Origin of the sequence: Amycolatopsis minnesotensis, assembly GCF_039529815.1 — a bacterium.
GTDB classification, from domain to species: Bacteria; Actinomycetota; Actinomycetes; order Mycobacteriales; family Pseudonocardiaceae; genus Amycolatopsis; species Amycolatopsis minnesotensis.
Genome location: NZ_BAAANN010000051.1, coordinates 1 through 50812, shown reverse-complemented (window position 1 = coordinate 50812; position 50812 = coordinate 1). Strand labels below are relative to the sequence as shown.

Genomic DNA, 50812 nt, shown 5'->3' with positions numbered 1-50812 from the left:
GCCATCGTGGTGGTGACGGTTTCGATCTCGCCGTTGCCGTCGAGATCGGCGGTGGTGGTGACCGGGCCGGCCTGCGGAGCGGCGGTCGCGGTCACCGTGGCGGTCAGGCCGATCGCGGCGACGACGCCGGCGAGGGAGGCGGTCAGGACGATTCGCGTGCGGTTCATCGGTTCTCCTCGGTCCGGTGCCTTCCGGTGATCTTTTCACCGAAAGTGTTCTCGTAAGGGGAGACGCTCACCGGCGGCGGGGGTGCGGTGCGAGTGCGATGTGCCACAGCGACGCAACTCGGCCGAGGACCGGTGAATCGGAGAACAGCGCGAGCGGGGCGCCGATCACGCAGGATCGCTGGACAGTTCGATCGCGCCGCCCTTCGACGTCGCCGTCACGATGCACATCACCTTGTGCCGGGCGAGTTCGGCGGTCACCGGAAGCTTCGGCCCGGTCTCGTTCTCGATCCGGTAGTAGCCGTCCGGGGCCCCGTCCGGACCGGGCTCGCCGCGGTACCAGCGGTAGGCGATCGAATCCGGTGCGGCGCCCGCCCACGGCGGCAGGGCGCAGGTGAGGGTGGCACCGTCCACTTTGGTCCCGGTGACCTCCACCTCGCCCTCGGGCATCGGGGCGAGCACCGGGCGGGGTTCGGTCAGGAAGCTCCGCAGCCCGGCCGCGTCGGCGAAGCCCGCCGGGATCGCCCGCCGGCACTGCTTGCCGACCACTTCGCCGGCGAAGCTGGTCAGCCCGGCCAGTTCCGGCCTGCCGTGGACGTACTGGATCAGCGGCCCGCCGCTGTCCCCGGGGCAGATCCCCGCGGTGGGCGCCGCCGCGCACAGCACGGACGGGCCGTCGACCAAACCGGTGAGCTCGGCGCCGCAGCTCTCGTCGTCGATGACTCGGAAGTCGCCGCGGCTGAGCGCGTCACCGATGCTCGCGGTGGGATTCTCCGGTGCCACCGGCGCGGTCAGCCCGTGCCCGAACGCGGACACCGCGGTGCCCGGCTCCGGTTCCCGCGGCGCCACCGGCACCGTGGGAACGCCGAACACCGGGCTGGCCAGTTCGAGCACGGCCGCGTCGTTCGCCACCGCTGCCCTTTCGAAGTCCCCCGGGGCACTGGGCGAGTACACCAGCCGGTAGCCGGGGTGGATCGAATAGCCCTTGGTCGAAACGATCCGGCCGTGCCCGCCGGACAGCGGCCCGCCGCCGAGGTGCAGTTCGAGGTGCCCGGGGTCGAGGTGGTCCAGGCAGTGCCCCGCGGTCGCCACCCGGCTGGGCGCGATGAGCACGCCGCCGCACTTCTCCCGCAGCGCAAGGGGTTCCGGTCCCTTGGTCGCGATCGTCACCATCCACGGTGCGGCGGCGGGATCGTCGATCTGCCGCCCTCCGGTCACCGCGGCCGCGGGGGAGACGGACAGCAGGGACACACCGATCGCCGCGGCACAGGCGGCGACGCGTCGAGAAGACAAGGAAACTCCCACGATCCATTCATTTTCCCGGGGGCTCGAACCGGGAGCGTCCGGGACGCTACCAGACCAATGCTTTGCCCGCCGTTTCCCGGAGTACACGATGGACTGAGGAACAACGCATCTTGCGCGCTACGAACGCTTTGGCGGGGGCACCCTTTCCAGTATTGCCTTCAGTTCCCGGATGACACCGGAAAGCATGGCCCGCGAATCCGGATCGGATTCGAACGATCGCACCGCGGAATCCCCGCGCTCGGCGAACGCCTGTCCGGGATCCGGCACTCGTCGGTGCACCCGGAGTGGCTGTGGTGGGAGCTGGGAAGCAGCGGGCGATCGCGATCGGGTCCAATGTGGACCACCGGGTCCAGTGGGTCGCCGAGCGCGACGGCACCTGCCACTTCGGCGGTTCCGGTTCCGCCGAGCGACCTGAAAACCTGCTACGACGACATGCGCCAGTTCCGCGAGAAGTACCCGTTCCGCGACGGCAACGCGGGCGGTGCGTACTCCGCCGCGCCGATCCCGTGCACCTTCCGGTCCTTCACCCCGCCGGAGAAACTCGTCGGCCTGCCGGTGGGCTCGCCATGGCCGCGACGGGTCGACGACTGGCCGGGATGCCCCGTTACCGGAAGTCACACCTAACTATTGACGAACATCAGCGTTCATGAATAAGTTTCCGGTCGTGGACATCGCGGGCAGACGGGTACTGATCACGGGCGCGGCGAGCGGCATCGGCCGGGCGACCGCGCGGCTCGCGGCGGCCACGGGCGCGCGGCTCTACCTCACCGATCTCGACGCGCGGCTGCTGGCGGAATCGGCGCGGGAGATCAGGGAAGCGGGCGGCGTGGTCGACTACGCCGAAGCCGCCGACGTCAGCAGCCTGACCGAGGTCCGCAGGCTCGGCGACGAGATCCACGCGAGCTGTGGGAGCCTCGACGTCGTCATGAACGTCGCGGGCGTTTCGGCGTGGGGCACGGTGGACCGGCTCGAACACCGGCACTGGCGGTCGATGGTCGAGGTCAACCTGATGGGCCCGATCCACGTGATCGAGACGTTCCTGCCGCCGATGATCGCCGAAGGCCGGGGCGGGCACCTGGTGAACGTGTCCTCGGCCGCGGGGCTGATCGGGCTGCCGTGGCACGCGGCCTACAGCGCCAGCAAGTTCGGGCTGCGCGGCGTGTCCGAGGTGCTGCGGTTCGACCTGCGCGCGCACCGCATCGGGGTCAGCCTGGTCTGCCCAGGCGGGGTGCGCACTCCGCTGGCCGACGCGCTCGAAGTCGCGGGGGTCGACACGGCGGACCCGGCGTTCGCGCGCCTGCGCGACCGGTTCCGCGGACACGCGGTCACGCCCGAGCGGGCGGCCGCGGCGATTTTGCGTGGCGTGCGGCTCGACCGCTACCTGGTCTACACCTCGCGCGACATCCGGCTGATCCACCTGGTGCAGCGGCTGTGCCCGCCGGTGTACGTGCTGCTCATGCGGGTGGCCAACTTCGCCATGCGACGGCTGCTGCGGCCGGGGACCGCGTCGTGACCGCACCCCGGATCACGCCGGGCGGGCGCGCCGAAACCGGCAGGTTCGCCTGGGCCGTGGCGTGGATCAGCGGGCGCGTCGGCGGGACGACACCGCCGAACCTGTTCCTCACCATGGCGCGCCATCGCCGGTTGTTCCGCGGCTGGCTGCGCTTCGCCGGACGGCTCATGCCCGGCGGCACGCTCCCGCGGCGCGAGACGGAACTGGTCATCCTGCGGGTGGCGCACGTCCGGCAGTGCCGGTACGAGTTCGAGCACCACGTCCGGCTCGGGGCGCGCGCCGGAGTCACCGCGCAGGACGTCCAGCGCGTCGAGGCGGGCCCCGATGCCCCCGGCTGGTCCTCCCGCGAGCGCGCACTGCTGGCCGCGGTGGACGTGCTGCTCGAGCACCGGGACCTGGACGACGCCACCTGGTCGGCACTGCGCGCGCGGCTCGACGAGCGGGCCGCGATCGAATTCCTGCTCCTGGTCGGCCACTACGACATGCTGGCCGGGTTCCTCGCCACGCTGCGCATCCAGCCCGACGAACCGAGGCGGTGACCGTCGGGATGCTTTGCGCCTTCGCCAGGGGCTTGGTCCGTGAAGGACGCCTTCGGGGAATTTGACGCCGCGATTTCGCCCTTCGTGGTGCGGGGCTTGGTGATGGTGATGCCCTGAAGGTGGCCTTTGCGGCGTTAGGTTCCCTCAAGGGTTCTTTCGGGGCATCGGCTCGGGGCAGGGTGGGTCGGCGGAGGTCGCATTCGTGGCCGTCACGTTCTGGGAGGCCCTTTTTCGGTGCGCCAGCGCGGGCACGAGAGGAGGTGCGGGTTGTGAGATCTCAGCTCCTGCCTTGAAGGGCGCCTTCGGGGAATTTGACGCCGCGATCTCGACCTTCGCGGCATACGACACGGCGACGCCCGTGCCCTGAAGGTGGCCTTTGCGGCGTTAGGTTCCCTCAAGGGCCCCTTCGGGGCATGGGCCTGGAGCGGTGCGGGTCGGGGAAGGCGACTTCCGTGGCATGTGCGTTCCTGAAGGCTGCTTTTCGGGACATGAGCGCGGATGGGAGAAGGAGTCGTGAGCTGTGAATCCCGGCGCATGCCCTGAGGGGCGCCTTCGGGGAATCTGACGCCGCGATCTCGACCTTCGCGGCATACGGCGCGGCGACGCCCATGCCCCGAAGGTCGCCTTTGGGGCGTTAGGTTCCCTCAAGGGCCCCTTCGGGGCATGGGCCCGGAGCCGGGCAGGCCGCGCGAAGGGCGATATCCGCGACCCGCGCGTTCCTGAACGCTCTGCAGGGTATGAGCGCGGATGGGAGAAGGAGTCGCGAGCTGTGAAATCCCGGCCCATGCCCCGAAGGTCGCCTTCGCGGCGTCAGATTCCCCGAAGGACGCCTTCAGGGAATGCGCGACGGACCCACCTCGGCCCTGCAGGAGCATCCTTCGCGGACCCGGAGCTACTGGGTGGTTTCGGTCCAGGTGACCGGGAGTGCGTGCACGCCGTAGATGTTCATGTCGGTCTTGAGCTGCACCTCGTCGGCGGGAACGGCGAGCGCGAGGCCGGGGAAGCGGCGCAGCAGTGCCTCGAAACCGGCGCGCATCTCGATGCGGGCGAGCTGCTGGCCGAGGCACTGGTGGATGCCGTGGCCGAAGGACAGGTGACCGCGGGCCGTGCGGTGGATGTCCAGGGTGTCGGGGTCGTCGAAGCGCCGCGGGTCGCGGTTCGCGGCCAGCAGGGAGACGATGACGGTCGATCCCTTGCCGATCGTTTCACCGCCGAGTTCGATGTCCTCGGTGGCGTAGCGGTAGAAGATGTCGGCGACGGACAGGTAGCGCATGAGCTCCTCGACGGCGCCGGGGAGCAGGTCCGGGTCGGCGCGCAGTTCGGCAAGCTGGCCGGGGTTCTCCAGCAGCGCGAAGGTGCCCAGCGCCAGCACGTTGGCGGTGGTTTCGTGGCCGGCGAGCAGCAGCAGGAAGGCGCAGCCGGCCAGCTCCTCGATGGTGAGGTCGTCGTGGCGGGCCAGGTCGGACAGCAGGTCGTCCTCGGGGTCGGCGCGTTTGCGCGTGACCAGTTCGGAAAGGTACGTGTTCAGGTTGGTGTAGGCGGTGATCTTCTCCTCCAGCGTCTGGTCCTTGACCAGGAACTGGGCGGAGCTGGCCTGGAAGCTCTCGCGGTCCGCGTAGGGGACGCCGAGCAGTTCGCAGATCACCAGTGAGGGCACCGGCAGCGCGAACTCCCTGACCAGGTCGACCGGCGGGGTGAGGCGCGCCAGGTGGTCCAGTTGCCGCTCGACGGTGTCGATGATGTGGTCTTCGAGCTGCTTCATGCGCTTGACGGTGAAGGCGCCGGTGAGCCGTTTCCGCAGCCGTCCGTGGTCCGGCGGGTCCATGGCGACGAACAGGCCGGGCGTCGGCGGCGACGGTTCGGTGGGGGCGGGCATGCCGGGGGTCTCGTGCGGCACGTGGATGATGCCGATGTCCTGGCGGGAGCTGAACCGGGTGTCGGCCAGGAGCTGGCGGACGGCTTCGTAGCCGGTGACGAGCCAGCCCTCGTGCCCGTCGGGGAAGAGCAGGGGACTGACCGGGCGGGCCTCGCGCAGCCGGGTTATCTCGCTGGGCGGGTTGAAGGGACCCGCGTCCCGGTCCATCGGGAGGCCGCGCGGCACGGGAACGGTCTGGGTCATCGGACTTCCTTCCGGAGCAGAGTCTTTCGTGGTGGTGCGATGACTACGATCGCCGCCGCGCCTGACACGGAACCGCCACGGCCCTGACACGGACCGGCGCCGTGTCAGACACGTGGCAGGAGCGTGGCTGGGGCGTGTCAGGCCGGGCGCCGATGGTGGTCCCATGACAACTTCAGCGATTGCGGTCTCCGGGCTGCGAAAGGCTTTCGGGGACAAGGTCGTGCTCGACGGCGTCGATCTGGACGTTCGTGCGGGCACCGTGTTCTCCCTGCTCGGCCCGAACGGGGCAGGCAAGACGACGACGGTGAACGTGCTGACCACGTTGATGGCGGCCGACGGCGGGACGGTGCGCGTCGCCGGGCACGACGTCGCGACCGGCGCCAAGGCGGTGCGCGCGGCGATCGGGGTGACCGGTCAGTTCGCGGCGGTGGACGAGCTGCTGTCGGGGCAGGAGAACCTGCAGCTGATGGCGGACCTGAACCGGGCGGCCGCCGGCAACGGCAAGCGGATCGTCGCCGATCTGCTGAAGCGGTTCGACCTGGTGGAATCGGCGCAGAAGCCCGCGTCGACCTATTCCGGTGGCATGCGCCGGAAGCTGGACCTGGCGATGACGCTCGTCGGCAACCCGCGGATCATCTTCCTGGACGAGCCGACCACCGGGCTGGACCCGCGCAGCCGCCGCACGATGTGGTCGATCATCCGCGAGCTGGTGGCCGACGGGGTGACCATCTTCCTCACCACCCAGTACCTCGAGGAAGCCGATCAGCTCGCCGACCGCGTCGCGGTGCTCGACCAGGGCCGCCTGGTCGCCCAGGGCACCCCCGACGACCTCAAGCGCCAGATCCCCGGCACGCACGTCCGGCTCCGGTTCACCAGCGTCGCCGAACTCGACAACGCCGCGCGCCTGTTCCCCGGCGCCACGCGGGACGACGAGGCGCTGGCGCTGCGGGTGCCCAGCGACGGCGGCACGAAATCGCTGCGGGCCCTGCTGGACAGGCTCGACGAAAACGCGCTCGCCGCCGAAGAGTTCTCCGTCCAGACCCCCGACCTCGACGACGTTTTCCTCGCCCTGACGGGCCGCACCGCGGAGGCAGTGAAATGAGCACCACGACCATGCGCACCAAGTCCCACTCGATGGTGATGCTGCGCCGCAACTTCAAGCACGTGGCCAGGAACCCGATGTCGGTGTTCAACGCGATCCTGATGCCGATCGTGGTCATGCTGATGTTCGTCTACATGCTCGGCGACGCGTTCAGCGTCGGAGTGGACTACGTCGACTACGCGACGCCCGGCCTGATCCTGATGGCTGTCTGCTACGGGCTGGGGGGCACCGCGACCGCGGTGAACGCCGACATGACGAAGGGCATCATCAACCGGTTCAAGGTCATGGACGTCTCCCGCGGCGCCGTGCTGAACGGGCACGTGATCTCCAGCGTGCTGACCAACGTGATCGCCATCGTGGCCCTCATCGGGGTCGCCTTCCTGCTGGGCTTCGACCCGGCGGCGGGCTTCCTCGACTGGCTCGGCGTGGCGGGCATGGTCCTGCTGATCGGTCTCGCGGCTGGCTGGCTCACGATCGCGTTGGGGCTGTCCGCCAAGTCCCCGGAGACGGCGGGCATGGCCTCCGTGCCGCTGGTCATGCTGCCGTTCTTCAGCAGCGCGATCGTGCCCGCGGACAAGATGGGGCCGGGCCTGAAGCAGTTCGCCGAGTACCAGCCGTTCACGCCGATGATCGAAACCATCCGCGGGCTGCTCAACGGCACACCGTCCACAGGGGACGCGATCGCCGCCGTCGCGTGGTGCGCCGGGATCGCCGTCGTCGGCTACCTGTGGGCGCGGTCCACCTTCAAAAAGCGCGCTTGACCCCATCGAAAACACTTACGAGACAAAGGAAAGCCGTCATGCCTACGTTCGCAACGCCAGGTCCTATCGCTACCACCGTCGAGGTCGCGGGCGCCAGGGTGCGGGTCACCGCGAGCGACCGGACCGACACCGCGGTGCTGGTCGAACCCGTCGACGGGGCGAACCGGTCCCACGTCAGGGTGGCCGCCAGGACCAAGGTCGAATTCGCCGACGGGCACCTGTCGGTACGGACGACCACCTCCGGGGACAGGGACGGGTCGGTCGTCATCGCGATCGACCTGCCTGCCGGGTCCAGCCTCGCCGCCTACCTGGCTTACTCGGCCGTGCGAGCCGACGGCCGGTTCGGCGACTGCGAGCTGCACCAGGCATCGGGCCAGGTCCAGTTCGACCGCGTCGGCGCGCTGCGGGCGAACGTCTCCTCCGGTGAGGTGGAGGTCGGCCACATCGCCGGGCGCGCCGACATCGAAGGCGGGGCGTTCGCGCTGCGGATCGGCGCGGTCACGGGCGCGGTCGAGCTGTCGAACTCGGGCGGGCGGACCTGGATCGGCGAGGCATCGGGCGAGCTCGACCTCAGCAGCGCGGGCTGCGACTTCGACATCGACCGCGCCGACGGCGACGTCACCGCCGAGACCGCCAGCGGTGCCATCCGGATCGGCCGGATGACCAACGGCGTGGCGAAGCTGACGAACGGTTCGGGGAACATCGAGGTCGGCATCACCGAGGGCACCGCCGTGTCCACCGACGTCGTCAGCGAACGAGGGGCGGTGCACAACTTCGTTGTCTCACAAGGAGAGCCGGGCGCGGCCGAGGACAGGGTTTCGGTACACGCCCGCACGCGGCACGGTGACATCACCATCCAGCGCGCAGGTGCTCAGGAAGCGAGCGTGGTCTCGACCAGTTGAGCCGGGCTCGTCTCGGTACCTTCCCGCGTCACCTCGGCGAAGCGCGCTTCGCCGAGGTGATTTCGCGCGTCCCGTTCGATCCTGGCCGCGTCCGGGTGGGAGAGATCGGGCAGCCCGCGCACGCCGACGCTGGCGGCGAGCAGCCGCGCCGCCTGTTCGTACTGACCGAGGCGGGCCGCCAGGTCCGCGACCCCGACGAGTGCCCTGGCGATCAGGAACGCGTGTCCCGCCTCGGATGCCGCCTGCCAGGCGGCCACGCGCTGGGTGCGGGCCTCGCGGAGGTCGTCGGCCAGGTAGCCGAGCGCGTTGTGCACTTCCGCGCGGATGTTCGCCGTCTCCGCGTCGTCGCCGAGGAAGGTGGTCGCCAGGCCGAGCTGGTAGCGGGCTTCCTCGAGGTTTCCGCCTAGGCGCGCGAGATCGGCTTTGGTGAGTGCCAGCTCGACCAGCGCGTGCGGCCAGGTGACACCTTCGGCGCTCCGCTCGGCTTCGGCGAGAGCGGCCGCGCTGGCGTCCTGATCGCCGTGCAGCCGGAACAGCAGGGCTTGCTGGATCCGCAGCCGGATGACGTCCTCGACGGCGCCGACCTCGGTGATGACCGCGATCGCCTGTCCGTAGCGGTCGCAGGCCTCGACGAACGCCCCGCGCATGGCGAGTCGCTCCCCGAGCTGGGACAGGGCGAGGGAGATCCCGAACCGTTCGCCGATCGCCTGGAACTGGGCGAGCGCCCGTTCCAGCTGCGCTTCCGCATCCTGCACGTCCTGGCCGAGCAGGATCTGCATCTTGCCCGTCTGCAGCCTGGCCAGCGCGCGCACCCAGGGGTCTTCGTTGTCCAGCAACGGCTCCCATGCGGACACCGCGGCTTCCGGCTCCCGCAGCATGCGCTCCAGCGGGATGATCAGGTCCAGCAGGGGACTGCCGCGCCCGGTCCGCTGGCGGAGCCGGTACGCCTCGTGGATCCACTCCTCGGCCAGGTGTTCGTCGCCCCGCCCGGAGGTCATGAAGCCGATCACCAGCGCGTAGGTCATGGCACGGACTTCGTCGGCCACCTCACCGGGAATGCCCGCGGCCGCGACCATCAGCTCGTTGCCCTCGGCCCGCCGCCCGCCGAGCCACCAGTACCACCCGGCCGCCGCCGCGAACCGCATCGCCGCCTGCGCGTTCGCGTCCGCGATCGCCCCGCGCATCGCGGCACTGATGTTGTCGTGGTCGGCTTCGAGCTTGGTGAGCCATTCCAGTTGCTCGGCGCGGCGCAGGTGTGGTTCCGCGGTCTCGGTGAGTTCGACGAAGTAGGCGACATGGGCCTGGCGGGCCAGGTCCGCTTCGCCCGCTTCGGCGAGCCGGTCCGCGGCGTACTCCTTGATCGTGGTGAGCATCCGGTAGCGCGGGGCGAGGCCCCGTTCGGTCACCAGCAGCGATTTCTCGGCCAGCGAGGTGAGCAGCTCCAGCACCTCGTCGGCCGCCACGGTGCCGTCCGCGCAAACCCGCTCGGCCGCTTCCAGGCTGGTCCCGCCCGAGAACACCGACAGCCTGCGCAGCACCGTGCGCTCGGCGTCGGTGAGCAGCTCCCAGCTCCAGTCGACGACCGCGCGCAGCGTCTTGTGCCGCGGCAGCGCGGTGCGGCTGCCGCTGGTCAGCAGGCGGAACCGGTCGTCGAGCCTGGTGGCGAGCTGCTCGATGGTCATGGTGCGCAGCCTGGCCGCGGCGAGTTCGATCGCCAGCGGCATCCCGTCCAGCGCCCGGCAGATCCGCACCATCGTCGACAGGGCGTGCGGATCGGTCCCGAGATCCTTGCGCACCGCGCCGACCCGGTCCCGCAGCAACCGGACGGCCGGCGAGGACTCGATCTCGGCTTGGCCGGCGCCGGTCGGCACGGCCAGCGGCTCGACCTGCCACAGCGCTTCCCCGGTGATGCCGAGCGGTTCCCTGCTCGTCGCCAGTATCCGCAGCCTGCGGCATTCCCCGAGCACGCGATCGGCGAACGCCGCCGCCGCCTCGATCACGTGCTCGCAGTTGTCCAGGATCAGCAGCGCCTCCCGCTCGCGGATCGCGGCGATGATCCCGCCGACCGGATCCGCGTTCGGTGCCGCGCCGAGCAGGGTGTCCCGCAGCCCGAGCCCGGTGAGCGCGGCCTGGGCGAGGTCACCGTCGGCGCCGCTGGCGGCGAGTTCGACGAACCAGACCCCGTCCGGCTGGCCGCCGACCATCGTGCGCGCGGTTTCCTTGGCCAGCCTGGTCTTGCCGGAGCCGCCTGGCCCGATCAGCGTGGTGAGCCGATGCCCGGTGACGAGTTCGCGGACCGCGGCGATATCGGCGTCCTTGCCGACGAAGCTGGTCAGCTCGGCGCGCAGGTTGGTCTTCCGGTTCTCCTCCCGCCGTCCCAGCTCGCCCCGCAGCAGCGCGACGTGTACCGCGGACAGCTCCGGCGAGGGATCGACGCCGAGGGAGTCGGCCAGCGTTTCCCTGGTGCGCTGGTACACGAGCAGCGCCTCGGTGTCGCGGCCGCTCGCGGCGAGTGCGCGCATCAGCGCGGCGACGAGCCGTTCCCGCACCGGATTCGCGGCCACCAGGTCGGTCAGCTCCGTGACCAGCTCCGCGCCGTGGCCGAGGCTGATCTCCGCGTCGAACCGGTCTTCCAAGGCGCCGAGGCGAAGCCCTTCGAGCCGGGTGACCGCCGCGTCGAACGCCGCGCTGTCCGGCAAGCCGATGTCCTGCATGGCCGCACCGCGCCACAGGGCGAGCGCCTCGCGCAGCCGGTCCGGCTCCTTGGCATGGTGGGTCCCGCCGAGGAGGCGCTCGAACCGCACCGCGTCGACGGCGTCGGGTGCCACCGCCAGCCGGTACCCGGTCGCCTGCCCGTCGACCGCACCGTCCGGCAGCGCCTTCCGCAGCCGGGAAACGAGGCGCTGCAAGGCATTCGTCGCGTCGGCGGGCGGGTGCTCGCCCCAGATCCAGTCGACGAGCGCCGACTTCGGGACCACGTGACCCGGATTGAGCGCGAGGGCGATCAACAGCCCGCGCAACCGCGCGCCCGGCACGTCGGCGAAGGCACCGTCGTCGGTGCGAACTTCGAACGGGCCCAGCATCGCGATCTGCACCCGGTCGATTTTGCCATGGCCGACCGACCGGCCGTCGAGACGTCGCCGCAGGCCAACGCGGTGATCGGGCGCTGGCTCACCGTGGTCCCGCCGATGGCAGCTTCCGGTCATGGTCAAGCGGCCGCCCGGCCGCGTTCCCTAGGTTGTCCGGTATGCGTAGCGTTCCCCGGCTGCTCACGGCCGTACTGGTGGCGATCGGCTTTGCGGTGTCCGCCTGTGGTTCCGCCGACACCCCGGATCCCGAGCCGAACCTCCTCAGGGAGTACTGGGAATCGGCCGCGGTCAAGAACGACCGCCTGCCCGGTTACGGCGAGGCCCCCGAGGACCGCAAAGCCAATCTCGCCGCCTACTACTCGCCCGAACGGCTACTGGCCCGGCTGCTGGGCGTGTTCGACTGCACCGACAAGCCCGACACCGAGCGGCACGGCGGCACCTACTTCGACACTTTCTGCGATCTCACCGGCACGGTTCGCAGTGCCGTGCGGAACGCCGGTGGCGATCCCGAAGACATCTCCGGCCGCGTCGCGCTGGTCAAGCACCCGGACGGCGCGCTGGAGCTGATGACCCTGTTCGTCGCCAACGGCAAGGTGATCGACGCGAACGGCGAGACCTACCCCGGCCTCGAAGAGTTCCGTGCGCGCAACGACCTCCTCGGTCCGGACGACGTGATGCTCGTGCCGCGCAACCTCGCCCAGGAACACGGCGAGAACGAACTCGTCACCGTCTACGGCCACACCCGGTGGGCGGGCTGGCCGTGGCTGTTCGGCGGCGCCGGAGTGCTGGTGCTGATCGTCGTGCTGCTGCTGATCCGCAACCGGGTTCGCCTCGCCCGGCGGCGGAACGCCCAGGACTCCGGCGGCGCGCCGCCATCTTCTCCTGACGCCGCCGCTCATACCCCTCAGGATCCACCCGCATCAGCAACGAGTTGACCAACCTCCGCAGTGCGGGCGGATTCCGATTCTCGAACCTCCCCGCCAACAACGAGTCAACCTCAGCAGCCACCCCCTCGGACACACACGCGGTCGCCTCAAATACCCGCGAGGCCGCATACTCGTTGATGAGCCCAGCTTCCATCGCGGCCAGCGTGCACGGCAGGTATGAGGTCAACGCGACAGCGAGCGCCACCTTCCGTTCCGCTGCGGCCTGCGTCAAATTCGACAGCAACGCGATCTCCCCGGCCACCGATCTTCGCGAGGACACCCGCACCATCTGAGAAATAGTGCGCAACGCAAAAGCTTGCGCCCGCCACTCCACAAGATTGGCTAACGCCACAGAATCAGCAAACAAGGAACGCTCAGAACCCACAGTTTTGATAGCCATGCCACAATTCTACCGCCCCGCAAAACACTTTCCGTCACCCAATCAGGTACAGGAAATATCACAGCTTGCCACAACGGGACAACAACACAACGGAAGCCAAACAACAATCGGGACCGACAATGCGTCGGGAACGGCACACCAAGGTGACCAAAGAGATCCGTTCCGTGGGGAACTGTCGCTGGTGACCAACGACGCGACCCGCACCGAGGAGCGACAGTTCTCCACGGCGCGCCGCAGGCGCGCTTGAAACCCGCACCGCGCCCACCAAACCCGCCTACAAGAACAAGAAATCAGCAATCAAGAACAAGATCCCCCCGAGGCTTGGCGCAACAAAGAAGGATCTTGTCATCCGCAACCTCCCGAGCCCGAATCCCCCCATTATGCCGCATATCGACGGCTCCCCGAAGGAGAGTGGTCTTGCAAGTCCCGCACATCCCCTGCCCGCAAGACGACGGCAGAGTGATCCCAGCCGCCGACGCCGCATCCAGGACCGACGTATCCGACCCGCATTCGACAGTCGACCCAGTACGCGCGAACTCCACCGAATACTTCTCCGAACAGTCCACAGTGGATGAACGAGGCACGGGGATGTCGAAGCTTTCCTGATGGTAGCGCTCCTCGGGAAGCCCAGCCCCGATGAGCATCTGGCGCACGGCGCCCATGTACGCCGGAGGCCCGCAGATGAACACTTCGCGGTCGAGGAAATCGGGAGCGATCTGCCGCAGCATGTCCGCGCTCAGCCTGCCGCGGTGCCCGTGCCACCGTTCGCCGGGGCCGTCGTGTTCGCAGACGTGGGCGACCCGGATGTCGCGGGAGGTCGCCGCGATGAGATCGAGTTCCTGCCGGAAGATGATGTCCCCCGGCGCGCGGGCGCTGTGCACGAAGACCACGTCGGTGGGCTGGGCGAGATCGTGCAGCGTCCTGGTCATCGACATCATCGGGGTGATGCCGCTGCCGCCGGAGAGGAAGAGGTACCTGGCCGCCGGGTGCTGGACCGGCGAAAACGTGCCGAGCGGGCCGCGTGCGCGCAGCGCCTGTCCCGGTGCGAGGTAATCGTGCAGCCAGTTCGACGCCACCCCGCCGGGTACCCGCTTCACGGTGATCGAGGCGACGAGCGGGCGGGACGGCGGGGACGAGATCGTGTAGCACCGGTCGATCTCGCTCCCGTCGATGTCCAGCGTGACGGTGAGGTGCTGGCCGGGGTCGTGGCGGAACACGCGGGGTTCGGCTGGTTCGAACACGAACGTCTTGACGTCGGCGGTGACGGCCTGGACCTGCTTGCAGACCAGGACACCGTCTTCCCATGCGCGGGGGCAGGCCCAGGATCGGTTCATCGGCGCAGGTGCTCCCGGAGTCGGGTGAGGTACCAGGTGCAGAACGCGTCGACCTGGTATTCGGACGGGGCGTACGGGCCAGGCTCGTAGGCGGGGCTGGTGATCCCGCACTGCGCGCGGGTGACCAGATCCGCGTCCTGCTCGTTCGTGGCCGTCCACACCTTGGTCAGCCTGCCGAGGTCGTAGTCGACGCCCTCTTCCGCGTCCGGGTGGACGAGCCAGGTGGTGCGGAGCAGCGTCCTGTCCGGGGCAATCGGGAGCACGGCGAAGGTGATCGCGTGCTCGCTGAGCACGTGGAACCACGCGTTGGGTTGCCAGTGCAGGGAAAGGTGCCCGAGACGCGCGGTGGGGAAGTCGGCGAGCAGGCGGCGGCACGCGGCCGTGCCGTCCGGGGTGAAGGACTCGCCCGCGAGGTCGAGCGGCTCGCGTTCGATCCGGAACCCGCTCGGGCGGGTCAGCTCTTCGATGGTTTCGTAGGGGAGGCCGAGCCGGTCGTAGGTTTCCCGCAGTTCCGCCCGCACCCGGCAGTACCGTTCGTAGGCCGGGCGCAGCGGGGGCGGGAGCTGGTCCTCGCGGTAGCCGTAGGTCGGGAAGAACGAGCGCACCAGCTCGGGATGGCCGTCGCAGTGGTAGCACTCCCGGTTGTTCTCCATCGTCAGCTTCCAGTTGCAGTCTTCGACGAGGTCGACCCGCGCGGCCACCTTCGCCTCCCGCAACCGGTGGGGGAGTAGGTAGGGCTCGATGCGGGAGGCGACCTCGGCGAAATCCGGTGGCGGATCCTCGGCGAGACAGACGAAAACGAGCCCGCCGACGCTGCGCACGTGCACGGTCTTGAGCCCGAAGCACGCGGGGTCGAAACCGCCGTCCTGCGCCGGGGCGTGCAGCAGGCTGCCGTCCGTCCGGTAGGTCCACTTGTGATAGCCGCAGACGATGTTGCCGACCGAGCCGCGCTCTTCGGTGAGGATCCGCGCGCCGCGGTGGCGGCACACGTTGTGCAGGGCTGTGAGGTTCTCGTCGTCGTCGCGCACCACGATGATCGAATAAGGGCCGATCGCCGCCGTGACGTAGTCGCCGGGTTCGGGGAGTTCCCCTTCCGCCGCAACGAAAATCCACTGCCGGGTCCACACCGCGGCGAGGTCGAGGTCGAAGACCTCCCGGCTGGCGTAGAACGGCGCTTCCAGGCTGCGACCGGGTATCCGCCGGTCGACGAGGTCAGCGGTATCGAGTGTCATGTTCTCCGGTCCTTCCTGATCAGATCGGCAGGCACAGCCGCAGCGCGTCGAACGTGGCGGCGTGGATGTTGCGGCTGGTCACGGCATCGCCGATGCGGAACAGCCGGAAGCGCCCGCCGGGATGGCGGACGACTCGCTGCGGCCCGAGCCCCAGCAGGGCGGGGTGGTCGACCTCGCCGAGGTTCGTGGAGCGGGGGAGCAGGTCCCGGTAGAGGTCGTCATTCGGCAGCGTCCCGTGCTCGACGACCACCGCGGCCACGACGCGTTCGAACTCCGCGTCCGCGTAGTCGCTGGACAGCGTCGCGGTCAGGGAACCGTCGCCGGTGCGCCGCACGGACCGCAACCGGTGCGCCACCGTGACGCGCACCCCGTGCTCGGCGAAGGCCTTGAGGTAGGCGGGGGAGTTCATGCTGCCGACGTCCGGGGCGAGCGTCCGTTCCGGTGTCACGTACTCGATCGCGGCCCCGCCGCGGGCGAGCACCTCGGCCGCGTCCATTCCCGGGTAGGCGCCGTTGTCGTCGTAGACGAGCACGGGTCCTCGCGGCCGCACCGAGCCGGTGAGCACGTCCCACGTATCGGCCACGAGATCCCCGCCCTCGGCCAGGAACGTCAGGTCGGGCAGGCCGCCGGTGGCGATGACGACGACCTCGGGCGCCTCGGCGAGGATGTCTTCCGGCTCGGCGAGAACCCCGCACCGGATGTCGACGCCGTGCCGCTTGCACTCGCCGACCCGCCAGTCGACGATGCCGAGCAGATCCCGCCGACGGGGGTTCGAGGCGGCGATGCGCACCTGCCCGCCCGGTACGTCACCTGCTTCGAACACGACGACTTCGTGCCCCCGTTCACCGAGCACGCGCGCCGCTTCGAGCCCGGCCGGACCGGCGCCGACGACCACGGCCTTGACCCGGCCGGCCGCGGGCGTGATGGTGTGCGGCAGCCATTGCTCCCTGCCGGTGGCCGGGTTGTGGATGCACTTGGTGTCACCGGAGTCGTAGATCGCGTCCAGGCAGTAGCTCGCGCCGACGCACGGCCGGATCCGGTCCTCCTCGCCCGCGGCGATCTTGGCGACCAGGTGCGGATCGGCGATCTGGGCGCGGGTCATGCCGACGAGGTCGAGCAGGCCCTCGCGGACGGCGTGGCGGGCGGTGGCGACGTCGGCGATGCGCGCGGCGTGCATCACCGGGACGTCCAGGCGGCGCTTCACCTCGGCCGTGAACTCGAGGAACGGTGCCGCCGGGGTGCCCATCGACGGGATCACCTTCGCCAGCGTCGCGTCGCTTTCGATCGAGCCGCGGATGGTGCTGATGAAGTCGATGCCGTCGTCGATGAAGCACCGCGCCGCGATCAGTGCGTCGTCGAAGGTCAGCCCGCCGGGGCGGTCCTCGTCCAGCGACATCCGGATGCCGATGAGGAACTCCGGTCCGACCGCCTCGCGCACCGCCCGGATCACCCGGCGCGGGAACGCCATCCGGTGCTCCAGGCTGCCGCCGAACTCGTCGCGGCGCTGGTTGGTCGTCGGTGACAGGAAGCTGTCCAGGAAATGGCCGTAGGACTGGATTTCGACACCGTCGAGGTGCCCGTCCCGGCAGCGGGCCGCCGCGTCGGCGTAGTCGCGCACGATCCGGTCCAGGTCCCAGTGCTCGGCCTCCTTCGGGAACGCGCGGTGCGCCGGTTCGCGCAGCGGGGACGCGGACAGCACCGGCAGCCAGTCGCCGGCGTAGTTGCTGGTGCGGCGGCCGAGATGGGTGATCTGGCACATCACGGCGGCGCCCTCGGCGTGCACGTCGTCGGCGAGCGGGCGCAGCCAGCGCACCACCTCGTCGTCGTGCAGCCGCACGTTCCCGAACGAGGGCGGGCTGTCCGGTGAGACGACCGCGGAGCCGCCGATCATGGTCAGCCCGACGCCACCCCGCGCCTTCTCCAGGTGGTACGCGCGGTAGCGGTCCTTCGGCAGGCCGTCGTCGGCGAACGCCGGTTCGTGCGAGGTGCTGACCACGCGGTTGCGCAAGGTGAGGTGCTTGATCGTGAACGGCTGAAGCAGCGGATCCGTGGTGCGCATACCGCTCCTCGGGAGTGCGTAGGGGCTGCGTCCACTCAGGGTGCGGCCGGGCACCACGGAAGAACAATCAAACGTCCGCGCAGGAAACCGTGCAAAATCCTTGCATGATTGACAGCAGGCTCCGCGTGCTCCAGCTCGTCGCCAAGCACGGCACCGTCACCGCCGCGGCGCAGGTGCTGAACTACACCCCGTCGGCGGTTTCGCATCAGCTCCGCCAGCTCTCCGCGGATCTTGGCGTCGAGCTGGTGGTCCCGCAGGGGCGGCGGATCCGGCTCACCGCGGCCGCCCACACGGTGCTCCGCCACGCGGAAACCCTGTACGCGCAATGGGAACGCGCGCGGGTGGAGCTGGCCGCGCTGGCCGACGAACCCAGCGGCCCCTTCACGCTGTGCGGGTTCTCGACCGCCGCGACGCACCTGCTGCCCCCGGCCGCGGCGGACCTGCGCGACAGCTTTCCCGGCCTGACCGTGCGCCTGCTCGAAGCCGAGCCGGCCCGCTGCTTCGACCTGCTGCTGGCCGGCGAAGCCGATCTGGCGCTGGTGATCGTCACGGCCGACACCCCGCCGCTATCGGATCGGCGGTTCGACCAGCAACCGCTGCTCGATGACCCGCTCGACCTGGTCACCCCCGCAGGCCACCCGCTGACCGAGCGCCCATCGGTCACCCTTTCCGACGCCGCGAACGAACCCTGGATCGTCAGCAAGTCGGGAAGCACCTACCACCACCTGGTCACCACCGCGTGCATGGCGGCGGGCTTTTCGCCCGATATCGCGCACTACGCCGACGAATGGGACACCGGCACCGCGTTCGTCGCGCACGGCTTCGGCGTCAGCCTCGTCCCGCGGCTGGCCCGCCTGCACAGCCACTGGCCGATCACCCGCATCCCGCTGCGCGGCGAGCCGACGCCAGCCCGCCGGATCCTCGCCGCCACCCGCATGGGCGCACGCGAAAACCCCACGATCGCCCGAGCGCTGGGCACCATCACCGCGACCGCGTCCCATATCCTGCCCGACGCCGAAATCTGAACGACCCACCTGGCGAGAATCGGTTCTCCGGACAGGAATCACGTTTTCCGTCGGCACCGTGAATGGTGCAGTCCTCGAACTGCCCTGACCCGCGAATCCGCGAGCGCGTTCGGTGTCGCGGTGCACCGGCATGTGCTGGGGTCTCGCGGCTCTTTCTCGTTTCGGTGCTGGTACCCCGAAGAAGGGCCTTTCAGAGTGGGAGGGCCGTGGATGTGGCCTTCGCGGACCCGCCCTGCCCCGGGGTGCATGCCCTGAAGGGGCCTTTGAGGGAATCTGACGCCGCAAAGGCGACCTTCAGGGCATGGGCGTCGCCGTGTCGTATGCCGTGAGGGGCGAGATCGTGACGTCAGATTCCCCGAAGGCGTCCTTGGGGGAATGTGCTGGGGTCTCGCGGCTCTTTCTCGTTTCGGTGCTGGTACCCCGAAGAAGGGCCTTTCAGAGTGGGAGGGCCGTGGATTTGACCTTCGCGGACCCGCCCTGCCCCGGGGCGCATGCCCTGAAGGGGCCTTTGAGGGAATCTGATGTCGCGAAGGCGACCTTCAGGGCATGGGCTCAGATTTCACAGCGCACGCCTCCTGCTCGTGCCTGCGCTGGCGCCCCGAAAAAGGGCCTTTCAGAGTGGGAGGGCCGTGGATTTGACCTTCGCGGACCCGCCCTGCCCCGGGGTGCATGCCCTGAAGGGGCCTTTGAGGGAATCTGATGTCGCAAAGGCGACCTTCAGGGCATGGGCGTCGCCGTGTCGTATGCCGTGAGGGGCGAGATCGTGACGTCAGATTCCCCGAAGGCGTCCTTGGGGGAATGTGCTGGGGTCTCGCGGCTCTTTCTCGTTTCGGTGCTGGTACCCCGAAGAAGGGCCTTTCAGAGTGGGAGGGCCGCGGATGTGACCTCCGCCGAACCGCCCCGCCCCACCCCACCCCGAGCTGATGCCCCGAGTCGATGCCCCGAAAGAACCCTTGAGGGAATCTGATGCCGCGAAGGCGACCTTCAGGGCATGGGCGTCGCCGTGTCGTATGCCGCGAGGGGCAAGAACGTGGCGTCAGATGCCCCGAAGGGCACCTTCAGGGCATGAGCAACCCCTGTAAGCGAGTGAGGATGAAAATAAAGTCCTTGCACTTATGAAGTCAGTGCTGCTTTAGTGGTCCGCCGCACCAGGGGCCCGGACCGCGAAAGGAATCCACAGTGGACTCGCCGATGCCACGACGCGCGCGGATCGGCATCGTCGGTGCCGGGCTGGGTGGCCTGACGTGCGCGCGCGTTCTGCGGCGGCACGGGATCGCGGTGCCGGTGTACGGCCGCGATCCCGACGGGCGATCCCACAACCCTGGCGGCCGAGACCGATCCCGGGAAGATCGGGCGGTTCGGTCAGACCCCGGCCGTCTGAGCGGCGGACCGTGACGCCGCGGTGGCGCTCGCTTCGGTGAGCGCGGCGGGCTGGGAATAGAAGGGCGAGTGGGAGGTATCGAGTTCGACCACGGTGGCAGGGGTGGCCGACACGGCGTCGATCTCCTCGATGAACCGGTGTTGCAGCGGTAGCCGGATGGCGTTGTCCTGCGCGCAGGTCACGTAGGTGTGCGGGATGCTGCCGTAACGGGCCGCCGTCACGGTCAGTTCCTCGCGGAGCATGCCCAGCGGGCCGTCCGGGCTCAGCAGGGCGATCGCGGCCGCCGCGGTGCGGTCGTCGGCGTCGTGGCAGAACGCCTCCTTGATCTGCTCGCGGCTGGCCGGATCGCCGAAGTCGACGCGCGCCGCGCCGACCACCGCCGGGTCGGCCACCAGCAGCCGGGACAGCTTCTCGCCCGCGTTCTCGGGGTAAGCGGCGTAGGACCCGGCGGGCACGCCGCTCACCGGGGCGATCGCGGAGACGTAGACCAGCCCGCCGACGAGTTCCGGGACGAGTTCGGCGAGCGCGGTCGCGACCGCGCCACCCATGCTGTGCGCGACCACGAGACACGGCCGCCCGTCGCCGATCGTGCGTACCTGATCGGCGAGGGCGGCCGCCGCGGAGGACGCGGTGACGGTGGCGACCGGTGAGGACTCGGTGGCGAACGCCGTCGCGTCGAAGGGCCGTGCCCAGCGGGCGCGCAGTGCGGGGCTCCGCAGCCCGTGCCCGTCGAGATCGACCGCGACCGACTGGATCCCGCGCGCGGCGAGCTGCTCGGTCACCCGGCTCCAGCACCAGCCGCCGTGCCAGAAACCGTGGACCAGTACGACGGGCTGCGAGTCGGTCATCTCTTCCTCAGGCGTTCACGGGGGCGGGGCACTCCCCGCAAGCTAGCGCGCGCGGTGCCCCGTTTCCGGCCCGCCGGGGCGAACGGGTAAGAGGTTCTGGCCGTTCGTCCTCGGTGGCCCATTCGCGCCAACGCGGTGCCATCGCCCGGACGCTACTCGTGGGTACATGTCGACTTGCCGTCACTGTCAAGTTATAACTTGTTCTAAATACCTCAACGGTGAGGATCATCGCATGAATGACGAAGCCGTGTGGAGAAGGAACTCCGGTGCAGTGTCCCGGCGGCTCTTCATAGCTGGAACTGGTTCTATCTTGGCCGGGGCGGCTTTGGCGGGGCCTGCCAGCGCCGCAGCGCAGCGGGTGGCCGCCACCGTCTCGGACGGGGCGCGGGTGCCCGCGCTCGTGATCGGGTCCGGTTACGGCGGTTCGGTTGCCGCGCTCCGGCTCGCACAGGCCGGTATCGACGTGCAGCTGATCGAAATGGGCATGGCCTGGGACAAACCCGGATCCGACGGCAAGATCTTCACCAACACCACCAGCCCGGACCAGCGCTCGTACTGGTTGCGCACCAGGACGAAACAGCCGCTGTCCAACTTCCTCGGGTTTCCCATCGACCGCGACATCCCGCGCTACACCGGGATTCTCGACGCCGAGGAGTTCAGCGGCATCACCGTCTACCAGGGGCGCGGTGTCGGCGGCGGCTCGCTGGTCAACGGCGGCATGGCCGTCACGCCGAAACGGGAGAACTTCGGCGCGATCCTCCCGACGGTCGACGCGGGCGAGATGTACGACGTCTACTACCCGCGCGCCAACGCGGGGCTCGGCGTCGGCACGATCGACCCGGCCTGGTTCGACAGCGCCGAGTGCTACCAGTACGCGCGGGTCGGCCGGAAACAGGCGCAGCGGTCCGGATTCCCGTTCGTGTTCGTGCCCGACGTGTACGACTGGGACTACATGAAGAAGGAACAGGCCGGTACCGTGCCGAAGTCGGCGCTGGCAGGGGAAATCCTGTACGGCAACAACTACGGCAAGAAGTCGCTGCAGAAGACCTACCTCGCGCAGATCGCGGCGACCGGCCGGGTCACCGTTTCGCCGCTGCACCGCGTGACCTCGGTCGCGCCCGCATCCGGCGGCGGGTACACGGTCACGATCGACCAGCTGGACACCGTGGGCGCGGTGACCGCCACCAAGACGGTGACCGCGGACAAGGTGTTCTTCGCCGCGGGCAGCGTCGGCACGAGCAAGCTGCTGGTGAAGCTGAAGGCGACCGGGGCGCTGCCCAACCTGAACGGCGAGATCGGGAAGGGCTGGGGCGACAACGGGAACGTGATGTGCGGGCGCGCCAACCACCTCTGGGACCCGACCGGCAGCCTCCAGGCGTCCATCCCCACCGGCGGCATCGACAACTGGGCGGCGGGCGGTGCCTTCGCGGAGGTCGCGCCGCTGCCGACCGGGATCGAGACCTGGGCGTCGTTCTACCTGTCCATCACGAAGAACCCGAACCGGGCCCAGTTCACCTGGAACCAGGCGGCCCAGCGCGTCGACCTGAACTGGCAGGCGGCGTGGAAGCAGCCGTCGATCGACATGGCGAAGTCCATTTTCGACAAGATCAACGCGAAGGAGGGGACGATCTACCGGACCGACCTCTTCGGCGTGTACAAGATCTGGGGCGACCACCTCACCTACCACCCGCTCGGCGGCGCGGTGCTGAACAAGGCGACCGACAACTACGGCAGGCTCGCCGGATACCGGGGCCTGTACGTCATCGACGGCGCGCTGATCCCCGGCAACACCAGCGTCAACCCGTTCGTCACCATCACGGCGCTGGCCGAACGGAACATCGAGAAGATCGCCGCCACGGATTTCTGAGCCCCGGCTCGCGGCACCGGATTCCCTTGCGCAGTCCCTGAAGGGCGCCTTTGGGGAATCTGGCGCCGCGATCTCGGCCTTCGTGGCGTGCGGCGTGGTGGTGGCCCGTGCCCTGAAGGTCGCCTTTGCGGCGTCAGGTTCCCTCAAGGGTTCTTTCGGGGCATCGGCTCGGGGCGGGGTGGGGCGGTGGAGGTCGCATTCGTGGCCGTCACGCTCTGGGAGGCCCTTTTCGGTGCGCCAGCGTGGGTACGAGTATGAGGCGCGGGTTACAAGATCTGAGCCCATGCCCTGAAGGGCGCCTTCGCGGAATCTGGCGCCGCGATCTCGCCCTTCACGGCAGACAACACGGCGATGCCCATGCCCTGAAGGGCGCCTTCGCGGCATCAGATTCCCTCAGGGGCCCCTTCAGGGCATGCGCGGTAGCTGCCGTGAAGGCGACACCGCGGTCACGATTGGTGGGACGGCAGGACGCAGGCGACGTCGAGGCCGAGTACGTGGTTCAGCCTGCCGAACGCCAGCCACGAGCCGATGCTCATGCTCAGTTCGACGATTTCCGCCTGCGTGTAGTGCTCGGCCATCCGCGCCCAGAAGGCGTCGTCGAAGCCGTGGTGGTCCAGCGCGTAGCGTTCGGCGTACTCGGCGGCGAGGCGCGTGCGGTCGTCGAAGCGGTCGGTGGCGCGCCAGTCGAGCACGGCGTCGGCGAACTCATCCTCGACCTTCTGGCCATCCCGTTCGGTGCGCCAGTCGAGGCAGAACACGCAGCCGTTGATCTGCGCGATCCGCAGCCGCGCGGCCTCGAACTCGCGCAGCCCCAACGTGGTGTGCGAGTAGACCGCCATCGAGAAGCCGGCGGCCGCGGTCCCGATCCCGGGCACCATTTCGCCCCACACGTAGCCGATCGGGTCCTTGCCGTCGGGGATGTCGATGTTCATCCACGCCTCCTTCCGAACCGGCCTGCTGCCGGGCGCAGCGGGACGTCGAGTGCGTCGTAGAGACCGGGTTCCGCTTCGGTGAGCCAGTCGATCGCGCCGACGAGCCGTCCGACGGCGGTGGCATTCCCGCCCGCGGAACGGTTTTCCCCTTCGTCGCTCGCTTCGACGGTGACCTCGATCCGCGGCCTGCCTTCGATGATCACGCGGTGCGCGCCCGCTCCGCTCGGCGGTGACGGCCAGTCCGGCGCGCACGACGGGTGGATGCGCGTGACGTGCTCGACGACGATCCGGGGCTCGCCGTCGACGATTCCCCGCACCTCGAACCGCACCGCGCCCTGGGTGCCCGCCTCGAACTCGCCCATGGTCCGCGTGGTCACGGTTTCTTCGAGCGGCCGCCGGTCGAGCGTCTCGCGAAGTTCGCCGACCTCGACGCCGAGTCCGCGCGCCATCAACCGGATCTGCCCGCCCCACACCATCGACGGCACGCCCGTCATGAGCATCGGCGGCTGGTAGTCCATCGGCTGCCCCATGCCGACCAGGTAGCGGACGGAATCGGGCTGCTCGTAGGTCGAGTAGTCGAAGATCTCCTGGCAGCGGACGGTGTCCACAATGGTCCCGAGCCCGCTGACCAGCAACGGCAGCACGTCGTTGCCCCAGCCGGGATCGACACCGGAGACGAACAGCGAGCCGCCGCCGTCGGCGATCGCCGCCAGCACCGGCTCGCGCAGTTCCGGTGGCGCGTTCCGCTGGTCGTACAACGGGTAGAGCGCCGGGCTCACGACGACCGCCCCCGCCCGGATCGCCCGCACGATGTCGGCGAGCGCGTCGCCGGGACGGATGTCGCCCGAAGCGGCGTACACGACCGCCCGCGGACTCGCCGCCAGCACGGTTTCGACGTCGTCGGTGGCGAGCACACCCAGTTCCGTGCCGAGCCCGGCGAGTTCGCCCGCGTCCTTGCCGACCTTCTCCGGGTTGTGCACCAGCACGGCGGCCAGCTTCAGCGCCGGATGGGCCTCGACGGCCCGGATTGCCGCCCGGCCCACGTTGCCCGTTCCCCACACCACCGTGGCGATCATTCGCCGATCTTCCCGGTCTTTCCCGGTCAGGGCAAGGAAAACGTTCCGGTGAGCGGACCAGGAGTGCGAAGACGCTGGAATACGCGCCCGCGTAGATCGTCGTCCCGGGGCGGGGCGAGCGGTCTTCCTGATGGGGAGGACTTTCAGGTGGCACGGCGTTCACCCAAGACGGATCGGAGGGTGCTGCCCCGCGACGGGGAAAGCGGAAAGACTCGGTGCCGGCCGGTGAACCCGGCCGTTCCCTTCCCAGCAACCCGTACAAGGGGAAATAGCATGAAACTGCTCAGCACTACGCTGGCGCTGCTGTGCACCGCGCCGGCGCTGCTGCTCACCGGTGCCGGTACGACGTCGGCGCAGCCCGCGGCAGGCCATCCGGCGTTGTCCGTGCGGCACTTCCAGAACGACCGGTTCCAGCGGTGCCTCGACGCGGACATCAACACCGGTGGCAACGGCGGCAAGGTGCAGTTGTGGGACTGCGGCCCGTGGAACCAGCAGCAGTGGATCCTCCGCGGGGACGGTTCCGTGTACAACGTGCGGTTCCAGAGGTGCCTTGACGCGGACATCAACACCGGTAACCACAACGGCGGCGTGGTGCAGCTGTGGGACTGCGGTCCGTGGAACCAGCAGTGGTGGCGATGACCGGCTCCGCAGCTCGGTGCTCATCCCGTGCCCGTCTCCTCGGAGGCGGGCACGGCTCGTCGCATCCCGTCCCGGAGTTGCAAAGGCATCTTTGCAACGGTACCTTTGTATCGTGGAGCCCCGGGAGATCACCGACGTCGACGAGCTGCGGGCACTGGCGCATCCCTTGCGCCAGCGAATCCTGCGGCAGCTCGGCCACGGTCCCGCGACGGCCAGCATGCTGGGCAAGGCGCTGGGGGAAAGCAGTGGCGCCACCAGCTACCACCTCCGGATGCTGGCGAAGCACGAATTCATCGAGGAGGTGCCCGAGCGGGCTCATGGCCGTGAACGGTGGTGGCGCTCGCCGGCGCAGGATCTCCGGTTTCCGCGAAAAGCCTCGCAGGACCCGGAAATCCGTACCCTCATCGAGCAACTCCACCAGCTCAAGCTGGCCGCCGATCAGGAACTGTTCGACAGCTTCCTGGCCGGGCGGGCGGACGAGGGCGAATGGGCGGACGTACTGCCCTACTCCCGCGGCTCTCTCCGGGTGACCCTGCCCGAGCTGCGGGAGTTCTTCGACGAATACCTGGCGCTGCTGAAGCGCTACCGGCGATCGGAGGAGGAAGCACCGGAGGGGGCACGATTGGTCGCCGCCCGCTTCTTCGCTTTCCCGGTGCCCGATCCCGGCACGCGATCACCGGGCGAACGAACCGAGTAGGACCCTGGGCCGCCGAGCTGCCACTCGACGGCCCAGGAATGGCGGAAGCCGTAGCACCACGCCGATTCCGGCGTGTCCACGTACGTACGAACCTCCTTGGGAAGGAAAGCACCCGTGCTCCCCGAAAGCAACTCGCCGATCCGGCCTGCCCTCAGCCGGCTGCTCGTGGCGGTCCTCGTGACAGCCGGCTTGATCGCGCCCGTGCACTTCGCGCGGGCCGCGCCCGCTGACCTGGTCGAACAGGAGGTCGTGTTCCCGAGCGGCGAGCTGACGATGCACGGCACGGTGATCGCACCGGCCGCCACCTCGAACTCGCGCCGGCCCGCCGTGGTGATGGTGCACGGTTCCGGCCGGGTTTCCCGGGAGGGCTACCGGCAGGAGGCCGAATCCTTCGCGCGTTCCGGCATCGTGACCCTCATCTACGACAAGCGGCCCAAGCGATCCGAGACCGACGTCGACTTCTCCTTGCTGGCGAACGACGCGCTGGCCGGGGTGCGGACGCTGCGCACCCGCGCGGACGTCGACCAGGCCAGGACCGGTCTCTGGGGCGTCAGCGAGGGCGGCTGGGTCGCCCCGCTGGCCGCGTCCAGATCCGCCGACGTCGCCTTCGTGGTCACCGTTGGCGGGCCAGGGGTTTCGCCCGCGCGGCAACAGTCGTGGAACCTCGTGAACCGGTTCGCCGCCGCCGGGGTGTCCGGTTCCCTGCCGGACACCGTTTCGCGCACGACGCTGGGGCTGATCGTCGGCGCGGGCTTCTTTCCCGAGCCGGGCTACGACCCGGTTCCGGTGCTGCGACGGGTCACCCAGCCGGTGCTCGGGTTGTGGGGAGAGCTCGACCGGGTGATTCCGGGAGCCGAGAGCATGCGGATCTTCCAGGAGGCGTTCGACCGGGGCGGCAACACCCATTACACGTTGCGAGCCGTGCCCGGCGCCGATCACACGATGCGCCGCACCTCGGACGGTTTCCGGTCGCTGGACGAGATCTCCCCTGCCTACCTGGAACAGGTGAGTTCCTGGGTCACCGGGCTCGCCGCGGGGCCGCCCGCTGCCAGCACCGGCGCGCCGGCGCAGCAGGACCGCCGGACCGTGCCGGTCGAGGCGGGGGCTCCCTGGCTGGAAGTGGCCGCGGTCGCGGTGCTCCTGCTCGGCTTCGCCGGGTATGGCGTGGGCGGGGCGGTCCGGCGGTTGCGCGGGCGTCGCGACGTGCCGCTCGCGCGACGCCCGGCGCGCTGGCTGGCCGCGACCGGCCTGCTGAGCGTGCTGGGGCTGTTCGGCTACCTCGGCTACCTCGCGTCCACTGGCGCGAAGAACCTCGGCGTGGTGGTGCTGGGCAGGCCGTTGCCCTGGCTCGTGCTGCAGGTGCTCGCGGTGGGCGTGGTGGTCGCCGCGGTGGCCACGATCGCGGTTGCCTGGCGTGCCAGGCCCGAACTCGCCCGGCCGCATCGGCTGCGCCTCGGCCTGCTGGCCGCCGCCGGTGTGGTGTTCCTGCCGTGGGCGCTGCACTGGGGCCTGCTCCTGCCGTAACCCACCTCGGCGGAACGTCCACCCGGGAGCGGGGCGGGGAATACTGTGCGCCGTGACGGAAAAAGCGGAGGAGCGCCACGCGTCGTGGCTGGAGCTGTTCTTCGACCTGGTGGCCGTGGCCGGGGTGGCCCAGCTGACGCATCTCGTGCACGGCAGCACGTCGTGGGGCGGGGCCGGGCTGTACGTGGTGTGCTTCCTGGCGTTCTGGATGGCGTGGATGTGCTTCACCGTCATCGGCAACGTGGTCGGCGACGCGACCCGCGCGGTGCCGGTGCTGGTCGCGATGGCCGGGCTGGTGTTCATGGCCGCGTCCGTGCGCGAAGTCCACGACGGGCACGCGCCGGTCTTCGCCGGTGCCTACCTCGGCGTGCGCGTGCTCGCGAGCCGGGTGTGGGAGGGCAGCCGCGAGGAGCGCGTGATCGCCGAGTGGCCGGTGGTGCACGCCGGGGTGAGCATGCTGCCGTGGATCGCCTCGTTCTGGGTGGACGGCCCGTGGCGGTACGCGCTGTGGGCGCTCGGGCTCGCGCTGGACCTGCTGATCACGTTCACCGTGTCCGGCGAACGGCTCGTCGCGAAGATGGCGGAGCGGCTGTCCCGCTACGGGCAGCCGCCTTCCCGGGTGGCCTTCGGACGGCTGGACCCGGCGCACTTCGGCGAGCGCCTCGGGCTGTTCACGATCATCGTGCTCGGCGAAGGCGTGCTCACCGTCACCGCCGCCATGGCGGAGCACGCGGAATGGCACGCGCGGCTGTTCTGGACGGTGAGCGCCGCGCTGATGCTGCTCGGGACCCTCTGGGGCGCCGCGCTCCACCACGGCTTCGGCGGGATCCCGTACCTGTCCCCGGGGCGGTGGGGGCCGAAGGCGTTGTTGCCGCTGCACTGCCTGATCACGGGGCTGCTCGCCGCGTTCGCGGCCGGGCTCGGCGACGCCGTGGAATCCGTGGAGCACGGCCACGTCGGCACCGCGACCCGCTGGCTGCTGTGCGGATGCCTCGCCGCGTTCATCGCGGTCGGCGCGGGTGTCGGGCTGAGTGCCGGGCATCGGAAGGGCTGGGTGTTCGCGGGTCTCGCGGCCGGTCTGGCGATCCCGGCGGCACTCGGGGTCGCCGGTGGTTCGCTTGCGCCCCCGCTGTTCCTGTGGCTGCTCGTGGTCGCCGCGGGCGCCGGTCTCGCCGCCGGTTCACGCGCCAGACGGCCCTAGAGCCAGTCGTGTTCGCGGGCGTACCGGGCGGCCTCGTGCCTGGTCCGCGTCTGCGTTTTCTGCATCGCGTTCGAGAGGTAGTTGCGCACGGTGCCCTCGGCGAGGTGGAGCTGGGCGGCGATGTCGGCGACGGAGAACCCCTCGCGGGTTTCCCGCAGCACGTCGATCTCGCGGTCGGTGAGCGGGCAGTCGTCGACGACGGCGAGCGCGGAGACGTCCGGGTCGATCCACCGCTTGCCCTCGTGCAGGGTCCTGATGACCGTGGTGATGTGCGCCGGTTCCGCCGACTTGCTGACGAAGCCCTGCACGCCGAGTTTCAGCGCCTTGCGGAGCACCCCCGGCCTCGCGTGCCGGGTCAGCATGAGGATCACCTGGTCCGGTCGCGTGCGGCGGATCTCCGCGACGGCACCGAGTCCGTCCACATTGGGCATTTCGAGATCGATCACGAGCACATCGGGCTGGTACCGCAGGGTGGCCGCCACCGCGGCTTCGCCGTCTTCCGCTTCGGCGAGCACGGTGATCTCGCCTTCGAGCGGGAGCAGCGACGCCAAAGCCTTGCGGAGAAGGGCTTCGTCGTCGGCGAGCACCACGGTCGTCATTTGCTGTCCTCTCGCGCTTTCCGGTTGTGCGGGAACGCCGCGGCCGTCACGAACCGGCGGTCCTTTTGCGCCACGGTCAGCTCGCCCCCGCTGTCCGCCAGCCGTTGCCTGAGCGTGGCGAGCCCGCTGAGTTCGGGAAGCGGCGCGTCCGGCACGCCGTCGTTGACGATGGCGATGCCCGACGCGGAGAGCGTGATCCGCACCTGTTTGGCCTGCGCGTGCCGCAGGATGTTGGTCGTGGTCTCGCGCAGGACCTGCCCGAGCAGCTCGCCCGCCTGCGCGTCGACCTCGGCCTCGCGGTCCACGCGCACGAGGATTCCCGCGGCTTCGAAGAGGTTCTTCGCGTTCTCCAGTTCGGCGGACAGGTTGAGCCGCCGCTGCGCGTAGGCGAGTTCCTTGGTCTGGGAGATGGTGTCGCCGACCAGCGCGTGCAGCTCCCGCAGTTCTTCCCGCACCCGGTCGAGATCGCTGTGCACCAGCTTTTCGGCCAGCGCGAGCTTCAGCTTCACCACGTGCAGCGTGTGCCCCTGGATGTCGTGCAGGTCACTGGCGAACCGCATGCGCTCCCGGATGACGGCCAGCTCCGCTTCGCGTTCCCGCGACCGCTCCAATTCCTCCACGAGGTCGTAGAAGCGCTGGCCGGGGATCATGAGTCCGGTCGCCACCACGGCGACGCCGGTGGGGATCGCGACGTACAGGATCAGCATCGCGGGTATGTCCTCGTGCGACACCAGCAGCTTCGTCGCGCCCGCCGCGGCGACGAAGGCGATCAGGCCCAGTGCCGCCGCACCCCGGCGCCTCGGCAGCTTGGGGATGATGAGGGGGCCGACGACGGTGATGCCGTAGAAGGCCGTGTGGCCGTCGAACACCGCCGCGCCGAGCAGCCACACCGCCGCGGTGACGAGCAGGCAGGGCCAGGCGACGCGCAACACGTCACCCGCCGCCCACCACACGGAGGCCACCATGGCCGCCGCCACGCCGATGGCCAGTATGACGGCCTGCCACCATGCCCTGGCGTCGATCGCGATCAGCATCGCCCCGATCGCGGCGAGCGGCGGGAGCATCGTGAGGAGGTTGAGCTTGCGCATCCGCTCCTGCGTCTTGGTGCGCTTGGCCGCCTTCCCGGTCACCGATCGTCACCCGGCCGCTGCCCGAGGCTGAGCAGCGGGATCGTCCCCGCGCTCGCCAGGGTGAGGGCCGCCGCCGTCCACATCAGCCATTGGTTGTGCTCGAACCAGGACTCCACGTCGTCAGGGTAGACACCGAGGTGCTGGAGCAGGAACGCCACGCAGACCAGGAGGAAGACGGCCATGTTGACCGCGAGCAGCACGCGCAGGGGTCGGGTGTCCATATGCGACCCTCCGGGATCGGACGGCAGAGTTGTGCCCAGTATTCGGCAGGCCCCGCCGCCCCACCAGTGACACTGCGTCATGCCCGCACCCCCAAGAACGTCATGGCGAAGTGGTGACGTGGCGCCACTGCCCGGTGGGCGCGCGAACCGCTGAGATCAACGGCATGACCTCGACACCAGTCATCGACGTTGACCGGCTGAACCTCAGCTACGGCGACTTCCACGCCGTGCGGGACCTGTCCTTCCAGGTGATGCGCGGGGAGTTCTACGCGTTGCTCGGCACGAACGGGGCGGGCAAGACCTCGACACTGGAGACCATCGAAGGCCACCGCACGGCCACCTCGGGCACCGTGCGGGTCTTCGGGCAGAGCCCGCGCGACCGGCAGGCCGTGCGCCCGAGGATGGGCATCATGCTGCAGGAGAGCGGGTTCTCCCCTGACCTGACCGTGCGGGAATCGGTCCGGCTGATCGGGCAGCTCACCCAGCGGACGGACAAGGTCGACCGCGTGCTCGGCATCGTCGACCTCACGCGCAAGGCAGGCACCAAGGTGTCCCAGCTCTCCGGCGGCGAGAAGCGGCGGCTGGACTTCGCCACCGCCGTGTACGGGACGCCGGAACTGGTCTTCCTCGACGAGCCGACCACCGGCCTGGACATCCAGTCGCGGGACGACCTCTGGGACGCCGTGGACGAACTGCGCGAAGCGGGTTCCACCATCGTGCTCACCACGCACTACCTCGAAGAGGCCCAGCAGCGCGCCGATCGCATCGGGCTCATGCACAAGGGCGCCTTCCACCGCGAGGGCACCGTTTCCGAACTGACCAGGACGCTGCCGTCCACCATCGACTTCACCCTGCCGCCGCACGCGCCGATGCCGCCGCTGCAGGCCACGCGCGAAAACGACGGCAAATTCCTCATCGAGACCTTCGAACTGCAGAAGGACCTCCACACACTGCTCGGCTGGGCGCAGGACAACGCGATCGAACTCGGCGAACTCGAGGCGGGGCCGACCAGCCTCGACGACGTCTTCCGCGCCATCGACAGCGTCTGACCCCTGCTCCGGAAAAGGACCTTTGCCATGTTTTCCATCGCTCTCGGCGAGCTGATCCAGATCTTCCGGAACCGGCTGGTTCTGGTCACCTCGTTCGTCCTGCCCATCGCGATGAGCGCGTTCTTCATCTACCAGCACGATCTCTTCGCGAAGATCGGCAGCCTCGGCTACATCGCCGCGGTGGTGCTGTTCTTCGTGGCGGCGTTCGGGCTCTACACCAGCACGGTGACCACACTGGCGTCGCGCAGGCAGAACCTCTTCCTCAAACGGCTGCGCTCCACCGCGATCAGCGACGCGGGCATCATGACCGGGCTGCTGCTCCCGGTCACCGTCATCGCGCTGGTCCAGGTGGCGGTGATCCTGACCGTGCTGGCCGTGGTCACCGGCACGCCCGCCCACATCGCGCTGGTGGCGGTGGCGGTGCTCGCGGCGCTGCTCATGATGCTGGGGCTGGGACTGGCCACGGCGGGCGTGACGAACTCACCCGAGCACGCCCAGGTGACCACGCTGCCGATCAGCCTCATCACCATCGGCACGGCAACCTGGGTGGGAATCGCCGGTACCGACAGCCTTCCGCTGCTCAAGCGGCTGCTTCCGGGTGGCTCGGTCACCGAACTGCTCCTCAACGGCTGGAACGGCGGCGTCCCCCTGAAGGACTCCCTGATCCTGCTCGGCCCCAGCTTCGCCTGGGTCGCCGTCTCCATCACGCTGGCCACCCGGCTCTTCCGCTGGGAACCGCGCCGCTGAGGCGCCCGCGGTCGTGACGGGCACCGGACATCGGCGTAGGGGGAGGTCCGGGAGAACGTCACCGGGGCCCGTTGGCAGGGGAGCGATCCCGTGCCAACGGGCCTTTCGCGTCGTTGTCCACTGTGGATAACGGGTGTTCGGGCCCACCCGGCCTGACGAGCACCACTCGGCCGGGTACTCCGATGGCCCGCGCCGCGCGCGGTGTGGCAGGCTCGTCCGGTGCGGGAGAAGGTGTCCACTTCGGAGCGGCAGGCGACGTCGCCCGGTTCCGGCGAGCCCACCCGGCCTCGGCGCGGCGCGCGTTTCGTCCGTGCGGCGTGCGGTTTCGCCGCGTTGTCGGCCGGCCTGTGGGTTTCGCTGCAGTTCGCGGTGATCGCGGCGGAGCTGCCGATCCCGGAGTCCGTGCCGCCATGGGACCGGCTGCGCGACGCCCAGCGACCGCTGGCCACCGCGCTCCTCTACGGGGTGCTGGCCGTCGGCGGGTTCCGGTCGATCATGCGGTGGCGGCCGTGGTCGTGGTGGCTGGCCGGTGCGCTGCCGCTGCCCGTGTGGGGTGCCGGGGCCGTGCTCGGCTGGTTCTGACGCAGCCGATGAGTTTCGGGCGGGGGAGCGGTCTACCCGTCGAAACGACCGAGAGGAGTCCCGGGTGGACCTGTACAGCATCATCCCGGCGAGTGACCGGACGAGGTCACTGGAGTGGTACGGCGTCTTCTTCGGGCGCCCCGCGGACGAGGTCATCGGCGAGGAGCACCTGTGGCAGGTCGGGGCGAACGCGTGGGTCGTCGTCGACGACCGGGAGGTGCGGGCCGCGCGGGTGGGCGGGACCATGATCACGTTCGGGGTGACCGATCTCGACGACATCCTGGCCCGCCTCGCCGCCGGCGGCATCGTCCACGACCCGGTGGAGACCTACGGCAACGGTGTGCGCCACGTCGAGGTGCTCGACCCGGACGGGAACAGCCTGTCGCTCGCCGAGGCGCCTGCCCAGTAGCTCACCCGCGCCGGGAAACCGGTAGAGGCACATCAGGACCGCGCCGGCATCGAGGTGGTTTCCCAGGTGAACCCGTCCGGGTCGGTGCACGGCCCGGCCGGGCCGCCGATCGCGATCCGGTGCGATCCGGTGCCTTCGGGGGCGACACCGGCGTCCTTGGCGAGTGCGCGGCGCCGGTACAGCGCCAGTTTGATCGGGCTCGCCCCGGTGGCGAACTCGACGTACGCGCGGCTGAAGCTTTTCGCCACGGTGAGGCCGCGGTCGACGTAGAACCGCTTGCTCGCGACGACGTCGGCGACGCCGAGCAGGAGCACGACGCTGTCGAACCGCCGGGTGGCCGGGCCGGTGTTCTTCTTCGCCGTGGTCGCGACCTTCCAGATCGTTCCGTCCGGGGCCTGGACGACGCCGCCGTAACCCCACATCGATTTCGTGGCGGGCTTGAGCGCCGTCGCCCCTGCCGCGAGCGCGGAGCCGAGCAGTGCGTCGGCGTCGGCGGGCTGGGCCACCGTGAGGGAGAGGGTGAACCCGCGGAAACCGGTCGCCGGTTCCTGCGAGGCGCGAACGCGCAGCCGGTCGCCCAACTCGAAAGCGCTGGCGTAGAAGCGTTCGGCGGCCGCGGTGTCGGTCGCTTCGAGGGTGATCGCGTCGATTGAGGTCATGGCGATGACGCTAGGCGCGACCCGGTGACCGGCGCTTCTCGATTCCTGACCGGCTTCGGCCGCGCGCGAAGCGGCGGCCCGGATCGCCGAGCTGCCCGCGCCGGAGGCCGCGTGGGCGGAGCCGCGGCGCCGATCGACGGCATGACCGGCGATTTCGTCGAAATTTCATCACCGCTTGTTAGCGTGCGCCGGTAGTTGATCACGCGATACCGGTGTATCGCCCTTGCAGACCATGGAGAACCGATGCGCAAACTCGCCGCAAAGCTGACGCTGGTCGGTGCGACCGCCGCCCTTCTCGGGGGAGCGTTCCTGTCCGCGCCCGCGCAGGCCGACCAGCTCGCCGCGGGGATCCCCGGGCGCTTCATCGCCGACACCGACATCCTGAACGCCCCCGACGGCGGTCTCGTCGGCAAGGGGTGGAACGGCCAGGGGGTCACGATCAACTGCCAGACGCCCGACGGCCACTGGTGGAACCTCAACGCACCCGAGGCCTCGGGCTGGGTGTGGCAGGCGGGTCAGGTGCTGAAGGAGTGGGCAACCCCCGAAGTGCCGGTCTGCTAGCGGAGGTTCGCGCATTGGCCGGTGGCCCTGCCGGTGATGGTGTTCGGCGCTCGCAGGTCGTCGGGTGCCGCGGAGTTGCCGGTGCACGTCACCCGCCCGGTGACGGTGTTGCCCGCGAACACCGTGGCGGACCGGGTGCCGTCGAGCGTGACCGGTCCGGTGACGCTCGATCCGACCACGGTCACGTGATCGGTGCTCCCGGCCAGCCGGACCGGGCCGACGGCGCGGGAGCGGAGCAGCTCGACCGCGGCCGCGCCGTCGGCCGCGAGCGGGCCGTCGATCCGCGAGCCAGTGGCGACCAGTGCCGCACCCGGTAGCACGGTGACCTTGCCGACCACGGTCGCGTCGCGAAGGCAGGTGACGCCGGTGATCGTCATCGGGCCGGCGCGGTTCCCGGTGATCGTCGTGGTGCACGCGGGCGGCGGTGGCAGCAGCGTGGCGGCGAACGCCCCCGCCGCACCGGTGTTGCCCGCGGTGTCGGTGGCGCGGTATTCGACCTCGTGCCGTCCGTAGCCGGGTTTCCTTGTGGTGAAAGGGGAAACCGTGAGGCCGTCGGGGCCGAGGTTGCCGTAGGCCAGTCCGTCGATCTCGGTGCCGCGCGCGGTGAACAGGTACGGCGCCGCCGGGTCGGTCGGCCAGCCGTAGTACTTGTGCCAGCCGTCGCGGTCGACGCGGAATTCGGGCACCGGGCCGCCTCCGCAGTCGTCGGACGCGGCGATCCGCATGGTGAACGGGCCGTTGAACACGTACTCGGGGCCGGTCGGCTTCGCGACGGTCAGCAGCGGCTCGGACAGGGTGGCGGTCGTGGCCGGGCCGGAGGCGTCCACGGTCCAGGTGAGCGTGGTGCCGCCGGTGGTGGCGGCGAGCGTGTGCGTGCCCGGCGGCAGCGCCCGTGCGCCGAGGTCGAAATCGGGACCGGTGCCCGCCGGGACGCCGTCGAGCGCCCAGTCCACCGGCGGGATCGCCCCGGTCGGCTCGCCCGTCTCGACGTAGACGACGTCGGTGGCGCCGACGGGCCGGTCGGTCGGCGTCGACGCGAGCACGGGCGGGCCGCTCGCCGGTGGCGTGGTCACCGCGGTGTCGACCGTCCAGGTGCGGGTCGCCGACGGGCGGGCGGCGGGATCGCGGACGAACGGCGTCGGATCGGTCGCGGTGACGGTCAGCCTGTGCCGCCCCGGTGGCACGTGCGCCTGCCGGAGATCGACGGCGGCACCACCGGGAAGCGGGGCGCCGTCGAGCGTCCAGGCGAGGTCGAGCTGGTGGCTCACCGGATGCGCCGCGCGGGCCCACACGACCCGGTCGGCGCCGATGGTCCCGGCCGGGGTGCCGCCGCTGAGGATCGGCACCTTCGCGGAGACGCGCTGGGTCATGCGTTCGCGGCCGACCTGGTCGAACGCGTACCCGAGGGTTTTCATCATCGAGTGCCTGCTCGGCCGCCACACGCCGGTCCGGGCGTAGAGCCCGCCTTCGGCGCGCCCGATGGTGCCACCGGCTTCGCTCGGTTCGCCGAGCCAGCGCCACCACTTCGCGTGCCGGTCGCGTAGCTGCTGCTCGGTCAGCACGGTGTGGTGGATCGACGCGGGTTCGCCGCCGGTGTACTGACCGCCGGGGACGCCGCGCGCGTAGTAGTCGTACTCGTCGTCGAGGCCGCCGAGCGAGTGGCCGAGCTCGTGCGGGGAAATCAGCGCGGACAAGGCGTTCCCGCCCGACGCCGTCGCGTACGCGCCACCCGCGCCGCCGTAGGTGCCGCTGTTGGCGAGCGCGAGGATCTGCCGGTTCGCCCGCGTCGTGCCGGGCACGAGCTCGGCGTACCGCTGCGCGGCCGCGTCGTCCACGGTGAGCAGCCGCTGCACGCTCGACCGGTCGCAGCCGTTCCAGAACCCCATGTTCAGCGGGGTGTTCCGGCGCGGTGCGTCGAGCCCCGGATCGCAGTCGACGCCGGAATCGGGCGAGGCGATCGAAACCGCGTACACGTTGAAGTAGCTGCGGTAGGACTTGAACGGCTCCACCGACCACATCGTGTTCACGTGCCGCTCGACGTCCGCGAGGAACTTCGGCCGCTCCGCCGCGGTGTACCCGTCGCCGAGCACGACGAGGGTGAAGCGCTGCGCGACCGGCCCGGTCACCTGGACCTCGGTGACGGTGCCGCCGGGTTCCGCGGCACGGGCCGGGACGGCGACCGCGGTGCACAGCAGCACCGCCGCGGCGAACGCGGCCCAACGTGTCCCGCGCGCCATGGCGGCACTCCCTTCCCTGCTGTGCCTCCGGTATACCGCAGCGCTTTCCCGGCCAGTACCCGCCGGAAGTCGGGCCGTGTCCGTCTACAAAGGACTATTCAGTGCGGGGCTTCGCCGCGCCCGTAGCAGGTAGTAGGCCAGCGTGCCCAGGTGCGCGGGCCGAGCGCGGCGACGGCCACCAGCAGGTTGCACACGATCACCACGCCGACCGCGATCAGGATGGCGCCGGGCAGCATCCTCCGATTACGGAGGGTTTGATCGGTACCCCCGAATTGATTATGGCGATCCAGTGGACAATTCCTTGCGCACCACGACGGAATCTTGTTTACCGGGCACGACGGGCGGCTTGTCCGAGATGACTCGAATAATCGCATTATTGCCCTGTGAGAAATCTGGCCCGCTCGGGCACCGCGGGTGGGCGCAAGGGTGGCGGAGTCAATTCCCTCCGGCGATACCGGAAATCACACCCCGGTAGTCCGGTCGGCGTGCGATCGGCACGCTGGGGTCGTTTCGGTAGCGCATCGTTGCCTCGTCCGTCCACTTGCTAGTCCAAACGTGCTCGCCTGGTGTCACGGCAGGTTGCGGACTGGCGCACCTGCGCCCCCCGGTCGGGGAATAAGACATTCGAGTGAGCGGGCCGTAACCCAAAAGTGTTCTTGTGTGGTTTTGCTGCCTTGCTATGTTTGACTCAGCGGAGTCGCCGAATCGGGTAATTCTGACAGCTACCTTTTAGAGGATCTTGTTTTCCCTTGGCCGACTAACGAATGGGTGGATCTTGCCGTGACCGTGACCGAATCGGATGCCACTGCTGCCGGTTCTGCTGGCGATGAAAATCCTCAGTCGAGCTTGGGCAGGGCCGCTGCGCGGAACCTGGCCACTACGACCAAGACCGTTCCGCAGATGCAGGGCATCACGTCCCGCTGGCTGCTGAAGGCGCTCGAGTGGACGCATGTCAGTGGCGGCACCTACCGGGTGAACCGGCGGTTGAGCTACACCGTCGGCGACGGCAGGGTGACCTTCGAAAAGACCGGCGACCAGGTCCGGGTCATCCCGGCCGAGCTGGCGGAACTGTCCCCGCTCAAGGGCTACGAGGACGAGGAGGTCCTGCCGGAGCTGGCCCGCCGGTTCGTGCAGCGGGAGGTCGAGCCGGGTGAGGTGCTCGTCGAGTTCGGGCACCGCGCCGACCAGGTCTTCCTCATCGCGCACGGCAAGATCGGCAAGACCGGGACCGGGCACTACGGTGACGAGACCTCGCTCGGCATGGTGAAGGACGGTGACCACTTCGGCGCGCAGGTGCTGCGCTCCGACGAAGGCATCTGGGAGTTCACCGCGAAGGCCCTCACCGCCGGCACCGTGCTGACCCTGTCCAGGCAGGCGTTCGAGCAGGTGCTGGAGCAGTCCGCATCGCTGCGGGCGCACCTGGAGAGCACCGCGCAGGCGGGCGGGGCGGCCAACGAGTTCGGCGAAGCCGAGATCGACATCGCTTCCGGCCACGACGGGGAGCCCGCCCTGCCCGGCACGTTCGTCGACTACGAGTCCTCGCCCCGCGAGTACGAGCTGAGCGTCGCCCAGACCGTGCTGCGCGTGCACACCCGCGTGTCCGATCTGTACAACCAGCCGATGAACCAGACCGAGCAGCAGTTGCGGCTGACCATCGAGGCGCTGCGCGAGCGGCAAGAGCACGAGATGATCAACAACACCGATTTCGGCCTGCTGCACAACGTCGACTTCACCCAGCGCATCCCGACCCGCACCGGCCCGCCGACCCCCGACGACTTCGACGAGCTGCTTTCCTTGGTGTGGAAGGAACCGAGCTTCTTCCTCGCGCACCCGCGCACCATCGCCGCGTTCAGCCGCGAGTGCAGCAAGGCAGGCATCTACCCGACCGGGGTCGACATCGGCGGCCACAAGGTGCCCGCGTGGCGCGGCGTGCCGGTCTACCCGTGCAACAAGATCCCGGTCAGCACCACGGGCACCAGCTCCGTGCTGCTGATGCGGACCGGTACGCAGAACCAGGGCGTGGTCGGCCTGCACCAGATCGGGCTGCCGGACGAGTACGAACCCGGCCTGAACGTCCGGTTCATGGGCATCTCCGGGCAGGCGATCATTTCCTACCTCGTCAGCGCGTACTACTCCGTCGCCCCACTGGTTTCCGACTCTCTCGCCGTGCTCGAAGCGGCCGAGATCGGCCGCGAGAACTAACGCGAGACGACGGAGGGGACTGCCATGACCACGACCGAACCGGACGTCGAGCGCCAGCTCAGCCTCGGCACCAGCGCCGCGCGGCAACTGGCGACGACGACCAAGACGCCGCCGCAGATGCAGGGCATCACCCCGCGCTGGCTGCTGAGCATGCTGCCCTGGGTGGAGGCCACCGGTGGCAGCTACCGCGTCAACCGGCGGCTCACCTACACCATCGGCGACGGCAGGGTGAGCTTCACCAACGTCGGCGCCGACGTCAGGGTCGTCCCGCAGGAACTGGCGGAACTGGCCCTGCTGCGCGGTTTCGACGACGAAGACACGCTCACCGCGCTCGCCGACCGGTTCGTGCAGCGCGAGTACTCGCCCGGCTCGGTGATCGTCGAACGCGGCACCCCGCTCGACCAGGTCGTGCTGGTCGCGCACGGCAAGGTCGTCAAGGTGGCGCCAGGCGAATACGGCGACGAGATCACGCTGGGCAGCATGGCCGACGGGGACCACTTCGGCGACGAGATGCTCAGCGGGATCAGCCGGAACTGGCCGTTCACGGTACGGGCCACCACCCCGGTCATCGCGCTGACGCTGCGGAGCGAGGACTTCGCCGATCTCAACGGCCGGTCGGAGCTGATGCGCACGCACGTCCACGACATGCTGGCGCTCGGCGAAAAACCGCAGAACGCCAAGGGCGAGTCCGAGATCGGCATGTCCTCCGGGCACGACGGGGAGTTCCTGCTCCCCGGCACTTTCGCCGACTACGAGACCTCGCCGCGGGAGTACGAGCTCGCCGTCGCGCAGACCCTGCTGCGCGTGCACACCAGGGTCACCGATCTCTACAACGACCCGATGAACCAGCTCGACGAGCAGATCCGGCTCACCGTGCAAGCGCTGCGGGAGCGGCAGGAACACGACATGATCAACAACCGCGAGTTCGGGCTGCTGCACAACGCGGGCCTGAAGTCGCGGATCCAGACCAGGTCGGGCCCGCCAACCCCGGACGACATGGACGAACTGGTCAGCCGCCGCCGCAAGACCAGGTTCTTCCTGGCCCACCCCCGCACGATCGCCGCGTTCGGGCGGGAGTGCACGCGGCGCGGGATCTATCCCGAAGGGACGGTCGTCGACGGCAAGGCCGTTTCGGCGTGGCGCGGGGTTCCGCTGCTGCCGTGCGACAAGATCCCGGTCACCGAGGCGGGCACCTCGTCGATCCTCGCGATGCGAACGGGCGTGGACGACCACGGCGTGATCGGGCTGTACCAGACGAAGCTGCCCGACGAGTACGAGCCCGGCCTGAACGTCCGGTTCGACGGGATCGACGACAAGGCCATCTCGTCCTATCTGGTCAGTGCCTACTACTCGGTCGCGGTGCTGGTGCCGGATGCGCTCGGCGTACTGGAGAACGTCGAGATCACCCGCTGACCCGCTCGCACCCGGCCATTTTGATCCACGGAAAGGAACCACACTCGTGACCATTGCCCGCACCGCCCCCGCCGCTGGCGTTCTGCGCACCGCGTACCAGCAGTCCGTCGCGTCGTACTGGAACAACGAGAAGGACCCGGTCAACCTGCGCCTCGGCGACGTCGACGGGCTCTACCACCACCACTACGGGATCGGCGAGGTCGACCTGTCCGTGCTGGAAGGGCCCGAAGCCACCCGCGACGAGCGGATCATCGCCGAGATGCACCGGCTCGAGACGGCGCAGGCGGAGGTTCTGCTCGACGCGCTCGGCGACGTCGGTCCCGGCGACCGGTTGCTGGACGCCGGATGCGGGCGCGGCGGCAGCAGCATCATGGCCAACCTGCGGTTCGGCTGTGCGGTCGACGGAGTGTCCATTTCGGAGAAGCAGGTGGACTTCGCGAACGAGCAGGCCCGGCTGCGGGGCGTGGACGACCAGGTGCGCTACCACTTCCGGAACATGCTGGACACCGGCTTCGAAACGGGTTCGCGCCGGGGCATCTGGAACAACGAGAGCACCATGTACGTGGACCTGTTCGAGCTGTTCGCCGAGCACGCCAGGCAGCTCGAATTCGGCGGCCGCTACGTCACCATCACCGGGTGCTACAACGACGTGACCGGTGGCCGGTCGAAGGCCGTCGCCCAGATCGACCAGCACTACACCTGCAACATCCACCCGCGCAGCGCGTACTTCAAGGCGATGACGGCCAACAACCTCGTGCCGATCTCGGTCGTCGACCTCACCGCGCAGACGATCCCGTACTGGGAGCTGCGCGCGAAGTCCTCGGTGGCGACCGGGATCGAGGGCCCGTTCCTCACCGCGTACCGCGAAGGCAGTTTCCACTACCTGCTCATCGCGGCCGACCGCATCTGAGCCCGCGCGGGCCGAGGACCACAGGAGTGAAGCGATGACGGACTCGCGCAGCGCGCTGTCCACCCTGCTCGCCGGTCCGACCGGGCTGGGCACCTCGGCCGCGCGGTTCGTGGCCGAGGTCGCCGCGGCGCGCCTTCCCGAACCGGAGGCGCCCGCGGCGGAGCCGGAGACGCCCGCGGTGGAACCGGTGCACGATCCCGCGTACGCCTACCGGCCGTGGGGCGACGGATCGGCGCCGCCGCTGTACTGCCCGGTCACCGAACGGATCGACGACGTGCTCGCCGAGGAGGTCAACCAGCGGCTGGTTTCCTGGGCGGCCGACTGCGGGTTCTCCGACGAGGAATGCGAGCAGATCGGGAAAACCGGTTTCGCGCGGCTGGTCATGCTCGCCCACCCCGACTGCGACGACCCGGACCGGCTGCTGATCTCGGCGAAGCTGAACGCGGCGTGGTGGGCGGCCGACGACCTCTACGCCGACGACACCGCGCTCGGCGCCGTCCCCGCCGAGCTGCCACCACGCCTGGCACTGGCCATGGCCGCGATGGACCCGTTGCCGCCGCTGGGCGAGTTCTCGCGCGAACTCGACGAGACGCTCGCGGGCGATCGCGTCCTCATCGCACTGCGGACGGGCACGGATTACCTGCGGCAGTACGGAACTCCCGCGCAGTCGCAGCGCGTCTGCTACTCGACCTTCACCATGTTCGTGAGCTGGAACGCTTACGCCGCATGGAACCACTCCGGGAAGTACCCGCCGGCGTGGGAGTACATCGCGGCGCGCCAGCACGACAGCTTCTACACCTCGATGACGCTGATCGATGTGCTCGGCGGGTACGAACTGCCCGCGAACCTCTACTACGACGCCCGTGTCCGGCAGGCCGCCATCCAGGCAGGGACGGCGTCCGTGCTGGTCAACGACCTCCATTCGGTGACGAAGGACCTCGCGGACGAGAACCCGCCGTGCAACATGGTCCTGCAGGTCGCCGCCGACCGGGGCTGCTCGGTCGAGGAGGCGACCGAGACCACCGTCGAACTGCACAACGACGTGGTGCGGGACTTCCAGGAAGCCCACGAAAGCCTGCTCCCCGTCGCTTCGCCGGAGCTGCAGCGCTTCCTGCGTGGGTTGCGGTCCTGGATGGGCGGCGGTTTCGAATGGCACTCCACGAGCCCGCGCTACCGGACCGACCCCGCCGCGGCCGAAGCGCACTGAGCGGCTCGGCTCGTGCAATTCCGTCGAGCACGTGGATGACCGAGCGTAATTGCGGGGATAGCGGTACCGCGCCGTCGCGCCGGGGGTGGACGAACCCGGTCGCGCACGCGGTCGACCACCGTTTTTCGATGGTGGCGAAACAGTTCCAGGTGGTACCGGAGGAGTTTCCAGCCCGTGCCGGGGTGGCACGGGCTGGAAATCGACGGCTTCGGCCGGTGCGGGAAGCACCTGAATGGACCTTTCGCCCGGGTCTTGGCTGCCGACATCGTGGAGATCGTCATGTTCGAAATTCACGGACCGCCTTCGGGTGGATAGAGGGGTGCACGATGGGCGACTTCACCATCTACAACGTGTCCGGCCATTTCACGGCGGAGCGGCTCTCCGCGCGTGAGCAGGACCTCATCGCGGACATCTGCGAGGCCGGGAACGAAGAATCGCACCAGAACGAGCGCGTACTGGCCGAGGCGAAGAGCTAGGTAGCCGCGGACCGTGGAAACCGACGCCCGGCACGCAACCGTGAACGCTTCCCCCGTGACCCGTGAAGAGCGGCCCGTTGTCCAGGCCGGTGAGCGCGGCCTGCCGTTCGCGATCGCCGTCGAACGAGGTCTCGCGGCGTTGGCCGAACTGGGGATCGACGCCGAACTGCACGATCTCGGGGGTGAGCCGGGTGCGTGCCGGTGCGTCGTCTCCCGCGACGGCCGCTGGCTGGCCAACGGCTGTGGCAAGGGAAACCGGGACGCGGCACGAGCCGGAGCCGTGTTCGAAGCGTTGGAGCACCACCTTTCCGGGCGCACGAGCGTGCGGGCGGAGACCGTGGAGCTGTGCTCCGCGCACGAGGTCGCGGCGGGCGCGCTGCGCGGTGACAGCGTGGCGAGCGCGCTGGCCGACGCCGACGACGGGCCGATGGGATGCCGCCGCTACCGCAGCCTCACCGATGGCAGCACCGTCCCGGTGCCCGTTTTCCTGTCCTGCATCGACTACCCGACCGAGGAGTGCGAGGAGCTCCGCCGCGAACTCGGCGACACCTACGACTACACCACCGCGGTGCGGTACTCGGTCAACAGCGGCTGCGCCAGCGGCGCGTCGGTCACCGAGGCCACCGTGCACGCGCTCAACGAGATCATCGAGCGCGATGCCTGGTCGATGATGCTGGTCGACGTCTTCCTCGCGCGGCGGCCCCGGTTCGGCGTGCTCGACCCGGCCTCGTTGCCGGACGATCTGGCGGGCCTGCTGCGCTACGCCGAGGAACTGGCCGGCGATCAGGTCGCGCTGATCGACATGACGACCGATCTCGGCGTGCCGAGCGTGATGGCCTACCTCGCGCCCGAACCCGGCGAGGCCGCGGTGTACTTCGGTTGCGGCACCTCGCTTTCCCGGCGGCATGCGGCACTGCGCGCGCTGACCGAGCTGCTCCAGGTCAAGGCGCTCGAAACCGAGCTCGGCGCGCCGACGCACGACCGGGACCACCTGCGGTCGTACCCGCCGTTCTCCGCGGCGAGCCACATGGACCTGAGCGAGGCGCTGCGGCAGGCGCCCCGCGTCGCCTACGCCGACACCCCGGCCCCGGAGACCCCGGCCGAACACCTCGACCTGCTCCGGCAGGCACTGGCCGCGCGGGACTTCCACGGATACGTGCACGAGCTGCACGTCGCGGGCAACGGCGCCGCGGTGATCAGCGCGCTGGTGCCCGGTCTGGAGCGGTTCATGATCGTGCACCTCGGCAGCCTCGTCGTGCCCGGACCGCGGGGGATGGCGGCACTGCGCTCCGGGGCGTCATGACCGAGGTTTCTTCTCCCGCACCGGCGCTGCCCACGACGAGGGGGCGGTGCCCGTTCGACCCGCCGCCCGAGCTCGGGCGCCTTCGCGAGGAGGAGCCGATCAGCCGACTGTCCTATCCGGACGGACTGCTCGGCTGGCTGGTGACCGAGCACGCGACGGCCCGCGCCGTGCTCACCGACGCGCGCTTCAGCGCCCGGCAGGACCTGCGCTACTCCCCGGTGCGCGCGCGGCCGATGCCGGTCATCCCGCCCGCCACGCCGGGGATCTTCCTCGGCATGGACCCGCCGGAGCACACCGGTTACCGGCGCGCGCTGGCGAAGCTGTTCTCCCCGCAGCGCATCGAGCAGCTCACGCCGATGATCGAACGCGTCGCCGGCGAGCACCTGGAAGCGTTGCGGCGGCACGGCCCGCCCGCGGACCTGGTGGCCGAGTTCGCGACGCCGGTTCCGGTGGTGGTGTCCGGCACCCTGCTCGGCATGCCGTCCGCGGTCATGCCGCGGCTGCACGAGGCGGCCGTGCTCCGGGACGACTTCCGGTTGTCGGAGGACGAACGGGCGGTGGCCTCCGAGAAGGTCTACGAGTGCGCGCGGGAGCTGGTCCGCGCCGAGCACACCGGGGGCATCGTCGCCAGCCTGCTCGCCGACGGCCTGACCCGAACCGAGGCGACCCTCATCGCCTACCTGCTGCTCATCACCGGGCAGGAGCCGATGGCGAACATGCTGGCCTACGGCGTCTACGCGCTGCTGTGCCATCCGGCGCAGTGGGCCGCGCTGCGGGCGGACCCGGCGCTGGTCGATGGCGCCGTGGACGAGCTGCTGCGCTACCTCACGGTGGCCCAGCACGGGACCGTGCGCACCGCGCTGACCGACGTCGAACTCGACGGCCACCTGATCAAGGCGGGGGAGCCGGTCACCGTCTCGCTGGCGGCCGCGAACCGGGACCCGGCGTGGTACCCCGACCCGGACACGCTGGACATCACCCGCCGGCCGCGGGGGCACCTTGCCTTCGGGCACGGGGTGCACCACTGCCTCGGGTACCAGCTCGCCAGGGTGCAGCTGCGCGTGTGCTACCGGGCGCTGGTGGCAGCCTTCCCGACGCTGCGCCTCGCGGTGGCTCCGGAGGACGTGCCGATGCGCGACGACCGCGACGCCTACGGCGTGTACGAACTTCCCGTCACTTGGTGAGCGCTGTCGAATCGGGGCCGTCCCGTTCGACGCAGGGGTATGACTGAGACAACGAACGACCCGATCTCGACCACCAACCTCGACCGGCACGGATCCGCTGAGCTGCCGTGGAGCCGTCCTCGCGACCTCCTCGCGGGTGATACGCCCACGTCCGACCTGACCTTCTTCGTCGCGACCGCGCGGCCCGACGGGCGGCCGCACACCGCGGGCGTCGGGGCCATCTGGGTGCAGGACGCGCTGTACTTCCAGAGCGGGCCGGGCACCCGCAAGTCGCGCAATCTGGCGGCGAACCCGGCGTGCAGCGTGTCCGTGCGGCTGCGGGGCATCGACCTGGTGCTGGAGGGCGAGGCAGGCCGGGTCACCGATCCGTCCACTTTGGAACGTGTGGTGGCCGTCTTCCGCGAAGGAGGCTGGCCCGCGTCGGTGACCGGCGACGCGCTCACCGCCCCGTTCAACGCGCCGAGCGCGGGTCCCCCGCCGTGGTACCTGTACCGCCTCGCGTTGCACACCGCGATCGGCGTGGCCTGCGCCGAACCGTACGGCGCCACCCGATGGGACTTCACCCGCTGAGCGGTTCGTTCAAGACGCGGGGCGGCGGTGCCGTCGGCGCCACGACCATCGCCGCCGCGCGGGGCTGTCGGTCACCGGGCCCCGGTAGCACGCGTAGCCCTCGCGGATCACGAATCGCGGCACCGGATCGTTGTCGCTTACGCGTTGGGCCGCACGGTGGTTCCGGCGCCGCGGCGGCGGGTGACGAGTTCGGCCGCCTTGTCGGTGCGGTGCGGGCGCATCCCGTCGACCACCATGCCCGCGTCGGCGATCATGTCCAGGTCCGCCTGGCCCGGCTGGCCCTCGCTGGTGAGGTAGTCGCCGAGGAAGATCGAGTTGGCGATGTGCAGGCCGAGCGACTGCATGCTGCGCAGGTGCAGTTCGCGGCCGGCCGCGATGCGGACCTCGCTGCGCGGGTTGACCAGCCGCACCATGGCCAGGACGCGGAGGCAGTCGTGCGCGGTGAGCTGGTTCGTGCCCTTCAGTGGGGTGCCGTCGAAGGGGAGCAGGAAGTTGACCGGGATCGAATCGGCGGCGAGGTCGCGCAGGTCGAAGGCGAGGTCGACGAGCTGTTCGTGCGTCTCGCCCATGCCCGCGATGAAGCCGGAGCACGGGGAAAGCCCTGAGCCCCTTGCCTTGCCGACGGTGTCGACGCGGTCGTCGTAGGTGTGCGTGGTGCAGATCTGGGCGTAGTGCGACCGCGCGGTGTTGAGGTTGTGGTTGTAGGCGTCCACTCCGGACTCCGCGAGCGAATTCGCCTGGCCGTCCTTGAGGAATCCCGCGCAGGCGCAGATCTCCACGTCGGGGTGCGCGGTCTTGATCGCGCGGGTGATGTCGGCGATCTTGCCGACTTCGCGGTTGCTCGGCCCGGTGCCGCTGGCCACCAGGCACACGCGGGCCGCGCCCGCGGCGATCCCGGCCTTGGCGGTGGCCACCGCCTCGTCCACCGGCAGCCACGAGTACTTCAGGATGTCCGCGCCGGAGCCGAGCCGCTGCGAGCAGTAGAAGCAGTCCTCTGGGCACAGGCCGCTCTTGAGGTTCACCAGGAAGTTGACGCGCACGCGGTTGCCGAAGAACGCGAACCGGGGCTTGCTGGCGGCCGCGACGACGTCGAGGATCTCCTCGTCCGGGGTCGCGAGCACCGCAAGCGCTTCCGAGCGGAGGATGGACTCACCCGTGCTCGCCCGTTTTCCCAGTTCAGCGATCTGCATCCGACTGCCTTTCCTGAATGGTGTTCACCTGAATGGTGTTCAGGATAGCTGGCACGCGGGAGCCGGTCCATCGCGGTGACCGCCTACGCTGTGCCGGTGGTGAACAGTCGAGACGACGTGCTGAGGACGGCGCTGACGATCCTGCGCCAGTACGGACTGGCCGACCTGTCGATGCGGCGGGTCGCCACGGAGCTGGACGTGCGGCCGAGCGCGCTCTACTGGCACTTCACGAACAAGCAGGCACTGCTCACCGCGATGGCCGACACCGTGCTGAGCGGTGTGCTGCCGCGCTCGGACCGGATGCGCTGGGACCGGCAGCTCGAACGGCTGGCACTGGACCTACGCGCGGCGCTGCTCGCGGTGACCGACGGCGCCGAGCTCGTCTCGATCAGCCAGGCCAGCGGCCTGTCCTCGGCCGCGATCGGGGACCACTTCGTGGCGGCGGCGCGGCGCGGCGGCCTGTCCGCGCGCGATGCCACCGCCGTGCGGACCGCGGTCTGGCAGCTCGTCATCGGGCTGACCATCGAAGAGCAGACCAGGGCGCAGATGGCCGGGATCGGCGCGCTGCCACCGTCGGACCGCGAGTTCGACCGCGAGTTCGCCGACGGCCTGGCGCTCATCCTGGACGGCGCGCGCCACCGGCTACCCGCGAGCTGACCGCGTTTCCTGCAGTTCACGGGAGGGCTCGGGGCCTGCCAAGCGGAACGGCTGCGACCGGTGCGCGGCGAACGCGGCCACGGCGAGGATCAGCAGCCCGCCGAGGTAGCCGAGAACCAGCTCGCCCGCCTCGCCGCCGAGCGGGGGAAGCAGCACCGCGAACACCCCGACGAGTCCGATGAGGACGGTGCGGGCCCGGCAGGCGGGAAGGCAGACGGCGAGGGGGACCACGGCCCACAACAGGTACCACGGTTGCACGACCGGTCCGAACACGACGACCACGGCGAACATCAGGCCGAGGGCCTGGAGATCGCCGATGCGGCCGCGAAGCTGCCGGTGGATCAGGACGGCGAGGCCGCAGACGATCACCGCGTAGCCGATGATCCGGCCAGCCCCGATCGTCGGCTGCGTGAGGTGCAGCCCGAACAGGGAACCGATCCCGCCGCCGAGGAAACCGAGCCAGTTGGTCGGTGCCATCCAGCTGTTGAGCTGGCTGGACGTGCCCAGCGTGCCGAGCCAGCCGAACCCGAGGCCCGTGATCGCCGAGACGACGGCCGAAACGACCGCGACCGCGGCCACCATCGCGCCACCGGCGAGCACGAGATGCCACAGCCTGCCGCCCATGCGCCGCGCCAGCGCCGTGCCGACGACCGCCAGCGCCACCACGGCAGGCACCTTGACATCCGCGCCGAGCGCGATCACCACCACGCCGAGCGAGAGGCGCCACCACTGCACCGTTTCGTCCACTGCGGACAGTGCGATGGCGGTACCGGCCGCCATGAGCCCGAGCATGAGCGCGTCGTTGTGCACCCCGGCCACGAAATGCCACAGCACCAACGGGTTCAGCACGCCGAGCCACAACGGCACCCCGGCGGAAACACCCGCGCGGGCCGCCAGTCGCGGCACCGCCCACAGCAGCAGCGCCACCCCGGCGAGCGCGATGAGCCGGTGGAGCAGGATCGCCGCGGCCTGCTGCTCTCCCGCGAGCTGCGCGATCAGCCGCTGGATTCCGCTGAACAAGGGTCCGTAGGGCGACGGGGCGTCGCGCCAGTACCCGCTCACGCTCTGCGTCAGCTTCGCCGCCGCGCCGAGGCCTTCGTTCGGGCCGACGGCATAGGGGTCCAGCCCGCGCGCGGCGATTTCGCCCTGCGCCAGGTAGCTGTGCGCGTCTCCGCTGAACAGCGGCGGCACGACCAGCAGCGGCGCGGCCCAGAGCAGGAACGTCGACCGCAGCGCGCGAGGGCCGGGTGCGATGTCGCCGCTCGCGAGCACGAGCCTGCCGAGCAGCGCCCACGCCAGGACCACGAGGCCCATCCCGCCGACGCCGACGGCGAGCGGGAGCGCGGCGGAGCCGGTGAACCAGCGGGGGGTGCCCAGCGATCCTGCCACCGTCGCCGTCGCGAGCAGCGCGCTTCCGCAGAAGCCGAGCCAGCGCGGCTGATCCCCTCGACGCATTGGCGGAGGTTAACAGTCCGGGTACCGGACAGTCCTGTTAGGAGCAATGGTAAGGACTTCAGGGCAGGAAGTCGTGGCGTTCGTCTCTTGAACTCCACAGTGGACATTCAGGTACCGATATGCACGCGCTCGCTGTCGCCGTCGGAAAGGAACGCCGCCAGTTCCTGCCCCTGGTCCGCTACGGCGTCGCGGTCGGCCCGGGAGAAGCGGTGCAACGGTGTGACGTGCACGGTGTCGTCGTCGACGGTCCAGGTCGCGGCGACGCGGCCGTCGACGAGGACGACGCGGGCACCCGCCACGGAGAGGCCGCGGTGGGCGTCGTCGATGATCCGGCCGCGGTCGTGGTAGCCCAGGATCGCGTTGTCGAACGCGGGCAGGAACCGCACCGGCGCGGGAGTGCCGGGATCGGGGCGCGGCGCGTCGGGGAGGTCCAGCAGCTCGCGCCCGCGTTCATCGCGGAAGGTGATCAGCTCGTCACGGATCGCCGATATCGCGGCCGGGAGCCCGGCGAGTCCGCACCAGGCGCGCAGATCGGCCGAGGCCGCGGGGCCGAACGCGGCCAGGTACCGCCGAACCAAAGCCTGGCCCGCGGGGTCCGATTCGTCCGGGCTGAGCGGGTCGATCTCGCGACCGAGCCAGGTGGCGAGCGGGACGTAGCGCGCGCCGCCCTTCGCACGCCAGAGCCCGCGCGGCGGTAGCTGCACCACCGGGACCAGCGCGGCGACCAGCATTTCGCCCAGTGCCCGATTTCCCGGCTCGGGCCAGCGCTCGGCGACCGCTCGCGCTAGTTCGGTCATCGAGCGCGCCTCGCCGTCGGACAGCACCGCCCTGCCCGCCGTGGCCAGTTCCGTCAGGTCGACTCCGTCCAGTTCGCCGCGGTAGACCCCGAGCACGCGCTGGCGCAGCATCGCGCCGTGCCGTGCGCGCCAGGCGAGTGCGTCGTCGGCGGTGACGAGGTGGACGGTGCGGCGCATCAAGTGGGTCCGCACCACGCTCCGCCCGGTGAGCAGGTCCGACAGTTCCGCCGGGGTGAACGCGTGCAGTCGCGACCACAGCCCGGTGAACGGTTCCTGCGGCTCCTGCGCTTGCATCCCGCACAGGTGCTTGATGGCGTCTTGGGTGGGTAGGGTGGCGCGCTCTAGCAGTAGTTGCCTTGCCAGTGTTGCGCGGTTGAGTGCTCTGGTTTCGATCTTCGTGTGTGGCATTGGCGCATTTTTGCAGTAATAGGGGTCAGGGTGTGTCCTTTTTTGGGGTGTTCGCGTGATTGGGCGGCGCTCGCTTGGTTGGGCGGCGCTCGCGTGTTTGGTGGGCGCGGTGCGGGTTTCAAGCGCGCCTGCGGCGCGCCGTGGGGAACTGTCGCCTCGCGGTGCGGGTCGCGTCGTTGGTCACCAGGCGACAGTTCCCCACGGAACGGAT

At 69.8% G+C, this 50812-nt stretch carries 45 protein-coding genes; 26 read left to right on the top strand and 19 right to left on the bottom strand.

Translation table 11 applies throughout. From position 1 onward, the window contains the following. Positions 1–332: 332 nt before the first annotated feature. On the bottom strand, positions 333–1457 hold the full coding sequence (locus tag ABD256_RS39620) for a S1 family peptidase (protein WP_344430736.1): 1125 nt from the start codon (positions 1455–1457) through the stop codon (positions 333–335). A 658-nt stretch (positions 1458–2115) separates the two neighbouring features. On the opposite strand from ABD256_RS39620, the gene ABD256_RS39615 reads away from it, so the two are divergent. Next, positions 2116–2982, top strand: coding sequence for an SDR family oxidoreductase (locus tag ABD256_RS39615; RefSeq protein WP_344430734.1), 867 nt, complete (start codon positions 2116–2118; stop codon positions 2980–2982). Next, positions 2979–3521: a carboxymuconolactone decarboxylase family protein gene (locus ABD256_RS39610; RefSeq protein ID WP_344430732.1), complete on the top strand. Its 543-nt coding sequence runs from the start codon at positions 2979–2981 to the stop codon at positions 3519–3521. Before ABD256_RS39615 ends, ABD256_RS39610 begins: the two co-directional genes overlap by 4 nt. An 892-nt stretch (positions 3522–4413) precedes the next feature. On the opposite strand, the gene ABD256_RS39605 is transcribed toward ABD256_RS39610, so the two are convergent. Beyond that, positions 4414–5640: a cytochrome P450 gene (locus tag ABD256_RS39605; protein ID WP_344430730.1), complete on the bottom strand. Its 1227-nt coding sequence runs from the start codon at positions 5638–5640 to the stop codon at positions 4414–4416. A 163-nt stretch (positions 5641–5803) separates the two neighbouring features. On the opposite strand from ABD256_RS39605, the gene ABD256_RS39600 reads away from it, so the two are divergent. Genes ABD256_RS39600 through ABD256_RS39590 form a run of 3 tightly spaced genes read left to right on the top strand, consistent with a single transcriptional unit; the run spans position 5804 to position 8405 of the window. Beyond that, entirely contained in the window at positions 5804–6742 is a 939-nt protein-coding gene (locus ABD256_RS39600; protein ID WP_344430728.1) for an ATP-binding cassette domain-containing protein, read from the top strand. After that, positions 6739–7503 carry an ABC transporter permease gene (locus ABD256_RS39595; RefSeq protein ID WP_344430726.1) on the top strand — a complete coding sequence of 255 codons (765 nt, stop codon included), beginning with the start codon at positions 6739–6741 and terminating at the stop codon, positions 7501–7503. Before ABD256_RS39600 ends, ABD256_RS39595 begins: the two co-directional genes overlap by 4 nt. Before the next feature lie 38 nt (positions 7504–7541). Then, positions 7542–8405, top strand: coding sequence for a DUF4097 family beta strand repeat-containing protein (locus ABD256_RS39590; protein WP_344430724.1), 864 nt, complete (start codon positions 7542–7544; stop codon positions 8403–8405). Here the strand turns inward: ABD256_RS39590 and ABD256_RS39585 are convergent. From ABD256_RS39585 to ABD256_RS39560, 5 genes are all read right to left on the bottom strand, one after another. Further along, the gene (locus tag ABD256_RS39585) at positions 8375–11500 is read right to left on the bottom strand and encodes an AfsR/SARP family transcriptional regulator (protein WP_344430722.1); all 3126 of its coding nucleotides are present in this window, start codon (positions 11498–11500) and stop codon (positions 8375–8377) included. The genes ABD256_RS39590 and ABD256_RS39585 overlap by 31 nt on opposite strands. A gap of 717 nt (positions 11501–12217) precedes the next feature. Then, positions 12218–12709: a DUF222 domain-containing protein gene (locus ABD256_RS44585; RefSeq protein ID WP_425546598.1), complete on the bottom strand. Its 492-nt coding sequence runs from the start codon at positions 12707–12709 to the stop codon at positions 12218–12220. 401 nt (positions 12710–13110) lie between these two features. Next, on the bottom strand, positions 13111–14154 hold the full coding sequence (locus ABD256_RS39570) for an FAD-binding oxidoreductase (RefSeq protein ID WP_344430718.1): 1044 nt from the start codon (positions 14152–14154) through the stop codon (positions 13111–13113). Next, positions 14151–15386 (bottom strand): aromatic ring-hydroxylating oxygenase subunit alpha, encoded by a 1236-nt coding sequence (locus ABD256_RS39565; protein WP_344430716.1) that lies wholly within the window; start codon positions 15384–15386, stop codon positions 14151–14153. Before ABD256_RS39565 ends, ABD256_RS39570 begins: the two co-directional genes overlap by 4 nt. 19 nt (positions 15387–15405) lie before the next feature. Next, positions 15406–17445 (bottom strand): oxidoreductase, encoded by a 2040-nt coding sequence (locus ABD256_RS39560; RefSeq protein ID WP_344430714.1) that lies wholly within the window; start codon positions 17443–17445, stop codon positions 15406–15408. Positions 17446–17549: 104 nt separating this feature from the next. On the opposite strand from ABD256_RS39560, the gene ABD256_RS39555 reads away from it, so the two are divergent. Together ABD256_RS39555 and ABD256_RS39550 are read left to right on the top strand one after the other, a co-directional pair. After that, positions 17550–18470 (top strand): LysR family transcriptional regulator, encoded by a 921-nt coding sequence (locus tag ABD256_RS39555; RefSeq protein ID WP_344430712.1) that lies wholly within the window; start codon positions 17550–17552, stop codon positions 18468–18470. Between the two features lie 1191 nt (positions 18471–19661). Then, positions 19662–19865, top strand: a complete 204-nt coding sequence (locus tag ABD256_RS39550; RefSeq protein WP_344430740.1) for an NAD(P)-binding protein — start codon at positions 19662–19664, stop codon at positions 19863–19865. On the opposite strand, the gene ABD256_RS39545 is transcribed toward ABD256_RS39550, so the two are convergent. Beyond that, positions 19833–20699, bottom strand: a complete 867-nt coding sequence (locus ABD256_RS39545; RefSeq protein WP_344430710.1) for an alpha/beta hydrolase — start codon at positions 20697–20699, stop codon at positions 19833–19835. The genes ABD256_RS39550 and ABD256_RS39545 overlap by 33 nt on opposite strands. Positions 20700–21057: 358 nt before the next feature. Here ABD256_RS39545 and ABD256_RS39540 point away from each other — a divergent pair, with 358 nt between their 5' ends. Continuing rightward, positions 21058–22566: a GMC oxidoreductase gene (locus ABD256_RS39540; protein WP_486303472.1), complete on the top strand. Its 1509-nt coding sequence runs from the start codon at positions 21058–21060 to the stop codon at positions 22564–22566. 446 nt (positions 22567–23012) lie between these two features. Here the strand turns inward: ABD256_RS39540 and ABD256_RS39535 are convergent, their stop codons facing one another. Next, complete coding sequence (locus tag ABD256_RS39535; RefSeq protein WP_344430706.1) at positions 23013–23498, bottom strand: carboxymuconolactone decarboxylase family protein; 486 nt, start codon at positions 23496–23498, stop codon at positions 23013–23015. Next, positions 23495–24574, bottom strand: a complete 1080-nt coding sequence (locus ABD256_RS39530; protein WP_344430704.1) for an NAD(P)H-dependent amine dehydrogenase family protein — start codon at positions 24572–24574, stop codon at positions 23495–23497. The genes ABD256_RS39535 and ABD256_RS39530 overlap by 4 nt, the downstream gene beginning before the upstream one ends. 273 nt (positions 24575–24847) lie before the next feature. On the opposite strand from ABD256_RS39530, the gene ABD256_RS39525 reads away from it, so the two are divergent. From ABD256_RS39525 to ABD256_RS39510, 4 genes are all read left to right on the top strand, one after another. Then, the gene (locus tag ABD256_RS39525; protein WP_344430702.1) at positions 24848–25213 is read left to right on the top strand and encodes a ricin-type beta-trefoil lectin domain protein; all 366 of its coding nucleotides are present in this window, start codon (positions 24848–24850) and stop codon (positions 25211–25213) included. 112 nt (positions 25214–25325) lie between these two features. Further along, positions 25326–25910: an ArsR/SmtB family transcription factor gene (locus tag ABD256_RS39520; protein ID WP_344430700.1), complete on the top strand. Its 585-nt coding sequence runs from the start codon at positions 25326–25328 to the stop codon at positions 25908–25910. Between the two features lie 114 nt (positions 25911–26024). After that, on the top strand, positions 26025–27434 hold the full coding sequence (locus tag ABD256_RS39515) for an alpha/beta hydrolase family protein (RefSeq protein WP_344430698.1): 1410 nt from the start codon (positions 26025–26027) through the stop codon (positions 27432–27434). A gap of 52 nt (positions 27435–27486) precedes the next feature. Next, the gene (locus tag ABD256_RS39510) at positions 27487–28635 is read left to right on the top strand and encodes a low temperature requirement protein A (RefSeq protein ID WP_344430696.1); all 1149 of its coding nucleotides are present in this window, start codon (positions 27487–27489) and stop codon (positions 28633–28635) included. Here the strand turns inward: ABD256_RS39510 and ABD256_RS39505 are convergent. Genes ABD256_RS39505 through ABD256_RS39495 form a run of 3 tightly spaced genes read right to left on the bottom strand, consistent with a single transcriptional unit; the run spans position 28632 to position 30585 of the window. Further along, on the bottom strand, positions 28632–29234 hold the full coding sequence (locus ABD256_RS39505; RefSeq protein ID WP_344430694.1) for a response regulator transcription factor: 603 nt from the start codon (positions 29232–29234) through the stop codon (positions 28632–28634). The two genes, ABD256_RS39510 and ABD256_RS39505, sit on opposite strands and share 4 nt — an antisense overlap. Continuing rightward, on the bottom strand, positions 29231–30322 hold the full coding sequence (locus ABD256_RS39500; protein ID WP_344430738.1) for a sensor histidine kinase: 1092 nt from the start codon (positions 30320–30322) through the stop codon (positions 29231–29233). Before ABD256_RS39500 ends, ABD256_RS39505 begins: the two co-directional genes overlap by 4 nt. Before the next feature lie 38 nt (positions 30323–30360). Continuing rightward, positions 30361–30585, bottom strand: coding sequence for a hypothetical protein (locus tag ABD256_RS39495; protein ID WP_344430692.1), 225 nt, complete (start codon positions 30583–30585; stop codon positions 30361–30363). A 164-nt stretch (positions 30586–30749) separates the two neighbouring features. Here ABD256_RS39495 and ABD256_RS39490 point away from each other — a divergent pair, with 164 nt between their 5' ends. The 4 genes from ABD256_RS39490 (at position 30750) to ABD256_RS39475 (ending at position 33372) form a co-directional block, all read left to right on the top strand. Further along, entirely contained in the window at positions 30750–31634 is an 885-nt protein-coding gene (locus tag ABD256_RS39490) for an ABC transporter ATP-binding protein (protein ID WP_344430690.1), read from the top strand. A gap of 27 nt (positions 31635–31661) precedes the next feature. Beyond that, positions 31662–32381, top strand: a complete 720-nt coding sequence (locus tag ABD256_RS39485) for an ABC transporter permease (protein ID WP_344430688.1) — start codon at positions 31662–31664, stop codon at positions 32379–32381. A gap of 219 nt (positions 32382–32600) precedes the next feature. Beyond that, entirely contained in the window at positions 32601–32963 is a 363-nt protein-coding gene (locus tag ABD256_RS39480) for a hypothetical protein (RefSeq protein ID WP_344430686.1), read from the top strand. 64 nt (positions 32964–33027) lie between these two features. Continuing rightward, positions 33028–33372, top strand: coding sequence for a VOC family protein (locus ABD256_RS39475; RefSeq protein ID WP_344430685.1), 345 nt, complete (start codon positions 33028–33030; stop codon positions 33370–33372). A gap of 32 nt (positions 33373–33404) precedes the next feature. Here the strand turns inward: ABD256_RS39475 and ABD256_RS39470 are convergent, their stop codons facing one another. Next, positions 33405–34031: a glyoxalase gene (locus tag ABD256_RS39470; RefSeq protein ID WP_344430683.1), complete on the bottom strand. Its 627-nt coding sequence runs from the start codon at positions 34029–34031 to the stop codon at positions 33405–33407. A 243-nt stretch (positions 34032–34274) separates the two neighbouring features. Between ABD256_RS39470 and ABD256_RS39465 the strand changes: the two genes are divergently transcribed. Beyond that, complete coding sequence (locus ABD256_RS39465) at positions 34275–34592, top strand: SH3 domain-containing protein (RefSeq protein WP_344430681.1); 318 nt, start codon at positions 34275–34277, stop codon at positions 34590–34592. Here ABD256_RS39465 and ABD256_RS39460 read toward each other — a convergent pair. Together ABD256_RS39460 and ABD256_RS39455 are read right to left on the bottom strand one after the other, a co-directional pair. Further along, positions 34589–36829, bottom strand: a complete 2241-nt coding sequence (locus ABD256_RS39460; RefSeq protein ID WP_344430679.1) for a M64 family metallopeptidase — start codon at positions 36827–36829, stop codon at positions 34589–34591. The two genes, ABD256_RS39465 and ABD256_RS39460, sit on opposite strands and share 4 nt — an antisense overlap. A gap of 98 nt (positions 36830–36927) precedes the next feature. Next, positions 36928–37065 (bottom strand): hypothetical protein, encoded by a 138-nt coding sequence (locus ABD256_RS39455; protein ID WP_344430676.1) that lies wholly within the window; start codon positions 37063–37065, stop codon positions 36928–36930. Between the two features lie 544 nt (positions 37066–37609). Between ABD256_RS39455 and ABD256_RS39450 the strand changes: the two genes are divergently transcribed. The 8 genes from ABD256_RS39450 (at position 37610) to ABD256_RS39415 (ending at position 46094) form a co-directional block, all read left to right on the top strand. Continuing rightward, positions 37610–39031, top strand: a complete 1422-nt coding sequence (locus ABD256_RS39450) for a family 2B encapsulin nanocompartment shell protein (RefSeq protein WP_344430674.1) — start codon at positions 37610–37612, stop codon at positions 39029–39031. Positions 39032–39055: 24 nt separating this feature from the next. After that, the gene (locus ABD256_RS39445; protein WP_344430672.1) at positions 39056–40444 is read left to right on the top strand and encodes a family 2B encapsulin nanocompartment shell protein; all 1389 of its coding nucleotides are present in this window, start codon (positions 39056–39058) and stop codon (positions 40442–40444) included. 46 nt (positions 40445–40490) lie between these two features. Continuing rightward, complete coding sequence (locus tag ABD256_RS39440; RefSeq protein ID WP_344430670.1) at positions 40491–41354, top strand: geranyl diphosphate 2-C-methyltransferase; 864 nt, start codon at positions 40491–40493, stop codon at positions 41352–41354. 34 nt (positions 41355–41388) lie between these two features. Beyond that, a complete protein-coding gene (locus ABD256_RS39435; protein ID WP_344430668.1) occupies positions 41389–42561 on the top strand; it encodes a family 2 encapsulin nanocompartment cargo protein terpene cyclase in 1173 nt (390 codons plus the stop codon). Between the two features lie 326 nt (positions 42562–42887). Then, entirely contained in the window at positions 42888–43037 is a 150-nt protein-coding gene (locus tag ABD256_RS39430) for a hypothetical protein (RefSeq protein ID WP_344430666.1), read from the top strand. 55 nt (positions 43038–43092) lie between these two features. Next, positions 43093–44340, top strand: coding sequence for a YcaO-like family protein (locus ABD256_RS39425; protein ID WP_344430664.1), 1248 nt, complete (start codon positions 43093–43095; stop codon positions 44338–44340). Continuing rightward, complete coding sequence (locus ABD256_RS39420; RefSeq protein WP_344430662.1) at positions 44337–45524, top strand: cytochrome P450; 1188 nt, start codon at positions 44337–44339, stop codon at positions 45522–45524. Before ABD256_RS39425 ends, ABD256_RS39420 begins: the two co-directional genes overlap by 4 nt. 39 nt (positions 45525–45563) lie before the next feature. Then, on the top strand, positions 45564–46094 hold the full coding sequence (locus ABD256_RS39415; protein ID WP_344430660.1) for a pyridoxamine 5'-phosphate oxidase family protein: 531 nt from the start codon (positions 45564–45566) through the stop codon (positions 46092–46094). A gap of 137 nt (positions 46095–46231) precedes the next feature. Here ABD256_RS39415 and bioB read toward each other — a convergent pair whose 3' ends face one another. Further along, on the bottom strand, positions 46232–47284 hold the full coding sequence (gene bioB / locus ABD256_RS39410) for a biotin synthase BioB (RefSeq protein WP_344430658.1): 1053 nt from the start codon (positions 47282–47284) through the stop codon (positions 46232–46234). Positions 47285–47380: 96 nt separating this feature from the next. Between bioB and ABD256_RS39405 the strand changes: the two genes are divergently transcribed. Then, complete coding sequence (locus tag ABD256_RS39405; RefSeq protein WP_344430656.1) at positions 47381–47941, top strand: TetR/AcrR family transcriptional regulator; 561 nt, start codon at positions 47381–47383, stop codon at positions 47939–47941. Here ABD256_RS39405 and mptB read toward each other — a convergent pair. Continuing rightward, positions 47927–49396 carry a polyprenol phosphomannose-dependent alpha 1,6 mannosyltransferase MptB gene (mptB, locus tag ABD256_RS39400; protein WP_344430654.1) on the bottom strand — a complete coding sequence of 490 codons (1470 nt, stop codon included), beginning with the start codon at positions 49394–49396 and terminating at the stop codon, positions 47927–47929. The genes ABD256_RS39405 and mptB overlap by 15 nt on opposite strands. Before the next feature lie 107 nt (positions 49397–49503). Next, positions 49504–50601 (bottom strand): winged helix DNA-binding domain-containing protein, encoded by a 1098-nt coding sequence (locus tag ABD256_RS39395; protein WP_344430652.1) that lies wholly within the window; start codon positions 50599–50601, stop codon positions 49504–49506. Positions 50602–50812: the final 211 nt, after the last annotated feature.

Coding starts and splice junctions, on each gene's coding strand:
- ABD256_RS39615 (WP_344430734.1), top strand. CDS start 2,116: ATGAATAAGTTTCCGGTCGTGGACATCGCGGGCAGACGGGTACTGATC.
- ABD256_RS39605 (WP_344430730.1), bottom strand. CDS start 5,640: ATGACCCAGACCGTTCCCGTGCCGCGCGGCCTCCCGATGGACCGGGAC.
- ABD256_RS39600 (WP_344430728.1), top strand. CDS start 5,804: ATGACAACTTCAGCGATTGCGGTCTCCGGGCTGCGAAAGGCTTTCGGG.
- ABD256_RS39595 (WP_344430726.1), top strand. CDS start 6,739: ATGAGCACCACGACCATGCGCACCAAGTCCCACTCGATGGTGATGCTG.
- ABD256_RS39590 (WP_344430724.1), top strand. CDS start 7,542: ATGCCTACGTTCGCAACGCCAGGTCCTATCGCTACCACCGTCGAGGTC.
- ABD256_RS44585 (WP_425546598.1), bottom strand. CDS start 12,709: ATGGTGCGGGTGTCCTCGCGAAGATCGGTGGCCGGGGAGATCGCGTTG.
- ABD256_RS39570 (WP_344430718.1), bottom strand. CDS start 14,154: ATGAACCGATCCTGGGCCTGCCCCCGCGCATGGGAAGACGGTGTCCTG.
- ABD256_RS39565 (WP_344430716.1), bottom strand. CDS start 15,386: ATGACACTCGATACCGCTGACCTCGTCGACCGGCGGATACCCGGTCGC.
- ABD256_RS39560 (WP_344430714.1), bottom strand. CDS start 17,445: ATGCGCACCACGGATCCGCTGCTTCAGCCGTTCACGATCAAGCACCTC.
- ABD256_RS39555 (WP_344430712.1), top strand. CDS start 17,550: ATGATTGACAGCAGGCTCCGCGTGCTCCAGCTCGTCGCCAAGCACGGC.
- ABD256_RS39550 (WP_344430740.1), top strand. CDS start 19,662: ATGCCACGACGCGCGCGGATCGGCATCGTCGGTGCCGGGCTGGGTGGC.
- ABD256_RS39545 (WP_344430710.1), bottom strand. CDS start 20,699: ATGACCGACTCGCAGCCCGTCGTACTGGTCCACGGTTTCTGGCACGGC.
- ABD256_RS39535 (WP_344430706.1), bottom strand. CDS start 23,498: ATGAACATCGACATCCCCGACGGCAAGGACCCGATCGGCTACGTGTGG.
- ABD256_RS39530 (WP_344430704.1), bottom strand. CDS start 24,574: ATGATCGCCACGGTGGTGTGGGGAACGGGCAACGTGGGCCGGGCGGCA.
- ABD256_RS39525 (WP_344430702.1), top strand. CDS start 24,848: ATGAAACTGCTCAGCACTACGCTGGCGCTGCTGTGCACCGCGCCGGCG.
- ABD256_RS39505 (WP_344430694.1), bottom strand. CDS start 29,234: ATGACGACCGTGGTGCTCGCCGACGACGAAGCCCTTCTCCGCAAGGCT.
- ABD256_RS39500 (WP_344430738.1), bottom strand. CDS start 30,322: ATGCGCAAGCTCAACCTCCTCACGATGCTCCCGCCGCTCGCCGCGATC.
- ABD256_RS39495 (WP_344430692.1), bottom strand. CDS start 30,585: ATGGACACCCGACCCCTGCGCGTGCTGCTCGCGGTCAACATGGCCGTC.
- ABD256_RS39490 (WP_344430690.1), top strand. CDS start 30,750: ATGACCTCGACACCAGTCATCGACGTTGACCGGCTGAACCTCAGCTAC.
- ABD256_RS39485 (WP_344430688.1), top strand. CDS start 31,662: ATGTTTTCCATCGCTCTCGGCGAGCTGATCCAGATCTTCCGGAACCGG.
- ABD256_RS39470 (WP_344430683.1), bottom strand. CDS start 34,031: ATGACCTCAATCGACGCGATCACCCTCGAAGCGACCGACACCGCGGCC.
- ABD256_RS39465 (WP_344430681.1), top strand. CDS start 34,275: ATGCGCAAACTCGCCGCAAAGCTGACGCTGGTCGGTGCGACCGCCGCC.
- ABD256_RS39460 (WP_344430679.1), bottom strand. CDS start 36,829: ATGGCGCGCGGGACACGTTGGGCCGCGTTCGCCGCGGCGGTGCTGCTG.
- ABD256_RS39455 (WP_344430676.1), bottom strand. CDS start 37,065: ATGCTGCCCGGCGCCATCCTGATCGCGGTCGGCGTGGTGATCGTGTGC.
- ABD256_RS39445 (WP_344430672.1), top strand. CDS start 39,056: ATGACCACGACCGAACCGGACGTCGAGCGCCAGCTCAGCCTCGGCACC.
- ABD256_RS39435 (WP_344430668.1), top strand. CDS start 41,389: ATGACGGACTCGCGCAGCGCGCTGTCCACCCTGCTCGCCGGTCCGACC.
- ABD256_RS39430 (WP_344430666.1), top strand. CDS start 42,888: ATGGGCGACTTCACCATCTACAACGTGTCCGGCCATTTCACGGCGGAG.
- ABD256_RS39420 (WP_344430662.1), top strand. CDS start 44,337: ATGACCGAGGTTTCTTCTCCCGCACCGGCGCTGCCCACGACGAGGGGG.
- ABD256_RS39415 (WP_344430660.1), top strand. CDS start 45,564: ATGACTGAGACAACGAACGACCCGATCTCGACCACCAACCTCGACCGG.
- bioB (WP_344430658.1), bottom strand. CDS start 47,284: ATGCAGATCGCTGAACTGGGAAAACGGGCGAGCACGGGTGAGTCCATC.
- mptB (WP_344430654.1), bottom strand. CDS start 49,396: ATGCGTCGAGGGGATCAGCCGCGCTGGCTCGGCTTCTGCGGAAGCGCG.
- ABD256_RS39395 (WP_344430652.1), bottom strand. CDS start 50,601: ATGCCACACACGAAGATCGAAACCAGAGCACTCAACCGCGCAACACTG.